The following is a 57,671-nucleotide window of genomic DNA, read 5'->3' as shown; positions in this document are numbered from 1 at the left end:
GACGTCGTAGCCCGCCGCCTCCATCAGCACGATCGTCTCGCGGGTGGCCCGGGCGACCCCGCCCAGCGTGCCCGCGCTGGGCGAGGGGCGCACGAACGCGTCGGGGTCGGTGGACAGCGCGGTCATCCGGGTCTTGTCGCCCAGGATCGAACCGCGGGTGCGGGTGGAGGACGGGTCGACCGCGAGCACGGCGACGCGGTGCCCGGCCCCGGTCAGCCGGGTGCCCAGCGCCTCGATGAACGTGGACTTCCCGACGCCGGGGACCCCGCTGATGCCCACCCGGTGCGCCCCGCCCGCCGCCGGGAGCAGCTCCATCAGCAGCTCCTGTGCGGCCCTGCGGTGCTCGGGGTGGTGCGACTCGACCAGCGTGATGGCCCGGGCCAGCAGCGACCGCGAGCCGTCCAGCACACCCTTGGCCAGCGCGGCGACGTCGACCTTCCGCGCCATCAGCGCCCGGTGCCGCCGCTGCCGGCGCCGTCGGCCCCATCGGGACCGTCGGCGTCATCGGCACCGTGCAGGGCGATCAGCTTCTCCAGCAGGTCGACCGCCGCCTCGGCGATCACCGTGCCCGGCCCGAAGATCGCCGCGGCGCCCATCTCCTCCAGCGTCGCGTAGTCGTCGGGCGGGATGACCCCGCCCACCACGACCATGATGTCCGCGCGGTCGAGCCCGGCCAGCTCGGCACGCAGCTCCGGGACCAGGGTGAGGTGTCCGGCGGCCAGCGAGTTGACCCCGACGACGTGCACGTCGGCCTCCACGGCCTGGCGGGCCACCTCCGCCGGGGTCTGGAACAGCGGGCCCACGTCGACGTCGAAGCCCAGGTCGGCGAACGCGGTGGCGATCACCTTCTGGCCGCGGTCGTGGCCGTCCTGGCCCATCTTGGCCACCAGGATGCGCGGTTGGCGGCCCTCGTCGGCGGCGAACGCGTCGACCAGCTCGCGGGCCCTGGAGATCGCGGGGCTCGCCCCCGCCTCCTCGGAGTACACCCCGGAGATGATGCGGATCTGGCCGGCGTGGCGCCCGAAGACCTTCTCCAGCGCGTCGGAGATCTCGCCCACGGTGGCCATCGCGCCCGCGGCGTCGACGGCCAGCGCCAGCAGGTTCTGCGCGTCGGTGCGCGTGGAGCCCTCGGCGATCGCGGCCGCGGCGTTCGTCAGCGCGCGCAGGGCGTCGTCCACGGCGCGGTCGTCGCGCTCCTCGCGCAGACGGCGCAGCTTGGCCAGCTGCTCGGCGCGCACGCCCGCGTTGTCCACGCGCAGCACGTCGACCTGCTCGTCGACGTCGGTGACGTACTTGTTGACCCCGATCACCGGCTGGCGCCCGGAGTCGATGCGGGCCTGGGTGCGCGCGGCGGCCTCCTCGACGCGCAGCTTCGGGATGCCGGCGTCGATGGCCTGGGCCATGCCGCCGGCCGCCTCGACCTCCTCGATGTGCGCCCAGGCCCGGCGGGCCAGGTCGTAGGTGAGGCGCTCGACGTAGTAGCTGCCGCCCCACGGGTCGATGACCCGGGTGGTGCCCGACTCCTGCTGCAGCAGCAGCTGGGTGTTGCGGGCGATGCGGGCCGAGAAGTCGGTGGGCAGGGCCAGCGCCTCGTCCAGGGCGTTGGTGTGCAGCGACTGGGTGTGGCCCTGGGTGGCGGCCATCGCCTCCACGCAGGTGCGGATCACGTTGTTGTAGACGTCCTGCGCGGTCAGCGACCAGCCGGAGGTCTGCGAGTGCGTGCGCAGCGAGAGTGACTTGGCGTTCTTCGGCTCGAACCGGTTCACCAGCTTGGCCCACAGCAACCGGGCCGCGCGCAGCTTCGCGACCTCCATGAAGAAGTTCATCCCGATGCCCCAGAAGAAGCTCAGCCGGGGCGCGAACCGGTCGACGTCGAGCCCGGCGTCGATCCCGGCCCGCAGGTACTCCACGCCGTCGGCCAGGGTGTAGGCCAGCTCCAGGTCGGCGGTCGCGCCGGCCTCCTGGATGTGGTAGCCGGAGATGGAGATCGAGTTGAACTTCGGCATCTCCCGCGAGGTGTAGCTGAAGATGTCGGAGATGATCTGCATCGAGGGCTGCGGCGGGTAGATGTAGGTGTTGCGGACCATGAACTCCTTGAGGATGTCGTTCTGGATGGTCCCGGTCAGCTTCTCCCGCGCCACGCCCTGCTCCTGGGCGGCGACGATGTAGAGCGCCAGCACCGGCAGCACCGCGCCGTTCATCGTCATCGACACCGACATCTCGCCCAACGGGATGCCGTCGAAGAGCTGGCGCATGTCGTAGATGGAGTCGATGGCCACTCCGGCCATGCCGACGTCGCCGCCGACGCGGGGGTGGTCGGAGTCGTAGCCGCGGTGGGTGGCCAGGTCGAACGCGATCGACAGGCCCTTCTGCCCGGCGGCCAGGTTGCGCCGGTAGAAGGCGTTGGACTCGGTCGCCGTGGAGAACCCGGCGTACTGGCGCACGGTCCAGGGCTGGGTCGTGTACATCGTCGGGTACGGGCCGCGCAGGAACGGCGCCAGCCCGGGGTAGGTGCCCAGGAAGTCGACGTCGGCCAGGTCGTCGGCGGTGTAGAGCGGCGAGACCGCGACGCCCTCCGGCGCCTCCCACACCGGCGGCGGCTCGGCCCCGGCCAGCGCCTGCTCCCAGCTCGCCGCGGGCGGGCCGCCCCCCGGCGGCGCGTCGGCCTCGAGGGGTACCCGGGTGAAGTCGGGGATGCTCATGACTCCTCCAGAGCCCGGTCGGCGGTGGTACCGGTGGCTGTGCCGCTGCTCGCGTCGATGGCCGCGTAGACGGCGTCGATGGTGGCCAGGGCGTCGCCGCCGGCCTTGAGGCGCCCGTCGACACCCGGGACGTCGGCCGCGCCCGCCAGCAGGATGAGCCCGGCGCCCGCCTCGCGCAGCGCGGCGGCCGTCTCCGCGGCCCGTTCGGCGTAGAGGGCGTCGGTCGAGCAGAGCACCGCGACGGGGGTGCCCGCCGCGGCGAACTCGGCCACCACCTCGTCCGGGCCGGTGGTGGGGCCGGCCTCGACCGCCTCGACACCGCCCGCGGCGAGCAGGTTGCGGGCGAACCCGGCGCGCACCGCGTAGGCCGACAGCGGGCCGAGCGTGGCCAGGAAGGCCCGCGGGCGGGCACCCGTGGCGGCCAGTGCGGCGTCGGAGCGGTCGCGCCGCTCCTCGAAGGCCGCCGCCGGCCGGTACACCGGCAGCCCGCCCCCGGGGGCCGGGGGCAGCGGCTCGCGCTCGACGGGCTTCTCGGCCAGGTCGGGGAACTCGCTGACCCCGGTGATCGGCGCGCGGCGGGTGGCCGCGGCCGCCTCCCGCTTCGCCCGGATCGTGCTGACCCGCTCGGCCAGCAGGCCGGAGTCGAGCGCGGGAACGACCCCGCCCGCGGCTTCGAGCTCCTGGAAGAAGGCCCAGCCCGCCCGGGCCAGGGAGTCGGTGAGCGACTCGACCAACCACGAGCCGCCTGCCGGGTCGAGCACCCGGGCCAGGTGCGACTCCTCGACCAGCAGCGACTGGGTGTTGCGGGCGATCCGCCGGGAGAACGGCGTGGCGGCGCCGATCGCGGCGTCGAACGGGGCCACGGTGACCGCGTCGGCGCCGCCGACGCCGGCGGCGACGCAGGCCACGGTGCCGCGAAGCAGGTTGACGTAGGGATCGCGCCTGCTCAGCGCCGTCGCCGCGGCGACGGCGTGCTGGAACTGGCCGCGGGGCTGGTCGATCCCGCTGGCCTGCAGCACCCGCGACCACAGCCGGCGCGCGGCGCGCAGCTTCGCGATCGTCGGGAACTGCTCGACGGTGGCCGCGTAGCGGAACTCCAGCAGCTCGGCGGCCCGGTCGGGGGCGATCCCGCCGTCCACGAGCGCGCGCAGGTAGGCCACTCCCGCGGCCAGCGAGAACCCCAGCTCCTGGGCGTCGGACCCGCCCGCCCCGGCCACCGGCAACGCGTCGACGACGATCGCGCGCAGCTTCGGGTGCTCCCCGGCGACCCGCTCGGCCAGCGCGACGACGGAGTCCGGCCCCGGGCCGGATCCGGTGCGGGCGCGCACGCCCACCGGGTCGAGTCCGAGCGAGCCGAGCAGGGCATCGGGTGCCACCCCGCGCTGGGCGGCCAGGGCCAGGAACGCCTCGGCCGCCGCGGTCGCGGTCGGCGCGTCCGGCGCGTCCAGCACGACCGGGGCCAGGTCGAGGTGGACGCCGTCGAGCACGGTGGCCAGGTCGGCGACGGCCGTGCCGCCCTCGCCGACCGCCAGCCACACCGAGGTGGCGCCGTTCTCCAGGTCGGCCAGCACCGCGGCGCGGGCGGCCCCGGGATCGGGGTGGGCGTGGCGCTGGCGGACGTCCCAGCCGTCGGGCACCGGGCCGCGGGCGCGCGATCCGCGCACGAACGGTGCCGCGCCCGGCACGCCGGTCCGGGCGGGAGCGGCCTCTCCGGCGATGTCGTCGGCGGTGTAGAGCGGGCCCACCGGGATGCCGTCGAGGGTGGGACGGACGAGCGCGTCGAACCCGGCGCCGCGGGGGGCGTCGGCGCCGATCCGGCCCGTGCGGCGCAGCACCTTGTCGACCTCGTCGAGCCAGTCGTCGCGACCGACCGCGGGGAACTCGGCGGCCAGCGCGAGGCGCTCGGGCTCGGCGGGCTCCGCCCGGGCGGCGACCGTGCCGGTGGCGGCGCCGTCCGGTCCGCTCGCCCCTGTGCTGCCCGCCCGTGCGCTGCCCGCGGCGCCGCTGACCATGGGTACGCAGTCTAGAGGCCCCATCGGCCCCGGACCCGTGTGCGCGCCGTGAATCGGCGCACCCACGGGTGCCCGGAGATCGCGTCAGGCCAGGGTGATCGACTCCCCCTCGACGGTGATCTCCTTGGCCGGCAGCGCCGTGTTCGCCGGGCCGTCGGTCGGCTCGCCGTCCTCGACGGAGAACTTCGAGCCGTGGCACAGGCAGTTGATCGTGCCGTCGGCGATCTCGCTGACCGCGCAGCCCTGGTGGGTGCAGACGGTGGAGAACGCCTTGAACTCGCCCGCGGTCGGCTGGGTGATGACGGTGTCGCCGACGATCAGCCCGCCACCGACGGGCACGTCCGCGACCTGGGCCAGCGCGGGGGCACCGCCCGCGGGCGGGGCGGCCGCACCGGGCGCGGCGGAGGGCGCCGGAGCCGGGGCGGGCGCGGTGGGCGGGCCGTAGGTGGCGCAGCCGGCGACCGCGGCCGCGCAGGTCACGCAGGCACCGGCCAGCACGGAGCGGCGGGAGAGGGTCTCGGACGGGGCAGGCATGGTGGTGGGATGCCCTTTCCACGGGATCGGTTCGGGGTGGTCGGGTGGGGAGAGCGAGAAGTTGAACGGCCAAGCGTTGAACGGTGAAGCACCTCGAGTGCACCACGCGCCGCAGCAGGATCCGGTGAAGTCGCGGGCGACGCGCGACGACGGCGGGAACCGGACACCACCACGACCGCAGCGGCCGGCGCGGGAGCGGCCGCGACCCGATCAGAAGACCAGCCCGGACGTGCTGAAGAACCACACGGACGAGGTCGTCCAGACCGCGGTGAGGACGGTGAACACGAGCCCGCCGAACACCGGCAGCGCCCACTTCGGCGCGCCGTCCCGGCTGACCAGCACCATCTTCGCGGCGAAGGCGCCGTAGAAGAAGCAGCCCGCCGCCGAGTGCACCAGCACGCGGGTGTCGAAGTCCTGGAACCCCAGCGCGTAGAGGCAGTGCACGGCCACGGGCACGGTGACCAGCACCGCCGCCCGGCCCGACCAGCGGTGCAGCGCGGCCGTCCGGGCACCGCCGCGACCGAGCTTGCCGTACATTCGCAGCGCGGAGACCAGCTGCACCAGCACGAACACGAACGCCAGCGACGCCAGCCACGCCTTGGCGGCCAGGCCGCTGGAGAAGCCGGCCAGGTTCAGCGCCGACCCGGTGGCCTCGTGGAAGCGGCCGTAGGCGCCGAGCCCCACGCTCACCCCGATGCCCAGCGCGAGCGCGATCAGCAGCGTCCCGCGGGGAGCGCCGCGCCCTCGCGGGGCGTCGGCGGGCTGTGGCGGGCCCCCGTCGCCGAGGCCCCGCGGCACCAGCGGGATCGGCTGGGTCACCGCCGTCGGGTCGTCGACCCGGGCGCCGCCGCCGTCCGGGCCGGTCCCGAGGCGGGTGGTCGCCTCGCCCTGCGCCGCCGCGTCGGTCTCGGTCCCGGTGCCGGTACCGGTGCTCACAGGCCCACCCGGTCCGCGGCGTCGCCCACGTCCGCGCGGCCGTCGGCCCGGGCCTGCGCGACGCTCCTCGGGTCCGCGGTGTAGCGGACCCGCTCGCCGTCGAGGGTGACCGAACCGGTGAACCCGTCGCCGGGGTTGTCCCCGTCGAGCTTGACCTTGCCGGTGCGGTCCTTCAGGGCCAGCCCGTTCGCGGTGGCGGAGCCGTCGAGCACGAACTCGGTCTCGCCGTCGGCGACGACGGCCGCGGCGTCGTTCCCGTTGACCGCGATGGCCACGGTCAACGCCCCGTCGTTCGACTCGCCGGCGAACGTGCTCTCCGGCGGGCGCGCGTCCTCCTCGGCGGGGGGCGCCTCCTCCTCGGCGGGCGCGGCGTCCTCGCCGTCCGCCGCGTCCTCGGCCCCGCCCTCCCCGGCGCCGGCGACCTCCACGCCCGACAGGTCGACCTCACGGCCGGTCGCTTCGGGCGCGGCGGGTGCCTCACCCTCGGCGGCGGCGGGTGGGGGCGCGGCCGGTGGGGCGGTCGCCGCGGTGTTCGCGGCGGCGGTCGTGTTCTCGGCGGCGGGTGACTCCTGTGAACCGACGGTGTTGGCCACGAAGAGCGCGCCACCCAGAACGCCGACGGCCAGGAGTGTCATCAGCGGCGCGGTTCTCATGCCCCCGACACGGATCCCGCAGCAGAGGGGTTCAGTGGCCCCCACTACGTTTCCGTGAGTGGCGGGGACGAGCGACGAGGCACTCGTGCATGCCGTGTACTCCGAGCACGGACGCGCGATGCTGGCCTACGCGACCCGGCTGCTGGGCGACCGGGCCGCGGCCGAGGACGTCGTGCAGGAGGCCCTGGTCCGGGCGTGGCGCAACCCGCAGGTGCTGACCAACGGCAAGGGGTCCACCCGGGGCTGGCTGCTCACGGTGGTGCGCAACCTCGTCATCGACCGGATGCGGGCCAAGCAGGCCCGCCCGCTGGAGGTCGCCGAGTCGCCGCAGCAGCCCGCGGTCGAGCGCGACCACGCCGACTCGGTCGCGACGGCCGTCACCGTGCGCGCCGCGATGGACACCCTCACGGAGGACCACCGGGGGGTGCTCGAGCAGCTGTACTTCCACGGCCGCAGCCTGGGTGAAGCCGCCGCGGCTCTCGGCGTTCCGCCCGGCACGGTCAAGTCGCGGTCGTACTATGCACTGCGGGCCCTGCGCAGGGCGATCGACCAGAGCGAGGGGGTGGCGCCGTGAACGACGGCCACGACCGCGGCGACGTCGCGGCGCACGCCCTCGGACTGCTGGAGGGCCCGGAGGCCGCCCGGGTCCAGGCCCACCTCGCGGTGTGCCCGCAGTGCCACCGCGAATGGGTCGACCTGCGCCAGACCAGCGACATGCTCGACGCGGTCCCGCCGGAGATGTTCCTCGACGGTCCCCCGCACCCCGACGCCGACGTCGTGCTGCAGCGGGCGCTGTGGCGGGTCCGCGGCGAGTCCCGCACGCGGCGCGGGCGGCGCAGGCTCGCGCTGGGCGTGGCCGCCGCGGTCACCGGCGTCGCGCTGGCCGGTGGCGCCGTGGCCATCGGCCGCGCCACCGCCCCGGAGACCACCGTCACCGCGGCCCCCTCCGCCCCCGAGCCGGGCACCCGCGTCCTGGAGGGCAGCGACGGCGGCGTCCGCCTCGTCGCCTCGATCACCCCGGCCCGCGGGTGGGTCCGGGTGTCCGCGGACGTCAGCGGCATCCCCGCCGGCGAGCGCTGCGAGCTCGTGGTCATCGCCAAGGACGGCACCGAGGAGTTCGCCGGCGGCTGGCTCACCGGCGCCGACCCGGCGGGCGCCACGGTCGACGGCTCGGCCATCGTCGCCGCCGAGGACGTCGCCGGGGTCGTGGTGCGCAACGAGGACGGCCGCGAGTTCGTCAGCGCCACCGTCTGAGCGGCCGGGTCACGACGGCGCGCCGGGCAGGCCGTCGGCACCGGGCAGGATCGTCATCGTCGCCGGCGTGCGCGGCAGGATCCCCGAGACGTACGAGCGCGCCGCCGCGGTGGTGCCGACGTCCTTGCCCGCCTTCTCCGACAGGAACCACCGGTGCTCGAGGATCTCGTGGAACACCTCGGCCGGGGCGAGCCGGTCGCCCAGCTCGGCGGGGACCATGGCCATCACCCGGTCGTAGACCTCGGAGCGCCAGCGGTGCGCGGCCACCGTCTCCGGGACCGGGCGCCCCTCGCGCTGCTCCAGGTAGCCGCGGTAGCTGACCACGTCGTTGAGCAGCCTGCGGGCCTGCTTCTCCCCCGCCTCCAGCCCGGTCAGCACGAACAGGCGGTGGCGGTCGCGGCCGGTCTCGGCGACCTGGGTGTGCACCCGCAGCCGCACGCCGTCGTCGGTGGTGATCAGCTCCAGCTCGTCGACCTCGAAGCCCAGGTCGTTGAGCCGCTCGAGGCGCTCGGCCACGCGGTAGCGCTGCTCGTCGGGGCGGAACAGCTCCTCGCGGGTCAGCTCGTCCCACAGCGCGTCGTAGCGCTGCGGCAGCTCCGCGGCGATCTGCACCGGGTCGACGTCGTCGGGCAGCAGGCCGCCGGACTGCAGGTCGAACAGCTCCCCGCCGACGCGCTCGGCGGCGTAGTCGATGTCGAAGCGGCGCTGGCCGTCGCTGAGGCGCTCGTGCAGCTCGGCGGTCTCGGCGTCGACCAGGTAGGCCACGATGTGGCCGGCGTCCGGGCGGAACAGGGTGTTCGACAGCGAGCAGTCGCCCCAGAACAGCCCGGCCAGGTGCAGCCGGGCCAGCAGCTCGACCATGGCGTCGATCAGCTGGTCGGTCGGGCGGCTGGTGTGGCCGTGGGAGAAGACGTACCGGTAGGACATCGAGTAGTCCAGGAACCGGGTGACGAGGATGGCGTCCAGGTCGTGCGGGCGCTCCACGCACGCCCCGAGCACCGACACCGCCGGCATCCCCATCGACTCCAGCTCGCCCAGCAGCCGGTACTCCCGGCGGGCCAGCCGCTCGTCGATCTCCTTGAGCGCGTAGACCAGCCCGTCGACCTCCACGAAGCGCACCACGTGGCGCGAGATGCCGCGGTGCGCGACCTCCAGCACGTGGTCGTCGCGCCAGTCCTCCAGCGGGACGTCCCACGGCAGCGACAGCAGCCCGGCGGCCTGGGTCGCCGGCGGGCGGAAGATGAAGCGCACGCGGGCTCCTTCCGGGTCGACGGGGAGGAGCCTACCCGCCGCTGTACCGATTCAGCACCGATCGGGCGGAGCGCCCGTCACGCCCTGGGACCACCGGCCACGTAGATCACCTGTCCGGACACGAAGCCCGCGCCGTCGCTGACGAAGAACGACACGGTGTGGGCGATGTCCTCGACCTGCCCGGCCCGGTTGACCGGGATCTGCGCGGCCCGCGCGGCGAGGTAGGTGTCCCAGTCCTGCCCGATGCGCTCGGCCGTGGCGCGCGTCATGTCGCTGACGATGAAGCCCGGCGCGATGCAGTTCGCGGTGATCCCGAACTTGCCCAGCTCGATGGCCAGCGTCTTGGTCAGCCCCTGCAGCCCGGCCTTGGCCGTGGAGTAGTTGGCCTGGCCGCGGTTGCCCAGCGCCGACGTGCTGGACAGGTTGACGATGCGCCCCCACTTCGCGGCCACCATGTGCTGCTGGACGGCGCGGGTCATCAGGAACGAGCCCCGCAGGTGCACGCCCATGACGGTGTCCCAGTCGGACTCGGTCATCTTGAACAGCAGGTTGTCCCGCGTCACGCCGGCGTTGTTCACCAGGACCGTCGGCGCGCCGAGCTCGGCGGCCACCCGCTCCACCGCCGCGGACACCTGCCCGGAGTCGGCGACGTCGGCCCCGACGGCCAGCGCGCGACCGCCCGCCGCCTCCACGGCCCGCACGGTGCCCTCCGCGGCCGACTCCTCCAGGTCCAGCACCGCGACCGCGAACCCGTCGGCGGCCAGCCGCAGCGCGGTCGCGGCCCCGATGCCGCGCGCGGCCCCGGTCACGATCGCCACGCGCTGCGGGTCCTGGGCTGCGGTCATCGGGGTGCTCCTCGTCGTCGAAGGTCGGGTCGGTCACGATCGCGCCGTCGGAGGCCGGGGCACCGGAGGCCGCCCGGACCCCGCTCCGGCGCTGATCCTCGCACCCGGGGCGGCGCGGGCGGGCGAACGACGGGCAGGTGTGCGCGGCACCACCACCGGATCGCACGCTTCACCGTGCGGGGGCGCCCGATCGGCGCACACCCGCCCCACCGGCGCCGCCGCACCCCTACCATCCGCCGGTCGCCGGCGACCGCTGAACGCCCTGTGGCCGGCCCGTCACCACCCCGTGACCTCGACGCAGGACGGTTGCCACCTTCGCGCACGTCCGCTCCCCGGCCGGGCGGTCCCCGAACACCGCCCGGTCGCCGCACATCCGTCCTGGAGGACCAGCCCGTGACTTGGCTCTGGATTCTGATCGCGTTCGCCGCCGGCGTCCTGGTGGGCTGGTTCGGGCTGGGCCTGCTGCGACAGCGCCGCTCCCCGGCCGCCGGTGCCGTCACCGGGGCCCCGCAGACCGCCGCCGCCCCGGTGACGAAGGGCGACACCGCCGGGATCGGGCCCGCGCAGCCGACCGCTGCCGCGGACGAGGCCCCGGCGGCCGACGAGACCCCCGCGGCAGACGAGGCCCCCGCTGCGGACAAGACCCCCGCCGCCGACGAGACCCCCACGGCGGACGAGACCCCCGCCGAGGACGAGGCCGCGCCGGTCGAGGCGAAGTCGACCGCGACCACCCCGGCCACCACCTCGCCGAACGGGACCACCCCGGCCGCCGCCGAGGCCCCCGCCGAGACCGCCGCCGAGACCGCGCCCGAGACCGCCACCGAGGTCCCCGCCACCGACGCGGTCCCGGCCGGCCCGGTCGAGACCCCCGCCGCCGCCGACGCAGCCCCCGCCGACGCAGCCCCCGCCGCGCGGGCCTCGCGCAACGGCGTGGCCAAGCGGACCGCGGCCAAGGCCACCCCGGTCGAGACCGTCAACGCTCCCGCCACCGAGCCGACCTCCGAGCCGACCTCCCCGACCGACACCGGCGTCACCGCGGCCCCGGCCGCCGAGGCCACCCCCGCCGCCGAGGCCACCGCGGCCACGCCCGCCCGGACCAGGACCAGGGCGCCCCGCGCCCCGCGGACCTCGCGCAACGGCTCCACCCCCGTCGCCCCGACCCCCGAGACCACTCCCGAGGTCCCCGCGACCGACGAGCCCGCCGCCAACGGCAGCACGCCGGCGACCGACGACGTCGCACCCCCGGCGCCGCCCGCGGCGCAGGCCACCGTCGAGACCCCCGCGGTCGATGCCCCGACCGCGGGCACCTCCGTGACCGACACCCCGGCGGCCACCGGCCCCGTCATCGACAGCCCGGCGGCCGACAGCCCGGCGGCCGACAGCCCGGCGGCCGACAGCCCGGCGGCCGACAGCCCGGCGGCCGACAGCCCGGCGGCCGACAGCCCGGCGGCCGACAGCCCGGCGGCCGACAGCCCGGCGGCCGAGACGCCGGCCGTCGAGGCGCCCGCGACCGGGACGGCCGGTGCCCCGATCGCGCCCCCCGCGACCTCCACCCGCCGGACGACGGCGCCCCGCCGCGCCGCGACCCGCCGCAACGACGCCGCCACCGCCGACCGCGCCCCGGTCGCCGGCGCCGCCCCGTTCGGCCCGGGATCGGCCCTGCCGGTCGCCGGCGGCGCCGCCCCCGGCCCGGAGTTCACGGTCAAGGGCAACGCGGGCTCGAAGCGCTACCACGAGCCGGAGTCGCCGTACTACTCCCGCACCCGCGCCGAGGTGTGGTTCACCACGCCGGAGGCCGCCGAGGCGGCCGGGTTCACCCGCGGCGGCCGCCGCCGGCCGACCGAGTCCGTCAAGCCCGTCTGACCGCTCCCCAGCCCTTCGGCCCTCTCGCCGAACGAGCGGGACGTCCCGCTCCCCCGCCGCCCTCGGCCGTCTGCCGCAGGCGGCGGGGTGGTGGCTAGGGTGCGGTGTGGGTGTTTCGCAGCACGGCCGCACGCAGCGGCTCGACCTCGCCGACCCGTCCCTGCGCGAGTGGGAGTGCACCGTCGTGGGCGTCGACCCCGACCGCGGCATCGTGCTCGACCGCTCGGCGTTCTACCCGGGGGGCGGGGGGCAGCCGCCCGACCACGGCGTCCTGCTCTGGCAGGGCGTGCAGACCCGGATCGTCGGGACCGTCAAGGGCGACGACCCGTACCTCGTGCCCGCCGAGGGCGACCCGGTGCCGCCCGTGGGCACCGCGGTGACCGGCGCCGTGGACGACCCGCGCCGCTCCCTGCTGATGCGCACCCACTCGGGTCTGCACGTGCTGTGCGGGGTGGTGTTCCGCGATCACGGCGCGCTGGTCACCGGCGGCAACATGGAGCCGGGCGAGGCCCGGATGGACTTCAACCTCCCCCAGCTGCCCGACGGCTTCAAGACGACCCTCGAGGACGCCCTCAACGCCGAGGTCGTCGCCGACCGCCGGGTCGACGTGCGGGTGCTGCCCCGCGACGAGGCCATGGCCATCCCGGACATCATCCGCACCCAGACCAACCTGGTGCCCGCCGAGGAGACCGAGGTGCGGATCGTCGACATCACCGGCCTGGACGTGCAGGCCGACGGCGGCACGCACGTGGCCTCGACGAAGCAGATCGGCCGGCTGCGGGTGGTCAAGGTGGAGAACAAGGGCCGGCAGAACCGCCGGGTGCGGATCCGCGTGGTCGACTGACCCGGGTCGTCGATCCGGCGCCCCTCCGCTCGTCATCGAGGTGGAAGCACACACCACTGCGACCCCGGAGGACACGGATGGAATTCGTACTGACGATCGTCGGCGACGACGACGCGTACCGCGCCCTGGACGAGGAGACCGGCAAGGAGATGTACGCCGGGCACATCGCGTTCATGGACGAGGCGAAGGCGGCCGGGGTCGCGATCCCCTACAGCGCCGAGCTCGCGCCGCCGTCGACCGCCCGCACCCTGGGCGCGGACGGCACGGTGACCGACGGCCCGTTCGCCGAGACCAAGGAGCAGCTCGGCGGGTTCTACGTGCTGGAGGTCGGGACCATCGACGAGGCGGTCGAGTGGGCGCGCAAGATCCCGCTGCTGCCCAGCGACCGCATCGAGGTGCGCCCGGCCAAGTGAGGGCAGGCGGGTGAGCGGGCGGCAGGATCCGGCCGGCGAGGTCGAGCGGGCGCTCCGCGAGTCGTGGGGGCGCCTGCTCGCCCTGCTCACCCGCCAGCTCGGCGGCCTCGACGCCGCCGAGGAGGCCCTGCAGGACGCCTTCGCGACCGCCGTCGCGACGTGGCCGCGCGACGGCGTCCCCGACCGCCCGGCGGCCTGGCTGCTGTCGGTGGCCCGGCGCCGGGCCACCGACCGCTTCCGCCGGGAGGCGACGCTGGCCCGCAAGCTGCCGCTGCTGGCCGAGCCCGGCACGGTTCCCGGCCCGGACGAAGGGGGTGCGGAGGTGGACGCCGTCCCCGACGAGCGCCTGCGCCTGCTGTTCACCTGCTGCCACCCGGCGCTGTCGGTCGAGGCGGGGGTCGCGCTGACCCTGCGCATGCTGGGCGGGCTGAGCACCGCGGAGATCGCCAGGGCGTTCCTGGTGAGCGAGGCGACCATGGCCGCGCGGATCACCCGGGCCAAGCGCAAGATCGCGGTCGCCGCCATCCCCTACCGGGTGCCGACCGGCGCGGAGCTGCCCGACCGGCTCGCCGGGGTGCTGCGGGTGATCTACCTGATCTTCACCGAGGGCCACTCGGCCAGCGCGGGCGCCGCGCCGGTGCGCGCCGACCTGTGCGCGGAGGCGGTCCGGCTGGCCGCCACCGCGGCCGCGCTGCTGCCCGACGAGCCCGAGGCGCTGGGCCTGCACGCCCTGCTGCTGCTCCAGCACGCCCGCCGCGCCGCCCGCGTCGACGGCGACGGACGGCTGGTGCTGCTCGCCGACCAGGACCGCTCGCGGTGGGACGCCGCGGCCCTCGCCGAGGGGCTGGCCGTGGCCCGCGCGGCCGCCCGCCGGGTCGCGCTGCCCGCCGCCGGGCCGTACGTGCTGCTGGCCGCCTTCGCGGCCGAGCACGCCTGGGCCGCGACGGCGGCCGGCACCGACTGGTCGCGCATCGCGCGGCTCTACGCCGTGCTGGAGGCGCGCACCGGCTCGCCGGTGGTGCGGCTCAACCGGGCCGTCGCCGTCGCCGAGGTGGACGGCCCGGCGGCCGGGCTGGACCTGCTCGACGGCCTCGACGACCGGCTCGCCGGCTACCACCTGCTCCCGGCCACCCGGGCCGACCTGCTGCGCCGCCTCGGCGCCGCCGACGCCGCCCGGGCCCAGTACGCGCGGGCGCTGGAGCTGGCCGGCAACGACGCCGACCGCGCGTTCCTGACCGCCAGGTTGTCCGAGTGCGACTGACCGCGGGCGGAACACACGGGTCGGGGGGTGTTGCCGAGCGCTGCGAGGGGGTAGCACCACACCATGGCCATCGCGACGACGAACCCGGCGACGGGTGAGACCCTCCAGGAGTTCGACGAGCTCACCGACGCCGAGCTGGACGCTCGGCTGCAGCGCGCCGCCGACACCTTCCGCACCTACCGGCGCACCACGTTCGCCGAACGGGCCGGCTGGCTGCGCCGCGCGGCCGACCTGCTCGACGAGGAGGCGGAGCGGCTCGGCCGCATCGCCGTCACCGAGATGGGCAAGACGCTGGCCTCGGCGGTGGCCGAGGTGGGCAAGTGCGCCAAGGGCTGCCGCTGGTACGCCGACCACGCCGAGGAGATCCTGGCCGACGTCCCGCACGAGCCGGCCGGCGGCGACGGGGCCCGGGTGTTCACCCGCTACGAGCCGATCGGCCCGGTGCTGGCGATCATGCCGTGGAACTTCCCGTACTGGCAGGTCTTCCGGTTCGCCGCGCCCGCGCTGATGACCGGCAACGTCGGGCTGCTCAAGCACGCCTCGAACGTGCCGCAGTGCGCGCTGGCGATCGAGGACGTGCTGCTGCGGGCGGGCTTCCCCGATGGCGCCTTCCAGACGCTGCTGGTGTCCTCGGGCAAGGTCGCCGGGATCGTCGCCGACGACCGGGTCCGCGGGACCACGCTGACCGGCAGCGAGCCCGCCGGCCGGCAGGTCGGGTCGGCGGCCGGTGAGGCGATCAAGCCGAGCGTGCTGGAGCTGGGCGGCAGCGACGCCTTCATCGTCATGCCCTCCGCCGACGTGGACGCCGCGCTCGAGGCCGCGGTGGCGTCCCGGCTGCTGAACAACGGCCAGTCCTGCGTCAACGCCAAGCGGTTCATCGTGCACGAGTCGATCGCCGACGAGTTCGAGCGCGGGGTGGCCCGCCGGTTCGAGGCCAAGAAGGTCGGCGACCCGACCGCCGCGGACACCGACCTCGGCCCGCTGGTCAACGCGGACGCGGTGCAGACCATCGACCAGCAGGTGCGCGACACGGTGTCCGCGGGCGCCCGGCTGGTCACCGGGGGCAAGCCGCTGGACGGGCCCGGCCACTTCTACCCGCCCACCCTGCTGGCCGACGTGCCCGCGGGCTCCCCCGCGCACCGCGAGGAGCTGTTCGGGCCGGTGGCCACGCTGTGGCGGGCCCGCGACCTCGACGACGCCATCCGCATCGCCAACGACTCGCCGTTCGGGCTCAGCGGCAGCGCCTGGACCGCCGACCAGGACGAGCAGCGGCGCTTCGTCGAGGAGGTGGAGACGGGCATGATCTACATCAACAAGTTCACCGAGTCCACCCCCGAGGTGCCCTTCGGCGGGGCGAAGAACTCCGGCTACGGCCGCGAGCTGGCCCAGTTCGGGCCGCTGGCGTTCGTCAACGCCAAGACGGTGTGGATCGCCGCGACGACGCCCACCGACGGCGCCGTGGAGTGACCCACACCGGCCCCGCCCGGGACGCGGGCGGGTGCAGGATGGCCGGGTGCGGCGGTGGGCGGGCTGGTTCTGGCTGGTCCTGCTGACCGCCCCGCTGACCGCGGGGATGGCCGCGCTGGACGTGCCCTCCCCCGCGCTGTTCGCCGGGCTCATCGCGGCCACGGCCCTGGCGCTGCTGGGCGCGGCCCCGCGGTCGGTGCCGCGCCCGGCCACCACCGCCGCGCAGGCCGTCATCGGGGTCGTCATCGGGGTGCTCGCGCAACCCGGCACGCTCGCCGCGCTGGCCCCGCAGTGGCTGCCGGTGCTGCTGGTGACCCTGGCCACGCTGGCGGTCAGCATGGCGGCGGGGCTGCTGCTGGGGCTGCGCCGCGGGGTGTCCGCGCTCACCGGGATGCTGGCGCTCACCGCGGGCGGGGCGTCGGGCCTGGTGGCGATCAGCCGCGACCTCGGCGCCGACGAGCGGGTCGTGGCCGTGGTGCAGTACCTGCGGGTGGGCGTGGTCACCGGCCTCATGCCGCTGCTGGCCGCGGTGGTGTTCGGCGCGTCGGCAGGGGCCGGTCCGGCCCCGGCCCCCGACGCCGGTGCGCCCTGGGGCGTCGACCTCGTCTTCGTGGTGGTCTGCGCCGCGGTCGGGCTGGGCCTGGCCCGGTTGGCCCGGCTGCCCGCAGGCGGGCTGCTGGGCCCGATGACCGTCGCCATCGCGCTCAACCTGGCCGGGTGGTCGTTCGGGGCCCAGCCACCCGACCTGCTCGTCGAGCTGGCCTACGCGGTCATCGGGTGGCAGGCCGGGGTGCGGTTCACCCGGCCGAGCCTGCGGTTGGTGGTGGGGGTGCTGCCGTCGGCCACGGCGCTGATCCTGGCGGTCATCGGGGCCTGCGCGGGGCTGGGCCTGCTGCTGTCGGCGGCGACCGGGGCGACGCTGCTCGACGGCTACCTCGCCACCACCCCCGGCGGCGTCTACGCGGTGCTGGCCACGTCCATCTCCTCCGGCGGCGACGTCACGTTCGTCGTGGCCGGGCAGGTGCTGCGGGTGATCGCGATGCTGCTGGTGGCGCCGCTGCTCGCCCGGCTCGCGGCCGGGCGCGGCGCCGGCCCCGCTCCCGGGGTGTGACCGACGCGGGGTGACCGAAGCGGGCGGCCAACGCAGTGTGACCAACGCATCCCCTTTCGCCTTCCGTTCAGCGGAAGCACCCCTGACGACGCCGTCGTCGTTCCACGACCATGCGGCCGTCGGATACGGGGGTGCCGAATGGGACGGGTCTGGCTGGGCGCGCCGCACCCCCCGCGCGTCCCGGCGATGGGCGACACGCGCCGCGGACAGGGTGCGGTGCCCGGTCGCGCCGGCGGGCACCCGGCCCCGCCGCACCCCCGGCGCGAGGGCGGCCCGCTCCCGTCCCGACCCGTGGCGCGCCCCGACCGCCTCCGCTGGCTGAATTGGTTCGCCCGCCGCTGAGGCGTCCCGGCACGATGCCGGTCGTGACGAACTCCCCCGGCCCGGCCGACGTGTTCTGGATGGCCCACGACGGCCTCCCCCGGCAGGCCCCCGGATCGGTGGCCACCACCGAGCTCCTGCTGGGACTGGCCGCGCCGCTGCCCGACCGGCCCCGCATCCTCGACATCGGGTGCGGCACGGGCGCGGCCTCGCTGCCGCTCGCCGCGGCCACCGGGGGCGAGGTGGTCGCGGTCGACACCCACGCCCCCTTCCTCGACCGGCTGCGCTCCGAGGCGCGGGCGGCCGGGCTGGCCGAGCGGATCGAGACCCTGGACGCGGCGATGCAGGACCTGCCGCTGCCGGCGGGCGGGACCGACCTGCTCTGGGCCGAGGGGTCGGCCTACCTGATGGGCTTCGACGCCGCGCTGGCGCAGTGGCGGCGCCTGCTCGCCCCGGACGGCGTGCTGGTGCTGACCGAAGCCGTGTGGACGACCCCGCAGCCCGCGGCCGGGGCCCGCGCCTTCTGGGACCCGGCCTACCCGGGCATGCGCAGCACCGCGGCCAACGCCGCCGCCGCCGAGGCCGCCGGGTGGACCGTGCGGGCGACCTACCTGCTGCCCGACTCGGACTGGGCGGCCTACTACGGACCGCTGGCCGACCGGATCGACGCGCTGCGGGCCCGGGGCGTCGACCCCGCCGTCCTCGACGAGGTGGCCAGGGAGATCGACGTCCGGCGGGCCCACGGCGACGACTACGGCTACGCGGGCTACGTGCTGCGCCCGCACGGACGCGCGAAGTAGCTCGCCCGCACGTCGACCACGTGTGCCGTCCGAGCGGGTCGGGTACCTCTGCCGGGACAGCGACCTGGGCGGGCGACCGCCACGACACCGCGGAGGCGCGACATGGCGACCGAGGACAAGTTCCAGAACAAGGCCGAGGAGCTCAAGGGCCGGGCCAAGGAGCAGGTCGGCCGGGCGACCGACGACCCGGACCTCGAGGCCGAGGGCCGCGCCGACCGCGTGGCCGGCACCCTCAAGCAGGCCGGCGAGAAGGTCAAGGACGCCTTCCGCAAGTAGCCCCCTCGCGACACCCCCGCGGGTCAGGACCCCACGCGCCGCTGCACCCGCTCGACCCGGGCACCGTGCAGCCGCTCCCTGGCGCGCGCCGCCGCCCCCGGCTCGCCCCGGTCGAGCACCTCGACCGCATCGTCGATCGCCGCGCGCAGCAGCGCCGTCTCGGCGGCCTGCTCGGTGAGCCGGGCGTGGGTGGTCCACAGGTCGACGAACACCGCGATCTTCGAACGCAGCACCCACGGGTCGAACGGCTTGGTGATGTAGTCCACCGCGCCGGCCTGGTAGCCGCGGAAAGCCAGGTGCGGGTCGTAGTCGACGGCGGTCAGGAACAGGATCGGGATGTGCCGGGTGCGCTCGCGCTGCTTGACGTGCCCCGCGGTCTCGAAGCCGTCCATGCCGGGCATGTGCGCGTCGAGCAGGATGACCGCGTAGTCCTCCACCAGCAGCCGCTTGAGGGCGTCCTCGCCGCTGGTCACCGCGACCATCTCGATGGGGAGGCCCTCCAGGATCGCCTGCAGGGCCAGCAGGTTCTCCCGCCGGTCGTCGACGGCGAGCACCCGGGCCAACTGCCGACCGCTCATCGCGCCGCTCCGCCCGCGGCCCCGGCCGGGGCGATCCAGGCCGCCATCAGGGTGAGCAGGTCGTCCAGGTCGACCGGCTTGGTCACGTACTCGGTGGCCCCCGCGGCCAGGCTGGACTCCCGGTCGCCTGGCATCGCCTTGGCCGTCAGGAATACCACCGGCAGGTCGCGGCCCTGCGGGAGGGCCCGGATCCGGCGGGTGGTCTCGTTGCCGTCGAGGTCGGGCATCATCGCGTCCATCAGCACCACGTCGACCTCCGGGTGCTCGGTCAGCAGCCGGATCCCCTCCAGTCCGTTGTCGGCGTAGAGCACGGTGAGCCCACGCAGCTCCAGCGCGCTGGTCAGCGCGAACACGTTGCGCACGTCGTCGTCGACGATGAGCACGGTGGCCCCGGTCAGCTCCGGGGTCGGGCGGGCGCCGGCCGCGGAGTTCCGGTCGCGCAAGATGGGCGGCGCCCCCGGGTTCGACATCGGCCCCGTGATCGGCTCGACGGGCAGCTGGCGGGGCAGCATCCGGGCGGTGGCCCCGGAGGTGCCCAGCTCGTCGGGCAGCAGCAGGGTGAACACCGAGCCGACGCCGACCTCGGAGGTCACGTCGATGCGGCCGCCGAGCAGCCGGGCCAGCTCCCGGGAGATCGACAGTCCCAGCCCGGTGCCGCCGTACTTGCGGCTGGTGGTGCCGTCGGCCTGCTGGAACTGCTCGAAGATCATGTCCAGCTTCTCCCCCGGGATCCCGATCCCGGTGTCGCGCACCGCGAACGCGACGACGTGGCGGGCGGCGTCCAGCGTCGGCACGCCGTGCAGCGCGGCCGCGGGCGCCAGCCCGATCTCCAGGGTGACGTGGCCGCGGTCGGTGAACTTGACCGCGTTGGCCAGCAGGTTGCGCAGCACCTGGTGCAGCCGCTGGGCGTCGGTGGTGATCTCCTCGGGCACGTCGTCGGCCAGCTCGACGCGCATCTCCAGGCCCTTGTCCTCGGCCTGCGGGCGGAACGACTGCTCCAGCCCGGAGCACACGTCCGACAGCCGGACCGCGGCCAGGTCGACGTCGACCCGGCCGGCCTCGATCTTGGTCAGGTCGAGGATGTCGTCGATCAGGCGCAGCAGGTCCGAGCCCGCGCTGTGGATGGTGCTGGCGAACTCGATCTGCTTGGCGGTGAGGTTGCGGTCGGGGTTCTCGGCCAGCAGCCGCGAGAGCAGCAGCAGCGAGTTGAGCGGGGTGCGCAGCTCGTGGCTCATGTTGGCCAGGAACTCCGACTTGTACTGGCTGGCCGAGGCCAGCTGCTGGGCCTTCTCCTCGACCCCGCGCCGGGCCGCGTCGATCTCCATGTTCTTGATCTCGACGTTGCGGTTCTGCGAGGACAGCTGCTCGGCCTTCTCCTCCAGCTCGGCGTTGGCCCGCTGCAGCTCGGCCGACTGGTCCTGCAGCTCCATGGCCAGGCGCTGGGACTGGGCCAGCAGCTCCTCGGTGCGCCGGTTGGCCCGGATCGTGGTGATCGCGACGCTGATCGCGGCCACCATCCGCTCCAGGAACGCCAGGTGCAGCGCGGAGAACGGGCGCACCGAGCCCAGCTCGATCACGCCGAGGCACTCGCCCTCGAACTGCACCGGCAGCACCACCACCTCCCCCGGGACAGCGCCGCCGGTGCCGGAGCGGATCGCCAGGTAGTCGACCGGGACGTGCTCGATGCGCACGGTCTGCAGGGTCGCGGCGGCCTGCCCGACCAGCCCCTCGCCGGTGGCGAACTCGATCGGCTCGGTGCCCGCGGTGCCCAGCGCGTAGCTGCCCGACAGCACCCAGTGCGGGCCCTCGGCCCCCACCCCGGGAGCCTCGGCGGCCAGGAAGAACGCGCCCACCTGGGCCTTCACCAGCGGGGTGATCTCATCCATGATCATCTGGCTGACCTCGGCCAGGTTGCGCTGGCCCTGCAGCAGCCCGCCCAGCCGGGCGAGGTTGGAGTCCAACCAGCGCTGCTCGGCGTTGGCGGTCGTGGTCTCGCGCAGCGCCACGATCATCTGGTTGATGTTGTCCTTGAGCTCGGCGATCTCGCCCGCCGCCTCGACCTGGATGGCCTGGGTGAGGTCGCCGCTGGCCACCGCGGTCGACACCGCCGCGATCGCGCGCAGCTGGGTGGTCAGCGTCGAGGCCAGCTGGTTGACGTTCTGGGTGAGGTCGCGCCAGATGCCGGCCACGCCGGCCACCTCGGCCTGACCACCCAGCTTGCCGTCGGTGCCGACCTCGCGTCCGACGCGGGTGACCTCGTCGGCGAAGGACGAGAGCTGGTCGACCATCGTGTTCACGGTCGACTTCAGCTCCAGGATCTCCCCGCGCGCGTCCACGGTGATCTTCTGGGACATGTCGCCCCGGGCGACGGCGGTGGTCACCTGGGCGATGTTGCGCACCTGGTCGGTGAGGTTGGAGGCGAGCTGGTTGACGTTCTCGGTGAGGTCGCGCCAGGTGCCCGCGACGCCGGTCACCTGGGCCTGGCCCCCGAGCTTGCCCTCGGTGCCCACCTCCCGGGCCACCCGGGTGACCTCGTCGGCGAACGAGGACAGCTGCCCGACCATCGTGTTCACCGTCAGCTTGAGCTCCAGGATCTCGCCCCGGGCGTCGACGGTGATCTTCTGCGACAGGTCGCCCTTGGCCACCGCCGTGGTCACCTGGGCGATGTTGCGCACCTGGCCGGTCAGGTTGGACGCCATGTAGTTGACGTTGTCGGTGAGGTCGCGCCAGGTGCCCGCGACCCCGGCCACCTGGGCCTGGCCGCCCAGCTTGCCCTCGGTGCCCACCTCGCGCGCCACGCGCGTGACCTCGTCGGCGAACGACGAGAGCTGGTCGACCATCGTGTTCACCGTCGACTTCAGCTCCAGGATCTCGCCCCGGGCGTCCACGGTGATCTTCTGCGACAGGTCGCCCTTGGCCACCGCCGTCGTGACCTGGGCGATGTTGCGCACCTGGCCGGTCAGGTTGCCGGCGAGCTGGTTGACGTTCTCGGTGAGGTCGCGCCAGGTACCGGCCACGCCGGCCACCTCGGCCTGACCGCCCAACTTGCCCTCGGTGCCCACCTCGCGCGCCACCCGGGTGACCTCGTCGGCGAACGACGAGAGCTGGTCGACCATCGTGTTCACCGTCGACTTCAGCTCCAGGATCTCGCCCCGGGCGTCCACGGTGATCTTCTGCGACAGGTCGCCCTTGGCCACCGCCGTCGTGACCTGGGCGATGTTGCGCACCTGGTCGGTGAGGTTCGAGGCGAGCTGGTTGACGTTGTCGGTGAGGTCGCGCCAGGTGCCGGCCACGCCGGGGACCTGGGCCTGGCCGCCCAGCTTGCCCTCGGTGCCCACCTCGCGGGCCACCCGGGTGACCTCGTCGGCGAACGAGGACAGCTGGTCGACCATCGTGTTCACCGTCGACTTCAGCTCCTGGATCTCGCCCCGGGCGTCGACGGTGATCTTCTGGGTCAGGTCGCCGGAGGCCACCGCGGTCGCCACCTGGGCGATGCCGCGCACCTGGGTGGTCAGGTTCGCGGCCATCAGGTTCACCGCGTCGGTGAGGTTCTTCCAGGTGCCGGCCACGTTCGGCACCGCGGCCTGACCGCCGAGCAGGCCGTCGGTGCCCACCTCGCGGGCCACCCGGGTGACCTCGTCGGCGAACAGGCGCAGCGTGGCGGTGAGCGCGTTGATCGTGTCGGCCAGCTCGGCGACCTCGCCGCGGGCGTTGACCGTGATCGTGCGCGACAGGTCGCCGCGGGCGATCGCGGTGGCCGCCGAGGAGATCGAGCGCACCTGGCCGGTCAGGTTGCTGGCCATGGTGTTGACCGAATCGGTCATGACCCGCCAGGTGCCCGACACCCCGCGCACGTCGGCCTGGCCGCCCAGCTCGCCCTCGGTGCCCACCTCGCGGGCCACCCGGGTGACCTCGTCGGCGAACGAGGACAGCTGGTCGACCATCGTGTTCACGGTCCGGCCGATCCGCCGGAAGTCGCCGCGCAGCGGCCTGCCCTCGATCTCCAGCGCCATGTGCTGGGACAGGTCGCCCTCGGCCACCGCCTCGATGACCCTGGCGATCTCCGCGGTCGGCTCGGCCAGGTCGTCGATCAGGGCGTTGACCGCGCGCAGGCCCGTGGCCCATGACCCGTCGTAGGACTCCTCGTCCAACCGGTCGGCGGTGCGGCCCTCCCGGCCCACCACCCGGCTGATCCGCAGCAGGTCGCGGTTGCGCCGCTCCAGGACGGCCAGCATCTCGTTGAACTCGTCGACGGCCTCGGCCCCGACGCCGTCGCGGTGGGTCAACCGCACGTCGAACCGGCCGCGGCGGACCTGGCCCAGTGCCTGTGCGAGGTCGGCGAGCACCGCCTCGGGGGTGGCGGGGGCGCTCGGGCCCCCGACGCCGTCGGCGCCGACCGCGCCCACCCGGCGTGTGCTGCTCATCAGGTCCTCCCGTGCGTCCGACCGGGCGGAGGTTCCGGCACGTGCGCCACCGCACCGGCGCGTCCCACCGACGGCAAACAGTAGTCGATGGGGTGGTCGCCGTTGCCCCGGACGCGGTCCGCGCGGCTTGCGGGTGGTGGGCGAGCACGCGCCGGCCGCTCTTGGCAGACTGCACCCGTGCCCGTTCAGCTCGAGCGGCGGATTCGGCTGCCGCCTGACGCCCGTTCCGCCGGGCGGGCGCGTCGCATGGTCCAGGCCTCGCTGGGCGAGCTCGACCCCGAGCGCGAGGCCGACCTCGCCGACACCACCATCCTGCTGGCCAGCGAGCTCTGCGAGAACGCGGTGCTGCACGCGGGCACCGAGTTCGAGGTGACGGTCACCATCACCGACGACGAGGTGGTGGTCGCGGTGGCCGACCGCGGGGCCGGCCCGCTGGAGCTGCACCTGTCCCAGCCCCGCCAGCGCTACGGGCGCGCGGCCACCCACGGTCGCGGGCTCGCGCTCGTCCAGCGCCTGGCCACGGCCTGGGGCACGCGCCACGACAACGACGGCCGCCACACCGTCTGGTTCAGCATGGTCCGCCGCGTGCGACCCGACCGCACCGTGCCGCTGGAGCCCGTCTCGGACAACGAGCGCGTGTTCGCCGCGGCCGAGCAGGCCCGCTGGCTGCTGCACGTGCCACCCGGGCTGGCCGGCAGGCTCGAACCGCTGGAGCTGGTCGGCGAGCTGGTCCGCAGGCTGCGCGAGCTGCTGGGCGCCGACCTGGTCGCGGTCGAGGTCGACGAGGCCGACGGCGCGGGCAGCGCGGAGCTCGTCCGCGACGGCGCCGAGCGCCCCACCCGCACCGGCGCCGCGCTGGCCGCGGCGCTGGAGGTGCGCCTGCCGATGACCGCGCCCCTGCGCGGCTCGCTGCGGGTGTCGGGCTCGGAGATCGAGGACGAGCGCACGCGCGACCTGGTGGAGCTCACCGCCAACCGGGTGGCGATGGCCGTCGAGGCGCGCTGGCTGCGCGGGGTCGACCAGCGCCGCCGGGCCTGGATGACCTACCTGGCCGAGACCAGCGAGCTGCTCGGCCAGTCCCTGGACGTCGAGCTGGCCGTGGCCGTCGTGCCGCAGGTCGTGGTGCCCCGGCTGGGCCGCTGGTGCGCCGTGCACCTGGTCGACCCGACCCACCAGCTGCGCCTGGCCGCGCTCACCCACGCCGACGAGGACCGGCTGCCCGAGCTGCGCGCGGTGCTCGACCCGGACGCCACGCCGGGCCTGCCCCCCGAGCTGGCCCAGCGGCTGGCCGGGCTGGTCCGCGACGGGTCGGCGCCGGTGCGCTTCGCCGTACCCACCGACGGCATCGCGCTGGCCCTGCGCGCCCGCGGCACCACGATCGGCACGCTCATCGTCGGCCGTCCACAGGACCGCCCGCACACGCCGGAGGACATCATGATGGCCGGCGACGTCGCCCGGCGGGCGGCGCTGTCGATCCACAACGCCCAGAGCACCGCCGCGCACGTCGACGTCTCGCAGGCCCTGCAGCACGCCCTGCTGCCCCGCGCCCTGCCGGTCGTGCCGGGCGTCGAGTTCGCCGCGGAGTACCTGTCGGCCAGCTCGGGCAGCGACGTCGGCGGCGACTTCTACGACGTGCTCACCGTCGACCCGACCCACTGGCACGTGGCCATCGGCGACGTCTGCGGCAAGGGCGCGCGGGCGGCCGCGCGCACCGGGCTCGTCCGCGACGTGCTGCGCGTGCTGGTGCGCGACGGGCGGCCGCTGCCGCGCGCGGTGGAGATGCTCAACGACGTGATGATGGAGGCCGAGGACCCGCTGCAGTTCTGCACGCTGGCCGCGGCGATGGTGAGCCGGTCGCGCCCGGGCACCGCGGGCCTGGACGTCGAGCTCCTGCTGGCCGGGCACGTGCAGCCGGTCCTCATCCGCGCCGACGGCACCGCCTCGCTGGTCGGCACGTTCGGCAGCGCGGTGGGGCTGGTCCCCCAGATGCGCCTGGAGTGCACCACCCACCACCTCGACCCCGGCGACGTCTTCCTGGCCTACACCGACGGGGTCACCGAGCGGCGCAGGGGCCGCGAGCAGTTCGGCCCCGACCGGCTGCTGGAGGTGGCGGCCGAGGCGGCGGGCAGATCGGCCAAGCAGGTGGTGGCCGCGGTCCGCGAGGCCGTGGAGCGCTTCTCCGCCGAGGCCCTCGACGACGACGTCGCCCTGCTGGCGATCCGGGCCGCGCGGTGACCGGCGGGCACCCCGCCCGCGACAGCGACGACGCTGCCCCCACCGCCACCGGCACCACCACGAGCACCACCGCCGGGCCCGCGTTGCGGTCGCGGGCGTGGCCGACCATCGCGCTCACCCTGTTCTGCCTGCTCGCGGGCATCCCGACGACGATCGCGCTGACCCCGGCCCAGTCCGTCGAGGCGTTCGGCCAGAACCTGGCGGTGGGCGCGCGCCCGCCGCAGCCGACGCTGTCGGGCGCGGCCCGGCTGGTGCAGGTGGGCAACACCGAGCTCGACGTCGAGCGGCTCACCGTCTGGGGCCCGCTGCGCCCCCAGCTGACCATGGGCCCGGTCCAGCGCAGCGAGGCCGCGGCGGCCGTGTTCGACGCCGAGCGCGCCCCGCAGGCCGGGCAGGCGGCGGTGGAGTCGGTCGTCACCGGGTTCGTGGACTGGTACCTGCTGGCCGGTGCGGGCCTGCTGGTGTTCACGCTGGCCGCCGCGGCCGGCGCCACCGCGCTGCGCACCCTGCTGGTGCTGCGCAGGCAGAGCCGCGCCACCGGCGAGCACGCGCCGCTGCACGAGATCTGGTCCTACTGCGCGCGGGCGGCCCGCCGGATGACGCTCGTCGCGGTGCTCGCCTCGGTGCTGGCCTGGCTCGCGTCCGGGGCGCTGGCCTACGCCGGGTCGGTGCGGGGGCTGAGCAACGTCAGCTCGCTGTCGCAGCTCGTGGGGGCCAACCACCTCTCCCCCGACCCGGTCGGTCCGCCGGTCACCGGCTTCGACGGGGCCGTCATCGGCGACTCGCGGGTGGTCCGGCTGGGCGGGCCGCCGCTGCCCGACGCCACCCCGGACGCGGCGGCCTGCGAGCGCAGCACCGACTCGCTCGCCGTGGAGATCGGCAACCTGTCCGGTACCCGGGTGCTCAACCTGGCCTGCCCGGACGCCACCGTCACCACCGGGCTGCGCGGGCCCCAGCAGCGCCGCGACCGCGTGCTGCCGCCCCAGGTCGGGCTGCTCAAGCAGGTGCGCGACCTGGACTTCGTGGTGCTCGCCATCGGCCCCAACGACCTGGGCTGGAGCGACTTCCTGCAGTACTGCTACGGGGTGGCGGACTGCTCGGACCAGCTGACCCAGGGCGAGTTCGACTACCGGCTGGCCGCGTTCGACCGGGTGTACGGCGACCTGCTGGTCGACCTCAACGGCCTCCCGGACGGCCCGCAGGTGCTCGTCATGACCTCCTACGGGGCGTTCGAGCCCGACGCCGACGCCGACTGCCCCGACCTCCGCCGCGACGGCTACCCCGGCCTCGACCCCACCAAGCTCGACCTGCTGGCCGCCCGCAACGACCGGCTCAACGAGGTCCTGCGCACCGGCGCCGAGAAGTACGGCTTCGCCGTGGTCGACCCGCCGCTGCAGCTGCTGTGCGCCCAGCGCCCCGACGGGTTGGGCCCCGACATCCAGGGCCTGGCCGACGTCGCCCCGTTCCACCCCACCGGCATCGGCGAGCTGCGCATGGCCTCCGCGGTCGTCCGCCAGCTCAGCGCGCAGCCGCGCCGCTGAGGCCCGACCGGGGCACACTGGTCCGGTGAGCGGCCCGCCGGACGCCGACCCCGCCTGGGTGCTGCACGTCGACCTCGACCAGTTCCTCGCCGCGGTCGAGGTGCTGCGCCACCCGGAGCTGGCCGGGCGGCCCGTCGTGGTCGGCGGCCGGGGCGACCCGACCCAGCGCGGGGTGGTCGCCGCGGCCTCCTACCCGGCCCGCGAGCACGGCGTCCGGGCCGGCACGCCGCTGCGCACCGCGGCGAAGCGCTGCCCCGACGCGGTCTTCCTGCCCGCCGACAACCCCCACTACGAGGAGGTGTCCGAGCGGGTCATGGCGATCCTGCGCGACACCCCCGGCGCCGTCGTGGAGGTGATGGGCTGGGACGAGGCGTTCGTCGGGGTCCGCACCGCCGACCCCGAGGCCACCGCCCGCGCCATCCAGGCGGCCGTCCTGGACGGCACCGGGCTGCACTGCACCGTCGGCATCGGCGACAACCTGCTCCGGGCCAAGATCGCCACCGGCTTCGGCAAACCGGCGGGCGTGCACCGGCTCACCGCCGACACCTGGGACGAGGTGATGGGCGACCGCCCGACCCGAGCCCTGTGGGGCATCGGCGCCAAGACCGCCGCCGCGCTGGCCGAGCGCGGCCTGACCACCGTCCGCGAACTCGGCGCCGCCGACCCCGAGGCGCTCGCCGCCGAGCTGGGCCCCATGCTCGGCCCCTGGTACGTCCAGCTGGGCCGCGGGATCGGCCGCCGCGAGGTCAGCGCCACGCCCTGGGTGCGCCGCTCCCGCAGCCGCGAGACCACCTTCCAGACCGACCTCGACGACTGGGACCGCATCCGCACCGAGACCGCCGCCCTGGCCCGCCGCGTCGCCGACGACATCACCGCCGACGGCCGCCCGGCGCTGCGGGTGGCGGTGAAGGTGCGGTTCGTCCCGTTCACCACCCGCAGCCGCAGCAAGACCCTCCCCACCCCCACCACCGACGCCACGGCCTTCGAAGCCGCCGCCCTCGAGGTGCTCGACCGGTTCCGCCGGGGGCGAGCCGTGCGGTTGCTGGGCGTGCGCGCCGAGTACGAGAAGCCGTAGGACCCGCCGGGTGGGACGAGGGCCGCTCCCGTTCGACGAGGTGGCACGAGAGCCGCTCTCGCCCCGGCCGGGCGGGTGGCTGACGCCCGCGTGAGCGAACGACCCCCTCGCCCAACCAGGCGGGGCGAACGCGCCACTCGCTGGCCCGGCGGGACGAAAGTCGCGCTCGCTCCACCAGGCGCAACGAAAGTCGCGCTCGCTCCACGGGGTGCAACGAGAATCGCGCTCGCCCAACGAGGCTGGGCGGACGCGCCGCTCGCTCACGGTGGGACGAGAGTCGCGCTCGCTCCACACGACGCAACGAAAGTCGCACTCGCTCCCCCGGGCGAGGCGGCGCGCAGCGCCGCGAGCCGGGCCGAGCCCCGGCGGGCGCGCAGCGCCCACCCCACCCCCGGAAGTGCTCCCCTGCCGTCGCCTCGGCACGCACGGCGCAGCGCCTCCGGCGCCGACCCGCACCCCACCACATCCCCGGAGCCGCGAACGGCGCAGCGAAGCGGAGCCGGGAAGCGGCGTTGACCGGCGCCCGCGTCAGCGGGTGGTGGTGGGGTGTGGGTCGGTGACGGAGGTGCTTCGATGGGCGGGTCGAGGCGGCGGCAGGGGGAGCACTTCGCACCCCCTGCTGGAGCTGAGGTCCTCACCGGAGGTGCCGCCGGAGGCGCCCTGAACAGTGGCTGTCGTGGGCGACGCGCCCAGCTCCGGACCCGGGAAAGGTGGCGCCTGCGCGGCGGGCGACCTCGGATCGAGCAGGGGTTCGGCCCCTGCCGTCACGTCGACCCGCCCAGGGTTGCACGCCCGGAAAAGCCCCCGCACGGTTGGCATGCACGGGCTGCGGTTGGCATCGAGGGGTGCGGGGGGCCTTGCGGGCGTGCACGCTGAGCGCGCCGACGTGACGGCAGGGGCCTCGGGAGAGGAATGGGCGCTTCGCGCCATCGGGGCTCGCGCCTTCGGCGCTCACCCGCCGCCCCGCCTCACGGCGCGCTCAGCCGGGGTCGGGGGTGTCGGAGGGCGGGGGGATCGGCACGCGCATCACCAGGCTGCTCGACTCCACCCGGATGCTGAGCCTGCTGACGTCGCCGATGGGGTCGCCGTCGAGCTGGGAGGGTTGGGGGGACTCGGCCTCGATCTCGATCTCGCGGGCCTGCCAGTGCTCCACCCTGGCGTGCCCGCGGCGCGTGCGGGTGATCACCCGGCCGGCCACCGCGATCCAGCCGGGGATGCCCTTGGGGGCCAGGTTGACGATGTCGAGCCGGCCGTCGTCGATGTGCGCCTCGGGCATGAGCACCAGCCCGCCCAGCAGCGTGCCGCTGTTGCCGACGACCACGGTGCGGGTCTGGCGGTCGAGCAGGGGGCCGTCGTCGAAGCGGAGGCGGACCCGGGTGCGCCTGCCGCGGATCGCGCGCAGCCCCGAGATCACGTAGGCCAGCGGGCCGACGCGGCCCTTGAGCGCCTCGGGGGTGTTCTGCATGATCGCCGCGTCGAAGCCCATCCCGGCCATGACCAGGAAGACCCGGTCGTCGGGCTCGTCGTCGACCCTGATCCGGCCGACGTCGATCTTGCGGTCGTTGCCGCTGAGGGCGACCCGGGTGGCCGAGGCGATGCTGTTGAGCGGGGTGCCGATGGTGCGGGCCAGGAGGTTGCCGGTGCCCGCCGGGAGCAGCCCCATCGGCGTGCCGGTGCCGGCCAGCACCTCCGCGACGGTGCGCACGGTGCCGTCGCCGCCGCAGGCGAGCACCACGTCGACCCCCTGGCGCAGGGCTTCCTCGGTCTGCCCGGTGCCGGGATCGTCGACGGTGGTCTCCAGCCACAGCGGCTCCCGCCAGCCCAGGTCGACGCAGACCAGCGTGACCTCGGCCCGGGTGCCGGGCGCGACCTTCGTCGGGTTGGCCACCACCGCGGCCCGCTGCCGGTCGTCGCCGGTCTCGGCCGACTCCGTCGGGGCCGCGGCGGGCCGCCGGCTCAACGCCACCGCCAGCGCCGCGGTCGCCAGCACGACGGCCAGCACCACGAGGACGATGAGCACCCAGTCCGCTATCACGGCGGCACCCTAGATCACCGCGGGTCACCGCACCGGACGGACGGTCCCGGACGCGCCGGGTCATCGGCCGGTCGCGGCGCCCGACGTGGACGAGCGGGACCGCCGTCGCTGTCCGGGCGGCGGCGGTCCCGCTCTGGGAGGGAGGGCTCAGGGGGCGTACGGGGTGTGCGGTAGCTCGAGGGCCCGCGCCACCTCCGCGCTGGTCAGAGCGCCGCGGTGCACGGACAGCCCGGCGGCCACGGCGGGGTCGGCGGCGAGGGCGGCCTGCCAGCCGCGGTCCGCGATCCGCAGCACGTGCGGCAGCGTGGCGTTGGTCAGGGCCAGGGTGGAGGTGTGCGGCACCGCACCGGGCATGTTCGCGACGCAGTAGAAGACCGAGCCGTGCACGGTGTAGGTGGGCTCGGCGTGGGTGGTGGGCCGCGAGTCCTCGAAGCAGCCGCCCTGGTCGATCGCGACGTCGACGAGCACCGAGCCCGGCTTCATCCGGCGCACGAGGTCGTTGCTCACCAGCCGCGGGGCCCGCGCCCCGGGCACCAGCACGGCACCGATCACCAGGTCGGCGGTCAGGCAGGCCCGCTCGACCTCGTGGGAGTTCGACACCACGGTGCGCACGCGGCCTGCGTAGCGCTCGTCGAGCTTGCGCAGCTTGGTCACGTCGACGTCCAGGACGGTGACCTCGGCGCCCAGGCCCACGGCCATCGCCACGGCGTTCTGGCCGGCGACGCCCGCGCCGAGCACCACGACCTCCCCCGGGCGGACGCCGGGGACGCCGCCGAGCAGCACGCCGCGACCACCGGCGGCCTTCATCAGCGCGCCCGCCCCGGCCTGGGGGGCCAGCCGACCTGCGACCTCGCTCATCGGGGCGAGCAGCGGCAGCGAGCCGTCCGGGAGGCGGACGGTCTCGTAGGCGATGGCGGTCGTGCGGGAGGCGAGCAGCGCCTCGGTGCACGCGCGGGAGGCCGCCAGGTGCAGGTAGGTGAACAGGACCTGGCCCTCGCGCAGCCGGTGGTACTCCGACTCGACCGGCTCCTTGACCTTCACCAGCAGGTCGGCGCTCGCCCAGACCTCGTCGGCGGCCGCGCCGTCGTGGACGCCGGTGACGATCGCGGCGCCGGCCTCCTTGTAGTCGGCGTCGGCGAAGGAGCTGCCGACGCCTGCGCCCTGCTCCACCAGCACCTCGTGCCCGGCGCGGACGAGCTCGTGCGCCCCGGCCGGGGTGACGCCGACGCGGTACTCGTGGTTCTTGACCTCACTGGGCACGCCGATCCGCATGGCATCATGGTGAAGAAATGCGCCGCGGACCGGCAAGAAGTCCGCAGAAGATTCGGTAGTCTCGCCTGATGCCGTTGCCTCCTGCGGGGATTGCCGCCGCACGGCGGCTCGGGCCGAAGGATGTTCGCCCGCTCGACGCGATCGACCGCGCCATCCTCGCCGTGCTCAGCGCCGACGCCCGCATGTCCAACAAGGACCTCGCCGACCGGGTCGGCGTCGCCCAGTCCACGTGCCTGGCGCGGGTGCGCGCGCTGCGGCGGGACGGGGTGATCCGCGGCTTCCACGCCGACGTCGACCCGCGCGCCCTCGGCCACGACCTGCAGGCGATGATCGCGGTGCGGTTGCAGCCCGACGCCCGCGACGCGATCGACGAGTCGATCGCCGCGCTGAGCGCGCGCCCCGAGGTGCTGGAGGTGTACTTCGTCGCCGGGGCCAACGACTTCCTCGTGCACGTGGCCACGCCCAGCACCGACGAGCTGCGCCGGTTCGTCGGCGACGTGCTCAACCGCGACCCCGCCGTCGCCGGCACCGAGACCAACCTCATCTTCGAGCACATCCGCGCCCGCGGTGGCCTCTGACCCCGTCGAGAACGAAGCTGTCGCCGCTTGGACCGGTCCAAGACGACGGCAAGTTCGTTCTCGACGGGGTGGGGTGGGGCTCCAGCGCGCGGGTGGGCGCCGGACACGAGAGGGTTGGCCCATGCGCGTGCTGCTGACCGGAGCATCGGGGTTCATCGGGGGCAGGCTCGGGCCGGCCCTGGAGAAGGCCGGCCACGAGGTGCGGGCGATGACCCGTCGGCCGGAGAGCTACTCCGGCGCCGGCACGCCGGTGCCCGGCGACGTCGCCGACGCCGACTCGCTGCGCGAGGCGCTCGCCGGCTGCGATGCGGCCTACTACCTCGTGCACTCGCTGGACAACGCGTCCTTCGCCGAGCGGGACGCCGCCGCGGCGCGGAACTTCGCCGTCGCGGCCGCCGACGCCGGGATCGGCCGGATCATCTACCTGGGTGGGCTCGGCGACGACCGCGACGACCTGTCCGAGCACCTGCGCAGCCGTCGCGAGGTCGAGCAACTGCTCGGGGAGAGCGGGGTGCCGCTCACGGCGCTGCGGGCCGGCATCGTGGTCGGGCACGGGGGCATCTCCTGGGAGATGACCCGCCAGCTGGTCGAGCACCTGCCGGCGATGGTCGCCCCGCGCTGGGTGCACACCAGGACCCAGCCGATCGCCGTCGCGGACGTGGTGCGCTACCTCGTCGGTGTGCTCGAGGAACCCGCGACCGCCGGGCGCTCGTTCGACGTCGGCGGCCCGGAGGTGCTGGAGTACCTGGAGATGATGCGCCGCGTCGCCGACATCCAGGGCCGGCGGATCCTGATCGTGCCGGTGCCGCTGCTCACCCCCGGGCTGTCCGCGCGCTGGCTCGCGCTGGTGACCAGCGTCGACCGGCAGACCGGCCGGTCGCTGATCGAGTCGATGACCAACGAGGTGGTGGTCCGCGACGACAGCATCCGCAGGCTCGTACCCTTCGAACCGATGGACTACGACAGCGCGGTGCTCGCCGCACTCGCCGAGCGCGCCGCGGAGAAGCGGGCGGGCCGCACCCGATGAGCCTCCTCCGCCCCGGTCTGCGCGACCGCGCCGTCACCGCTCTCCCCCGCTGGATCGCCGAGCAGGTCCCCCGCGACCACCAGGAATCCGACGACGCGTTCCGCAAGCGCCGCAAGGTGGTCGCGGCGACCGCGCTCACCGGCGCCGGGCTGCTCGGCGCCGGGCTGTCGGCGAGGCCGGACTCCCCCGAGTTCTACGGCCTGACCGGGGCCACCGCCGCCACCTGGGTGATCGGCGGGCTCGCCTCGGGCAAGCTGCACCTGGGCCACGAGGCCCGCCGCGACGCCACCCTGGCCCGCCCGGTCGTCGTGCCGGTGCTGGTGGGGGCGGGCGCCTTCGCCGCCTTCTACGCCGCCGCGCTCGTGGCGCGCCGGATCCCGGTCCTCGACCGGGCCATCGGGTCGGTGCTGCAGTACGCCTTCCAGGGCTCCGACCGGCTGGTGCTGATCACCACGCTGGCCAACGGCGCGGCCGAGGAGGTGTTCTTCCGCGGCGCGCTCTACGCGGCGGTCGGGCGCCGCAGCCCGGTGGCCGTGTCCACCGGGGTCTACGTGCTGGCCACCGTGGCCACCCGCAACCCGGCCCTGGTGCTGGCCTCGGGGGCCATGGGGGCGCTGTTCGGGCTGCAGCGGCGGGCCTCCGGCGGCATCCAGGCCCCGATCCTGACCCACCTGACCTGGTCGATCCTGATGCTGCGGTTCCTGCCGCCGCTGTTCCGCCGTCAGCGCCCCGCTGCCGCGGCCGGCACGGACTCCACGAGCGCGGCCAGCCCGGCGAGCAGCCGGTCGACGTCGTCGTCGTCGATGTAGGGCGCCAGCCCCACCCGCACCGCGCCGGTGTCGCCCAGCCCCAGGTGGCGCGAGGCCTCCAGCGCGTAGAACGAGCCCGCCGGGGCGTTGACGCCGCGCTCGGCCAGGAACCGGTGCACGTCCGGCGACGCCACCCCGGCCACCTCCAGCAGCAGGGTGGGCGTGCGACGCGCGGCCCTCGAGTACACGGTCACGCCGGGCAGCGCGGTCAGGCCGGCCTCGATCCGCTCGCGCAGCCGGTCCTCGTGCGCGGCGACCGCCGTCATGGAGGCGACCAGCCGCTCGCGGCGCTCCCCGGCCGAGCCCGCGATGCCGGCCAGGAAGTCGACCGCGGCGGTCGTGCCGGCCAGCAGTTCGTAGGGCAGCGTGCCCAGCTCGAAGCGCTCGGGCACCGCGTCGCTGGACGGGGCCAGCTTGTCCGGGTGCAGGGTCTCCAGCAGCGCGGGCGCCGCGGCCACGACCCCGCAGTGCGGGCCCAGGAACTTGTAGGGCGAGCAGGCGTAGAAGTCCGCGCCCAGCGCGGCCACGTCGACCGGCGCGTGCGCGGTCTCGTGCACGCCGTCGACGTAGCTCAGCGCCCCGGCCTCGCGGGCCAGGTCGGTCGCCGTGCGCACGGCCGGGCGGGTGCCCACCAGGTTCGACGCCGCGGTGACCGCGACGAGCCGGGTGCGCCGCGACAGCACCCCGGCCAGCCCGTCCAGGTCGAGCTCCGCGGTCGCCGGGTCGAAGTCGACCCAGCGCACGGCCGCGCCGACCCGCCGCGCCGCCTGCACCCACGGCCGGATGTTGGCGTCGTGGTCGAGCCGGGTGACGACGACCTCATCGCCGGGACCCCACCCGGCGGCAAGGGTGCGGGCCATGTCGTAGGTCAGCTGGGTCATGCTGCGCCCGAACACGACGCCGGTGGGGTCGGCGCCGAGCAGGTCGGCCACGGCGGCGCGGGCCGCGAGCACGATGTCGTCCGCGCGGCGCTCGGCCGCGCTGACCCGCCCCCGGTTGGCCAGCGGCGAGGTCATCGTCGCGGCCACGGCCTCGGCGACCGGGGCCGGGGTCTGCGAGCCCCCCGGCCCGTCGAAGTGCGCGTAGCCCGCCCGCAGGGACGGGAACTGCGCACGCAGCGCCGGGACGTCGAAGCCGGTGGCGGGGTCGCTCATGCTCGTCAGCCTCGCACGAACCCCGCCCGTCGCGGACGGTCCGAACGGACCGCCCGCCGTGCCCCGACCGGGGGCGCGGCGCGGGGAGAAGATCGGTCGGCGATCGGGCGGGCCTACCTGCCCGATCTCACCGCCGGCCGGTCGGCCCGGCTCATCGGGCGGCTGCGCTCCGGAGCGCCGCGGCCGCCCGGTTCACCACTCGCCGTACTCGGACCGCTCGTCGGGTGAGCGGTGCCGGCCCTGGCGCAGGCCGCGCTGGTAGGTGCTGAGGCGGTCGCGGACGCGGTCGGGCACCCGCTCGGCCGGCCCGGTGACCGGCGCCGGGCGGCGCGACAGCGGCGGCGGCACCAGTTGGTTGCCCGGACGCCTGCGGGGCAGGCCGGTGGAGGTCAGCGACTCGGCGACCGGCTCGCTGGCCGCCCGCTCGGAGGCCGCGCGCCACTCGGCGTCGTTGGGCGTCTCCCACTCCAGCGAGCCGCGCCCGCCCTCGTTGTCCTCGTCGTCGCGGAACCACACCGACGCGATGGCCTCGAAGATCGGGGTGGCGAAGCGGTCGTCCATCGGCTCGATGGGCAGGTCGAGCAGCGGCCCGAACAGCTCGTCCACCCCGGACGAGCGCGATGGCTGGTAGGCGGGCAGCGCCGGCCCGGTCAGCGAGGACGAGCCGTAGGACGAGTCGACGTTCCCGCCGCCGGGGAAGCCGTTGCCGGTGTGGCCGTTCCCGTTGCGCCCGTTGCCGGAGTGGCCGTTGCCGTTGTAGCCGTTGCCGTTGTAGCCGTTGCCGCCGGCGGGGCCGTAGCCGTTGCCGGGGCCCGGGTAGCCGTTGCCCGCCGCGGCGCCGTTGTAGCCGCTGCCGTAGCCGTTCCCGGAGTAGCCGGAGCCGGCGAACCCGGTGTCGTCGTAGCCGCTCGCGTAGCCGGAGCCGGAGCCGGTGTCGCCGAAGCCGCCGCCTGCCGGGCCGGTCGCGGCGTATCCCCCGGTGCTCGACGTCGCCGAGTAGCCACCCGTGCTCGACGTCGACGGGAAACCGCCGGTCGACGAGGGCGGCAGCGGGTCGTTGAGCGGGTCGTAGCCGCCGCGGTAGCTGCCGCTTCCGTAGCCGTCGGAGTAGGCGGCCGCGCCGCGGCCGGGGCCGGTGGCCTCACCGGGGGCCTGGCCCGCGCCGTAGAAGCCGCCGCTGCGCTCCACCGGGTACCCGCCGGTGGACTGCTGGTCGAAGCCGTTGCGACCGATCGGGTGCGACCCGGTGCCGTAGGCGGGGTTGAAGCCGTTGCCGCGCACCGGCGGGGTCGCCCCGGTGCCCCCTGCCCGGCCCCGGAACCGGTCGCCGGTGCTCGACGCCGACGGCCAGACCGGCTCGTCGACGCTGACCGCGGTGGCCGGGCAGTGCACGCTGAGCACCAGCCCGGAGCCCGACGACGGCGGCCCGCCCGCGGGGCGGCGCAGCTCGACGCCCTGGCGGGAGCGGCCGGCGAGCTGCTCGGCGAGGTTGTGCGTCGACCGGCCGTCGGGGCCGTCGCCGTCGTTGCGGACCGCCCCGTCCACGCCGATGTCGACGGTGATGCCGCCCAGGTTCTCCACCCGGCTGGCCAGGTCGACGCGGGCGTCGGGGTAGGCCGTGGTGACGTGGTCGATGGCCGCGCTGACGACGTGCACGAACTCGATCGAGGCGTCCGGGGCGACCGAGGCCGCCGGGGCGGACCGCACCGCGACGCGGCTGGGCTCCTCGGCGGCGGACACGGCGTCGGTGACGGCGTCGGTCAGCCGGCGCGAGGCCACGGGACGCAGCCCGGACTCGTCGCCGCTGAGCAGTTGCAGGATCTCGGTGTCGCGGCGCATGCGGCGGGCGATCTCGAGGAGCTCGGGCACCGCCGACGGCTCGGAGTGCAGGTGCTGGTCGAGCAGCCACTGCTGGCGGTCCAGGCGTCCCTGCAGGCGGCGGGCCATCCACGCGGTCGCCTCGTCGCCCCCCGACGGGTGCCCCGGGCGGCTCTCGTCCCAGCGATCGGCGTGCGCCGTCGCCCCGAGGCGTCCGACGTTCACCGAGTCACCCCCGGACGCGAACATCCTGTCGACCACCAGTCGGTCCTCTCGAACTAGTCGATGCGGCCCCGCCGCCCTCCCACGGGGAGCGTGGAGGTGACGGCAAGTCCCCTGACGAGCAACTCTGACCGCATGTCCCGGCTGGTCACGCTACCTGCCACCCGTCCACTACCGGCCGGGCGCACCGAAGCTGCGCTCAGGGCGCGCCGCTGTGCGACGGACGGCCCGGAAGCGTACGACCAGCGCTGGACCGGAAGGCAACGTAGCGGATCTCCGGACGCGCGATGAAGCCGAGCGGGTCGATCCGTCGCCGGGCGGCGCCCCCGGCACGGCGACTCGCGGCCGCGCGGTGCGGGACTACTCGAAAGGAGTAACGTCGCCTGCTCCTCGGCGCACGATCTCCGGTTCGTCGCCCGAGAAGTCGATCACGGTGGTGGGCTCGGTGCCGCAGTCACCGGAGTCGATGACGGCGTCCACGACCCCGTCCAGGCGCTCCTTGATCTCCCAGCCGGCGGTCATCGGCTCCTCCTGGTCGGGCAGCAGCAGCGTGCTCGACAGCAGCGGCTCGCCCAGCTCGGCCAGCAGGGCCTGGGCGACGCGGTGGTCGGGGATCCGCACGCCCACGGTCCGCTTGCGCGGGTGCAGCAGCCTGCGCGGCACCTCGCGCGAGGCGGGCAGGATGAACGTGTAGCGCCCCGGCGTGGCCGCCTTCACCGCGCGGAACACCGCGTTGCCGATGTGCACGAACTGCCCGAGCTGGGCGAAGTCGCGGCAGACCAGGGTGAAGTGGTGCTTCTCGTCCAGGTCGCGGATCCTGCGGATGCGGTCCAGGCCGGACCGGTCGCCGATCTGGCAGCCCAGCGCGAAGCACGAGTCGGTGGGGTAGGCGATGAGCCCTCCGGACCGGACCACGTCGACGACCTGCGTGATCGCCCGGCGCTGGGGGTCCTGCGGGTGGACGTCGAAGTACCGTGCCATGGGCGCAGAGTAGGTGCCGGAGGTCACGTCCGCGGTGATATCCCCCGCGCGTGCCGACAAACCTCCGGCACCGGCCTCAGCCGCCCGGCCGCGCCGCCGTGTCGGCCCGTCGGCCCGCCACGCGCACCGGGGCCACCAGCACCGCGCCGTCCGCGTCGCCGGGGTGCGGCAGGCCGGTGGCCGCCGAGGTGACCAGGACCGCGTGAGGCGGCTCGGCGGTCAGGCAGACGCTGGTCGGCTGGGCCGCGGGCAGCCGCAGGCTCTCCAGCAGCACACCCTCGGCGGTGTAGCGGTCGACCCGCCCGCCGCCGTGCACCGCCGACCACACGCAACCCTCGGCGTCCACGGTCATCCCGTCCGGGCTGCCGTCCCCGACCCGCGCGAACTCCTCCAGCGGGCCCAGCGCGCCGGTCGCCGGGTCGACGCGCGCCCGGTGGATCACCCCGGCGGTGCTCTCCGCCAGGTACATCAGCGTGCCGTCGGCGCTGAACGCCGGGCCGTTGGGGATGGTGAGCCCGTCGAGCACCCGGTGCACCGACCCGTCGGGGTCGACGCGGTAGAGCGAGCCCGCGCCGGCACCGGAGCCGGAGGACTGGTCGGCGGCCATGGAGCCGGCCCAGAACCGCCCGGAGGGGTCGGCCACCCCGTCGTTCATCCGCATGGCCACGGGCGCGCCGTCCTCGGGGCGGTCGACCCACTCGACCGCGCCGTCGGCGCCCAGCACCGCGATGCCGGTGCCCGCGGCGGCCAGCCACCCGGACCCGTCGGCCAGCGGGGCCACCGCGCCGAGGGGCACGTCGAGGTCGGCGAGCACCTGCCGCGGGTCGGTGACCAGCAGCCGCCCGGTCGGGATGTCCACCATCACCACCCGGTCGCCGTCCGGGCCCGGCACCAGCCGGGAGCCCTCCCCGAGGGCGAACCGCTCCCCCGGAAGCGTCGTCCAGCCACCCGCCAGCACCGAGCCCTCGTCCGCATCGCTCACCCGCCCACCCTCCCAGCCCGGCCCGGGGTCGGCAGCGGCGGACCAGCGGATGCCGACCGCGCTCGGTCGTGCGAGCCTGCTCGGGTGTCCGGACCGCGGTTCGCGCGCCAGCTGATCCCCGTCCTCGCCGCCGCACTGCTGCTGGTCGGCTGCACGGTGCGGATCGGATCGAGCCCCGGGTCCGGCGCCGGGACGGGCGCCGGGACGCCGTCGTCGGGGGGCGCCGCGAGCGAGACCCGCCAGCAGGACGAGCAGGACGCGATCGACGTGGTCGACGCCTTCTGGCAGCGGCACTTCGCCGAGCTGAGCCGCGCGCCCTACGACCCGCCCCGGGTGGCGGGCGGCTACGTCGGGGAGGACGGCCCGCCCTGCGGCGGCACCCCCTCCCCGCCCGGCAACGCCTTCTACTGCCCCGCGGGCGACTTCCTCGCCTGGGACGAGCAGCTGATGGAGGCGGGCTACCGGCAGATCGGCGACGCCTGGGTCTACGTCGTCATCGCCCACGAGTGGGGGCACGCGGTGCAGGCCCGGCTGCGCGCCACCCAGGTGTCGGTGGCCGCCGAACTGCAGGCCGACTGCATGGCCGGGGCGACCCTGCAGGGCGCCGTGGACGACGGGCTGGTCCGGCTGGAGCCGGGCGACACCGACGAGCTCGCCACCGCGCTCGTCGCGGTCGCCGACGAGTACCCCTGGGCCGACCCGAGCAGCCACGGCGACGCCCGCGAGCGCACCGACGCCTTCTCCGCCGGGGCCTCCGGCGGGCTGCGGGCCTGCGTCTGAGCGGGCGGGACCTCAGGCCGGGCCGGCGGCGTCGTCGGCGAGGTCGGCCGGGCGGGCGCGGAACACGTTGAGCCGCAGCCCGTAGTACTTCTCGGTCTCCCCCACCCAGGTCATCCCGACCCGGCGCGCCGCCGCCTCCGCGCGCCGGTTCGCCGGGCGGACCAGCGCGAAGACCTCGTCGACGTCGTTGGCGAACGCCCGCCGCAAGACGCCGAGACCGGCCTCGGTGGCGTAGCCGTTGCCCCAGAACTCCGGGGCGATCTGCCACCCGATCTCCACGTCCTGCTCGTCGACCGGGAGCAGGTGCAGGCTCACGCCGCCGACGACCTGCCCGGTCTCGGCCACGGTGACCGCCCAGTGGCCGATCCCGGCCTCGCTCGCGGCGGTGTCGGCGATCCAGCCGGCCAGCGTGCGGCGCATCTCCTCGACGTCGGCGATCTCCTCGACGGCGGGGCTGAGCCAGCGCGCGACCTCTGCGCGGCCGTACACCGCCAGCGCGGCAGGCGCGTCCTGCTCGGTCCAGTCCCGCACGACCAGTCGAGGGGTGCGCACGACGACGTTCACCCGACCAGGTCTACCCGCTCCCCGCCGCGGGCGGCTATCCCCCGGATGAGGAGGGTGACGAAGGCGACTGGACGGGTGAGCGCCCGCGGTCGGCCGTGCTCCCGTCGGGCTCGTCGTCCGCGCCACCGACTGCGCGGGCGCGCCGGTCGTCCGGGCCGTCGTCCGCGTCGGGCCGGCCCTCGTCCTCGTCGTGGCCGCCCAGCTCGTCGTGGCGGTCGATGCCGGGCTCATCGGGGCCGGACTGCTCCGGCTCGCTGGTGTGCACCTGGTCGGGGTCGACGTGCTCGTCGGCCGGGCTGCGCAGCGAGCGGATGCCGGAGTTGAGCACCGCCAGCAGCGGCACGGCCAGCAGGGCCCCGGCGATCCCGGCGACCACCAGGCCGACCGCGATCGCCAGCACGACGGCGAGCGGGTGCAGCTTGACCGCGCGGCCCAGCAGCAGCGGCTGCAGCACGTGCCCCTCCAGCTGCATCACCGCGATGATGATGGCCAGCACGATGAGGGCCTGGATCGGGCCCTGCGCGACCAGCGCGATCAGCACCGACACGCTGCCGGCCACGACCGCGCCGATGATCGGGATGAAGGCGCCGAGGAAGACCAGCGCGGCCAGCGGCACGGCCAGCGGGATGTTCATGATGCCCAGGCCGATGCCGATGGCCACGGCGTCGACCACCGCCACGACCGCCGTGGCGCGCACGTAGCTGACCAGCGCGGCCAGCCCGCGCCTGCCGGCCACGTCGATCCGGGTGCGCACCCGGCCGGGCACCGCGCTGAGCAGGAACTGCCAGATGGACGAGCCGCCGTGCAGGAAGAAGATCAGCGTGAAGATGACCAGCAGCGCCTCGGTGGCGGTCTGGCCGATGGTGGTCGCGGTGGTCAGCGCGCTGGCGGTGATCGAGGCCTGGTTGGCGTCGATCGTGGTCAGGATCTGGTCCTGGAACTCGCGCAGCTGGTCGTTGCTCAGGTGCAGCGGCCCGGTGGTCAGCCAGGTGATGATCGAGTTGATCGAGGTGTTCAGCTGGGCGCCCAGGTCGGGCACGCCGCGCACGAACGTGACGATGACGAAGGTGAGCACCCCGCCCAGCAGGGCCAGCCCGCCGATCAGCACCAGCGCGGTGGCCAGTCCCCGGGGCACGCCGTTGTCGTGCAGCGTGCTCACCGCGGGGGCGAGCAGGGCCGAGAGCAGCAGGGCGATCGCGACCGGCACCACGACGGCGGCGAGGTAGGACACCAGGAAGCCCACGACCAGCAGGGCGGCGACCACGACGAGCAGCCGCCACCCGATGGCCGCGCTGACCCGCAGGCCCTGGGGCACCAGCACCTTGACGTCGTCGGCCTGGCTCACCTCCGGCCGTGGTGGCGGGGGTCGTACCGCGGTGCGGCGCGCCGCCGCGGCGGCGACGGCGGGCGTCGGGGCGCGCCCGCCGGAGGGCGAGGGTCGGGCGATCGCCCGGTTGACGGCCCGGTTGGCCGCCCGCACCTTCGCGACCGCCGCGGGGATCCGCTCTCCCATGGCCATGGCTGCTCCGCCCGTCCTCGTGCCCGTCCTGCTCCCGCGCTCCGCCGCGCCGGAGGAGGCCGTCCACCGAATGCTCCCAGATGCGCGGCCCCCGCCGCCGTGGCGGCGCGGGCCGGAGCGGAGGACGGCGTGAACGCGACGGGGCCCGCTCCCCGGTGCGGGGAGCGGGCCCTGTCGTGTGCGTGCTCGGGTGGCCGCTGGGCGGCACCCGTTGTCCGGTCTAGCGCCGGACGCCGCGGCGCGCGTACAGGTTGGCCGCGATCACCACACCGACGGCCGCCACGATGACCTGCACCAGCAGTTCGAGCCAGTCGATGCCGCTGGTCGCGGTCGGGATGCCGATCGCGCGGGCCAGGAAGGTGCCGATGAAGGCGGCGACGATGCCGACGACGATGGTCAGCCAGATCGGGATGGGCTGCCGGCCCGGAACGACCAGGCGACCAAGCGCACCGATGATCGCCCCGATGACGATCGCCGTGATGATCCCAGTGACGGTCACAATTTCCTCCACACGACTGTCGGACCGACGACCGGCCCGTTCGAGGGGTGAGTCCCCGAAAGCGGGGTCCGCTATGCACGAGGATCGGACCGTGAGCCTTTCGTGATCGCTCTTGCCCTGATCGGCTCAGATCACTAGCCCACTTGCAGTAGTAGTTCAGCGGGCGTCGTCCCGAGTCGGGTCCGTGGGCCCGGCCTGCCGGGCGGTCGGTCCGGTGACCGCGAGGACGGTGTCGCCGCAGCGGACGAGGTCGCCGACGCGCAGGCGGTCGTCGGGTCCGGCGGGGTCGAGCCGGTCACCGTTGTGGAAGGTGCCGTTGCGCGAGCCCAGGTCGCGCAGGAGCACCGCGCCGTCGCGCACGACCAGCGCCGCGTGCCGGCGGGACACGGCCGCGTCCCAGGTCAGCGCGATGTCGGCGGCATCGCTGCGCCCGATGACCAGCTCGCCGTCCGCCGGCAGGTCGCGCCGTCGCGGCAGGCCGCTGCCGTCGACCCAGGTCAGCGCGGGGCGCACCGGGCCCGCGGTGCCCGGCTCCCCGAAGCGCAGCAGCTCGGCGGTGTCGGCCCGGCCCAGGATGGCCGCCTCCAGGTTGCGCAGCGCCGAACCGGGGTCGAGCCCGACCTCGTCGACGAGCACCTTGCGCGCGCGGTGGTAGGCGCCCAGTGCGTCGGCCTGCCGCCCGTCGCGGTGCAGGGCCACCATCAGCTGGCCCCACAACCGCTCCCGCAGCGGGTGCTCGGCCACCAGGTCCTCCAGCTCGGCGACCAGCCCCGGCGCCCCGGTGCGCAGCGCGGCGCCGATCATCGCCTCGGTCGCGTCCAGCCGCACCGTCTCGTAGAGGCTGCGCGCCGCCCGGAGGTAGGCGAAGTCGCGCAGGTCGGCGCAGAACTCGCCGCGCCACAGCGCCAGCCCCGCCCGGTACGCGGCCTCGGCGCCCGCCGCGTCGCCCGCCCGGTCGGCGGCGCGGGCGCGGCGCAGCGCGTCCTCGGCCTGCCGCACGTCGACCTCCACGTCGTCGAGCCGGTAGCCCGCGGAGGTGTGGGTGAGCACGCCGGCGTGCGGGGCCAACTCCTGGCGCAGTCCGTGCACGTGGACCTGCAGGGTCCCGCGCGAGGCCGGGGACCCGGTGTCCGACCAGACCGCGTCGTGCAGCCGGTCGACGGCCACCGGCGAGCCCGCGGAGGCGGCGAGCACCGCCAGTACCGCGCGCCTGCGGACCCCGGCGACGGCCCGGCGCTCGCCGTCCACGGTCAGGGTGACCTCGCCGAGCAGCCCGACGGCGACGCTCACGTCGGGTACCGCAGACCGGCGAAGTACTCGGCCACCGGGTCGAGGTCGCGCGGGAAGGGGACCTGCGGGCGCCCGTCCAGCACGGCGACGACGTCCTGGTCGTCCACGGTCCAGGCGTAGCGGGTGTTCTCGCCCAGGACGTAGCACAGCAGCGTGCCGCCGCGCCCGTCGCGCGACCAGCGCTGGCGCGCGGGGAGGTCCTGCGGGCAGGTGCCCTCGGGCAGCGCGGTGGGCTCCTGGCCCGCGCCCGTGCGCAGGTAGGTCTCGACGGAGCCGCCGGGCAGCGCGAACAGCCGCAGCTCGCCCACGTCGTCGGTGGTCGCGCACACCCGCTGGGCCTGCACCCCCGCGTCCGACGCGGCGGCCGACGGGGTGGTCGGCCGGCACGTGGCGCCGACCGGCTCGCTGGCGTCCAGCCGCTCGTCGGGCGTGGGCAGGACCAGGTTGACCACCACGACGACCACGGTCACGACGACGGCCAGCGCGGCCGCGACGGCGAGCGGCAGCCGCCAGGAGCGCCGGCGGGCGCGGACCGGCCCGCCGTCGGGCAGGGTGGGCGCGGGCCTGCGGGTGGGGCTGCGGTCGTCGCCGGGGGTGTCGAGGATGTCGCGGACCTGCTGGCGCACCGCGCCGAGCGAGGGCCGCTCGCCCGGTCGTTTGGCCAGCATCCCCGCCAGCAGCGCGTTCAGCATCCGGGTGCGCTGGTCGGGGGCCTCCAGCTGGGGCACCGCGCCCTGCGCGTGGCCCATGATCACCTGCGGTTGGCTGCCCTGGTAGGGCGGGGCGCCGGTCAGCAGGGCCCAGAGCAGGCAGCCCAGGGAGTAGACGTCGGACGCGGGACGTGCGGGCTCGCCGTCGAGCCGCTCGGGCGCCAGGTAGGCCAGGGTGCCCACGACGCCGACGGTCTCCACGCCCGCGGTGGGCTCGGCCGCGTCGGCGGTGCGGCGCGCGATGCCGAAGTCGGCGAGGTAGACGAAGTCCTCGTCCTCGGCGGTCGCGGCCGGGCGGATCAGCACGTTGCTGGGCTTGACGTCGCGGTGCACGACGCCGACCGAGTGCGCGTCGGCCAGCGCCGAGGCCACCTGGGCGGTGATGCGCAGCGCACGACGGGGGGCCAACGGCCCGTCGGCGAGCAGGGCGCCCAGGTCGGGGCCCTGGATCAGCTGCATCGCCAGGTACAGGTTGCCGTCGTGCTCGCCGTGGTCGTAGATCTGGATGACGTGCGGCGAGTCCAGCCGCACCAGCGCCGCGGCCTCCCGGCCGAAGCGGCTGCGGTAGAGGGGGTCGTCGGCCAGCTCGGCGGGCAGCACCTTGAGCGCGACGGGGCGGTCCAGCCTGCGCTGCCAGGCCCGATACACCACGCCCATGCCGCCGCGGCCGATCCGGGCGTCGATGCGGTAGTCGCCGAAGTCCCCGGTCAGCGGGATCGACGTCCCGGACACCTCGGCCCCCTCCCCGCGACCGGCCCCGGCCGTTCCCCCGACGGGAGCCGGCGGCGGCGCACCCGATCCGGGGACACCCTATCGAGGTCACACGGCCCGCCCCGACGTGACAGGGTGCACGCATGGATCTCGCCGGGAGCTCCGCACGCGCCCACCGGATCGACCTGGACGCCCTGCTCGACCGGATCGCCACGGTGTCCCCCGTGGAGGCCATCGACGTCATGGTCGACGAGCTCGCCGGGATGCTGCGGGCACGCTCGGGGTGCTTCCTGATCGCCGACCTCAGCGGCCGGTTGATCTCGCGCTTCGGCGGCACCGACTGGAACGCCGCGCGCAGGCTGCAGGAGGGCGCCCGGCACGCGCTGGCCGAGCGCCTGCCCGGCACCGACTACGAGCGGGTCCTGCGCGACCAGCGCGTCGAGGTCGTCGCGGCGCCCGGTGGCGGGTCGATGGTGATGGTCCCGGTGACCGACCGCGGCGACGCGATCGGCGTGCTGGAGCTGGAGCTGGCCGACGCGCCCGACGAGCAGCTGATCGCCGGCATCGTCGCGGCCGCGCGCACGCTGGCCTACGTGGCGGTGGCCTGCCGCCGGCACACCGACCTGTTCGAGTGGGCCCAGCGGACGCTGCCGTTCACCCTGGCCGCGGAGATCCAGCGCCGCTTGCTGCCCACCGCGTTCACCTGCGAGACCGGCCAGTTCACCGTCTCGGGATGGCTGGAGCCGGCCAACGCCGTCGGCGGCGACACCTTCGACTACGCCATCGACCGCGACACCCTGCACGTCTCGATCACCGACGCGGTCGGCCACGACGTCAACGCCGCGACCCTGGCCACGATCCTGGTCGCCAGCCTGCGCAACGGGCGCCGGCGCGGCGCCGACCTGCTCGACCAGGCCGCCACCGCCAACGACGCACTGGCCGCGCACTCGACGGTCGGCCAGTTCGTCACGGGCCAGCTCGTGCGGGTCGACCGCGCCACCGCGACCGCAACCTTCGTCAACGCGGGCCACCCGTTCCCGCTGCGGCTGCGCGACGGCCGGGTCGAGGAGATCGAGCTGGACATCGACATGCCCTTCGGCCTGGAGCCGGGCCGGTCCTTCCGGCCGCAGCCCGTCCCGCTGCTGCCCGGCGACCGGATCCTGCTGATCACCGACGGCATGTACGAGAACGACGAGCGCGTCGACCTGAACGCGCTGATCGAGCGCACGGCGGGCCTGCACTCCCGCGAGGTCGTGCACCTGCTCGGCGACGAGGTGCTGCGGGCCAGCGGCGGCGAGCTGCGCGACGACGCCACCACGGTCTGCATCGACTGGCACGGCGGGCCGCCCGGAGGGCGCGTCGACGACCTACCCTCCGCGCGGTCCGCAGCCTCCGAGAGCTGATCCCCGCTCGACCAGCACGGCCCGGACCCGCGCGTCGAGGTCGGGGGCCGACAGCCGGTTGTCGACCTCCAGGTGCGGCACCGGCGGTGGCTCGTCGGGGCGCATCCGGGCCACGAACTCCGCGAAGGCCGCCAGCTTGCCGGTGTCGCGGGGCGAGCCGCGCCGACGCAGCCGCTCGCGCAGCGTGTCGGCGTCCGACCGGACCCAGACCAGCCGCACCGGCGCGCCGCCGAGCTCGTCCACCCAGGCCCACCAGCGCGCGGGATCGCGGATCTGCCCGGTGAACGGCCCGCACAGCAGCACCGGGCAGCCGTGCCCGCGGACCTCCCGGGCCACCGCGGTCATCCCGGCGTACTCGTGGGCCTTGACGTGCTCGTCGTACCAGTCGCCCTCGCGCTCGCCGGGCGGCCGCCCGGCCGCGGCGAGCGTGGCGGCCACGAAAGCCCCGTAGAGGGTGTCCTTGTCCAGGAGCGCCGGGGTCGGGCGCAGCGCGGCCAGCAGTCGCGCCGCCACAGTCGATTTGCCGGCGCCCGGCGCGCCCGCCACCACCCACACCGGTGCCCCGCCCACGGCGATCAGCTTAGGACGGGGCGACCCGGGGGGTGGTGCGGTTCGCCGGCGCCCACCGCGCCGGTGATCATTCTTTTACTCCGCGTGCCGACGTTCGTCCGCGCGGACCCCCGACTCGGCCGCCGACACCGCCGGTTGGCGGTGCCGGTCATTCCGAGGTGTTTCCGATGGATTGCGAACACCTATGCGCGCTCCGGCGCACGCGCGTGTGCACGTTCATTTGCACGTTCATTGCGGCACCGCCGTCGCGCTCGGTGCCGAATCCATTACCGTCGGCGGCTCACGGTAGGAAGATCGAGCCGCGGCTCCTCCTCCACCGGGGCCAGCGCCACATGCCCGATTCCGGCGTACACCGCGGGCCGCGAAGAGCGCAGCACCAACGCCCAGACGGCGCCACCGGCCGCCGCCACCAGTACCAGTGCCGGCAGGATCCAGCGCAGCGGCGAGGTCGGGTCGGTGCCCAGCAGCGCGTCGAAGTTGGCCACCAGGATGATCACGATGGCGCTCAGCAGCACGCAGGCCACGACCGGCGCGATGAGCCGCTGCCACACCGAGGCCGGGGCGTTGGGATGGCGGCGGAAGAAGCCCACCACCGCGGCCGACGTGCCGGCCATGAGCAGCACCACGCCCAGCGCGGCCACTCCGCTGAACCAGGTGAACAGCTCCAGCACCGGGTCGGTGCCGCTGACGACGAAGATCGCCAGCACCACGACCGCGATGGCCGTCTGCAGCAGCGAGCCGGCCACCGGGCCGCCGGAGCGCGTGCCGACCGTGTCCAGGACGTCGGGCAGGACGCGCTCGCGACCCAGCGCGAAGAAGTAGCGCGCGACGCCGTTGTGGAAGCTCAGCAGGGCGGCGAAGACGCTGGTGAGGAACAGGACGCCGGCGACGTCGGACATGATCGGCGCGTAGTGCGTGCCCAGCGCGCCGAAGACCAGCCCCGGGCCGTTCTCGGCCGCCGCGGCCTGCAGGTTCGCCGGACCGACGTTCACTGTCATGGCCCAGGCCGAGAAGGCGTAGAACAGGCCGGTGAAGATCACCGCGACGAACGTGGCGCGCCCGACGGTGCGCTGCGGGTCCTTGCACTCCTCGCTGTAGATGGCGCTGGACTCGAAGCCGATGAAGCAGGCGACGCCGAAGGCGAAGACCGCACCCACGCCGGGGATGAACAGCTGGTCGGGCTGGAAGCCGGCGAACGAGACGGTGCCGTCCGCCGGGTCGCCGAGTGCGCCCAGGTCGTACAGGACCACGGCCACGCACTCCAGCACGAGCAGCACCGCGAGGATGGTGGCGTTCAGGTCGACCCGCAGCACGCCCAGCGCTCCCACCAGAGCGAGCGCGACCAGGGCCCAGAGCCACCACTCCAGGTTCAGCCCGAAGGTGGTCGAGGCGAAGTCGGCCATCGTCGCGCCGAACAGCCCGTACAGTCCGATCTGGATCGCGTTGTACGCGACAAGGGCCACAAAGGCGCCGGCAACCCCGGCCACTCGGCCCAGTCCCTGCGCCAGGTAGGAGTAAAACGCTCCAGCGTTGGCCACGAACCGGCTCATCGCCGCGTACCCCGCGGCGAAGATGGCCAGGGAGAGCGCGAGGATCAGGAACGCCAGCGGTACGCCCGGCACCCCGGTCACCGCGAAGGCCGTCGTCACACCGCCGCCGAGGACGGTCAACGGCGCCGACGCGGCGACCGTGAAGAACACCAGATGGATCACACCCAGACGTCGACGACGTAGTTGCGAAACAATCTGATGACCGGAAGAGTAGGCCATTCGTGCGCTCCTTGTCACAATCCGATCGGGGGCGAGTTCGAGACGGTAGTCCCCGTGCGTCGGGTTGTGGAGAAGGGGGTTCGGATGCCCAACGTGGGCCACCGCACACGTTCACGATCAACAACGCGAAACGGCTCGGCCGCGTACTGTCAACATCGTGACGATAGGTGACCGTTTCCGGTTCGCCGTCACCGAACGTCACTCCGACTCGAGACTGCCGAGGACCGCACAACCATGAGCCGCAGCCACCTCGCCGAGAACTTCTTCTTGATCGTCCACGACCCGTTCACCGGGAAGCTGACCATCAGCCGCGAGCTCCTCGACTGCGGGCTGGTCGCCGCTCAGCTCGCCGACCTGGTCCTCTCCGGCCACCTCGACATCGTCGACGATCGCGTGGTGGTCACCGACCGCACCGGTGGGCGTGACGAAGAACTCGATCTCTACGTGCTCGACGCGGTGGCCAGGCAGAAATCTGCACACACCGTGCGCGTGTGGTCCGAGTCCATCGGCGGGATAGTCTTCGACCTGGTCGTGAAGCGCCTCCTGGACGACGGCGTGATCCGCGCCGAGAAGCACCGGGCGATGCTGCGCCGGGGTCCCGAGCGGTTCCCGGCCCAGGACCTGCTCCGGGCCAGCGGCCCTCGGTTGCGGCTCGAGCACATGCTGCGCCACCCCACGGAGTTCGATCTTCCCGGGGCGGTCACCGCGGCGATCGTCGGAGCACTGGGCGTGGAGCGGACCTTCGAGTTCGACATCGAGCGCGAGCTGTTCACCGAGCTGGCGGAGAACCTGCCGCCGTCGCTGGAGCGGCTGGTGGCAGGCGTCGCGGCGACCGTCGCGGCGATCTCGCTGACGATCCGCCGATGAGCGGGCGCGCGCCGGCGCGCCGGCTCCACCTACTGGCAGAGGACGTGTGACATGGCCCGCGGGGACGAGTTCAGGACCGGCGGCGGCCGCTTCGCCGGCTCCCCCTTCCTGGCGCAGAGCGCGGCCTTCCGCCGGGGCGCCGACAACTCCGACAGCCGCGACCCGCTGTCCACCCACAACGACACCGCCGTCGCCCAGTTCGGCGCCGGGCGGGCCGCCGACGCGGCCTCGGTGCTCGAACCGCTGCTCGCCGACTGCCGGTCCATCCTCGGCCCCCGCCACCCCGACACGCTCGTCGTGGAGGGCAACGCCGCCACCGCGCTGGTCGCCGCGGGCCGGCTGACCGAGGGCATCGCCCTGCTGGAGGCGAACGTCGCCGCCCGCGAGAGCGAGTTCGGCGACGACCACCCGCGCACCCTCACCGCCCGCGAGGCCCTGGCCACCGCCTACCGCCTCGGCGGCCGCCTGCCCGAGGCGCTACGGGTGTCGATGCGCGTCACCGCCCAACGCACCGCCGTGCTCGGCCCCACCCACCCCCACACCCTGCTCTCCCGGCTGGGCCTCGGCCTCACCCGTGCCGACAGCGGCGACATGCGCGGCGCCGAGAGCATCGTGCTGCCCGCCCTCCGCGAAGCCGTCGCCGCCCACGGCACCCACCACGCGGTGACCACCGCCCTGTGCTCGTGCGCCGGCAGCCTGCACGCCGCCGCAGGGCGCGTGGACGAAGCGCGCGACGCCCTGGTGCAGGCCGTCCAGGAGAGCGAGCGCCAACTGGGCAACAGCCACCCCGACACCGCGGCGATGCGCGAGGAGCTGATGTCGCTGCCCTCCCCGGCCCCCATGCCCTGAGCCTCGCATCGAGCGGTTCGGACGAGTCGGCGTTGGGTTCGGCCGGGTCCGCGTCGAGCGAACGGCGCTCTCCCTCAGCGAGGTGGGGCGACCGCGCCGCGTCGCACCGGGGTGGAGCGAACGCGACTCTCGTCCCACCGCGGGCGAGTGGCGCGGCGGCCCAGCGTCGTTGGGCAAGTGCGCCGTTCGCTCATGCGGAGCGCCGGAAGGGCCGGGCGCTGGAGCGGAAGTGGCCCTCGTCCCAGAGGATGGGGGGCGAGAGCGGGTCTCGTCCCGCCCAGCGGCAGGAGACCCGCTCTCGAACCCCGCTGATCATGCTCAGCGGAGGTGGATCGTCACCGCTGGTAGGCCATCAGGGCCGCCTCGACGCGCGGTAGCGCCTGGCGCACCGCCAGGTGCAGGCGCGCGACGTTCGGGCCGTCGTTGCCGTAGAGCACCAGGATCGCGTTCTCGCCGATGGGGTGCACCGCGACGCAGCCCTTGTTGCCCTGCACGACCGTGCCGCCCAGCTCGCCCAGTCGCATGAGGTAGGCGAACTGGGCGCCCACGCCGGAGGTCGCCGCGGCGAGCGCGGCGATCGACTCGGCGTGCAGGCTGTCCTCGCACTCCGCGGCGATGAGCATGCCGTCACCGGTGGCTATCAACGCCCCGGAGACCCCGATGACCTCCGAGAGCAGCTCCCGCAGCTCGGCACACAACGACTCCGTGTCCATCACCATGCTCCTCGCGCCCACCCGTGCCACCGATCCGCTCACTGCCCGTTCCCGTTCCCCTCGTCCGGCAGCCTTCGTGGGTGCCATGGCGCGCGCCTGCGCGGCCGGTCGGCCGAATCGGCGCCCGGCACCCGCCTCACCAGCGTGGGGGCCGACTGGGCCGAGGGCCCCGGCGGCTCGGGGATCCGTCCTTGCCCGGCGAGCTCGGCGCGGCGCCTGCGCAGCGCAGCCGACACCGTCGCGACCGACAGCTCGTCGAGGTCGCGGCGGGCCCGCACCAGCAGGGCGGGGGCCGGCTCGTACTGGGGGACCGCGGACAGCGCCACCGCGCCCATCGCCGCCAGCCGCTGCACGTCCAGCAGGACCCCGAACACCCCGCGGCCCAGCGCGAAGGCGAGTTCGCGGACCGTGCGCCCGTCGCGCACCGGCTCCAGGCGCGGCGCGCTGCCCATCGGGCCGGCCGCGGCCTCACCGCGGCGCTGCTCGTCCAGCGCCGCCAGCAGCCGGCTCTCCTGCGGTGTCGGGGACAGCGTGAACGACCCCGAGCGACCCAGCCTGCGCACCACCGTCTCCTCGGGGGGCAGAATCCCGTCCGGGCCGATGACCCGGCGGATGCGCCGGTCGACCTCGCGCAGCAGCACGTCCAGGTCCATCCGGACGCCCTCGGGCACCGCGCCCGGGTCGTCCTCGGTGCGCAGCGCGGTGACCCGGCCCGCGGCCATCACGAAGACGGCGTCGGTCATCGCGAGGCGGGCCAGCGGGCCCGCCGTCGCCGCCTGCGGGCGCGACCCGGGGGTGGGTGACGGCACGGCGAGCGGGGTACCGCCCGTCCACGTGCTGACCACCGCACCCTCGCGCAGCCGGATCACCCCGCCCGGCCGCCCCGCCACGTGCAGGGCGCCCGCGGGGCGGGAGGCGCACAGGCGCACGGCGTCGGCGAGCGCCGGCCAGGTGATCACCGGGATCCCCGAGGCGTCTCGACGTCCACCGCATCCCCCATTCCTGATCGGGCCGACCCCGACCGCCCGGCCACCGCCGACAGTGTGGCATCCCGAGTCCTCCGGGTAATTGTCGGGGGCGAATTATCGGACGCCGGCGGACCGTTGTCACGCTGCGGGTCCGGTCAATCACGGGTTGTTGCCGAGCAGTTCTGCGTATAGGGCCAGTGGACCCCACAACGTTTCATGCTAGTCTCCCGCGGTCTGCCGGAAGTATCGCCGAACGGAGCCACTGGTATGGACATCGAAACCTCGCTGAAGCAGGCCATGGAGATCGAGGGCGCGCTCGGCGTGGCTCTGGTCGACTACGAGAGCGGTATGGCCCTGGGTTCGCTCGGAGGTGGCCGGTACCTGAACCTCGAGGTCGCCGCCGCGGGCAACACCGAGGTGATCCGGGCCAAGATGCGCACCATGGCCTCGCTCGAGCTGAACGACGAGATCGAGGACATCCTGATCACCCTCGGTCGGCAGTACCACCTGATCCGGCTGCTCACCTCGAACCGGTCCGCGTCGCTTTTCATGTACCTCGCGCTGGACCGCGGCAAGGCGAACCTGGCCATGGCCCGCCACCAACTGCGCCAGATCGAGAACCAGCTGAGCGTCTAGTCCACAGCGCCGTTCCGCCGCCGGGCGACCGGCCCGGAACCGGTGTGGGCGAGCCTTCGGGCGACGACGCCGGGAGGACGTCGAAGAGTTGCGTCGCGGGCTCCCCCGGCCTCGGCCGGTCCCGCTCCGCACGCCGTACTCCCCCATGCGACCCCGTGGCTCCGGCCACGGGGTCGTCGCCTTCCCGCCCGTTCAGCTTCCTGACCAGCATCGATGAGGTTCGGTCCGCGACGGTCGACGACCTCGCCACCCGCCCGCCACCGCGACCGCGGTCTTCCCGACGGGGTCAGCCCCGCGGCGTCGCCGCGCCGCCCGCGGCCGCGGGCGCGACCCCGAACAAGGCCCGCGGGAACGCCTGCGCCGGTGGTTGCCACACGCCGGACCGGTCGCGCCGGCCCACCATTCCCAGGCGCATCAACTGGACCGTGAGAATCGTCGTCGCGAATACCCCGGCGCCGAGCCGGCGGGCCACCGAGCGCGGGGTCGCGCCATCGGACAGCGCGGACAGCAACCGCCATTGCGGAGCCGACACCTGGACCGGGCCGATCCGCTCCGCGGGCATCCGGGCGATCGTCGACTCGGGCGTGACGACAGCCCGCAGGCGATCCAAGACGGATTGGCGTCGGTCCATCTCCCGGCGTAACCAGACGAATTCCACGGGATCCCCGGACGCGGTCCACGCGGGAATGTCGTCCGGTTGGAACACCATGTCCGCGGCGACTTCCGGGCGGCTCGGCGGGAGCAGCTCGAAAGCGGCCTCCACGATCGCCTCGCGACTCAGCACCGCCCACTCCGCCGCACCCAGACCGACGGCGTCGGGCATCGGCGGTGGTGGCTCCGGCCGCCCCCCCGGCCCGTCCCGCGCGAAATCGTGCCAGGCCTCCGGGGACAGCCGTCCGGAGTTGACCAGCATGGTCCGCACCCACGCCGCGCCCTCCAGCTCGGCGCCCACCACGAGGCCATTCCGGAAATACAGGGAGCCGACATTCCCGCCCATCAGCCAGGCCGTCCCGGTGCGGCCCGCCCCGGCCGCGGCGGCGAGCGCCTCGACGATCGCGCGGCCGCCCTCCAGGTACTCGGTCGGCCGCCCGACCCCGGGGGCGCTCACGGTGCCGCCGCGGCGCGGATCTCGCGGTGCGCCATGGCCAGGTTGGTGCGGGCGCGCTCGAGGGTGACCATCAGCACCAGCCCCTGGTCGGGGCCGACCGGCAGCACGCGCAGGATGTGGAAGTGCGCGGTGGCGGTGACCACGACGTCCTCCACCTCGCCGCCGAGCGCCAGGCCCGCCGTCATCAGGCCGAGCACGTGCACCACGTCGGCCGCGCCCGCCGCCACCACCGGGACGGCGACCTCGGCGCGCTGCTGCGTCGCCCCGACCACGGTGCCCGTCGACGGATCGACGACGCAGGCCGCGAGCACGCCGTCGAGGCGGCCCACCTGCCGCAGCAGCGCATCCGTGGTGATCATGGCGAGCCGTACCGTTCCCGTCCTCGTCGTCCCTGCTCAGTCCATCTGCTGGAGGCTGCCGAGCAACCGGCGCAGCGTCCACTCGTCCGGCTCCGGCACGTCGATGCCGAGCGGGCGCACCGCCAGCGACTTCTGCAGCACGGTGGCGGGCGAGAGCGCTCCGCCCGGCACCCGCCGGGGCAGCGCGGCGAGCGGGTCCCCGTCGACCGGCCCGTCCACGGCGCGCTCAGCCCCGCCGGCCGGGACGGACCCCTCCACCGTCCCGACCGCGGGCTCCACGACACCGCTCCCACCCGCGCCCGACGCCTCCCGCCGCGGGGGCCCGTCGGCCGACCAGGGCCGCGGGTCGGGTCCGGTCGGGTCGGGCCGCACCGCGCACAGGCCGGCCCGCACCAACTCGGCCACCTGGTCGACGACCTCGTAGACGCCGAGGCCCTCGGCGCGGGCGAGGTCGCGGATCCGGGCGCGCTCCCCGATGCGGCACAGCACGCGCCACTCGTCGGCGGTGAGGACCCGCCAGCGCCACGCCGGCGGCGCCGGTTCGACCACGGAGGTCGACCGGATGCCGGAGCGCATCGAACCCTCCGGGCGCTGCGCGAGCACGTCCTGCACGGCCGCCTCGTCCAGGCGCAGCTCCGCGTCGACGGCGGGCCGGGCGCCGGCCAGGAACCGGCCGGGTCCGGCACCCGCGGTCGGCCCGGCCAGCAGGGCCAAGATCGAGTCCACGAGTACTGACTCGGTCAACGCGGCCACTTCGTGACGGTCCACGCCGTGCCGGGACAGCAGGTCGGCCAGGCGATCCCCGTCGTCGACGCCGGCCGGCACCGCCGCCCACTGCGCGGCCGACAGCCTGCCCGCCGCGACGAGGCGCTCGCCGAGGTCGGGGACGTCGGAGGTCTCCACGTGCGCGACGCAGCCGTCGAGCAGGTACACCGCGCCGGACGGCCACTCCTCGAAGACGAGCGCGCCGTCCTCGGCACGGCGCAGTACGTCGCGCACCGCGGCCCACCGCACGGCCTGGCCGCTGGTCAGCGCGCCTCTTCCAGCTCGCGCACGGCGTGCCGGGCCGTGGCGAAGAACATGCCGATGTTGACGTTGCGCCGGCAGACCACGGCCGCGACGATCTCGGGGTTGGAGGGGCTGCGGATGAACAGGTGCACCAGGTTGTTGCTGTAGATCAGGATCTCCTGGAAGTAGTGCCCCCCGTCCTCGAGCGAGCCGCGCTGCTCCCGCCACATCTGCTCGATCTGGGTGATCGTGCGCCCCTCGAACAGGTCGGCGGTGGCCGCGGCGAGCATGTCGAGGATGTCGCGCGGGTGGTCGTCGATGGTGTCCGCGTCGAGCAGCATGCCCGTCGTGAGGTCGACGACCCCGGAGGCCAGGTATTCGGGGACGTCGCGCCGAAATGCTTTCAGGGTATTGTTCACCACTTGCGTCAGGTTCATGACGAGCCTTTCTCCTGCGCGAATGCGCAATGGGGAGCGTTCGCTGGGGGCGGCGCACCGGCAGCCCCGCGAGTGTTCCGGACCGGCCCCGGAGAAGGCAAGGCCAGTGCCCGATCATGGGAGAATCGTTGTCCTTGCAGGTCAGCGCGCCTCGCCTGAGCGACCGTCCGGTGGGGTCGACCGCCAGGCGTCACCGTGGGTACCGATTCTCCTGCAGATAGTGAGCGCTTTTCACCGACAGATCCGAGATACCCGGGGAGCACTTGGCGGCGCCTGTTCGGCCCCGGCCGATCTCGGCAGACGTTCCACGACCCCCAGCACCACACGGTCCAGGTGCCGCACGGAAGCGGAGCAACCGCGCGGCGACCGAACCGCACCCGTCGCCTCACAACGATCATGGAATGCACCGGCCCGATTGGCCGAGAACACGTCCCGGATACGTGCGAATCCGCCGGAACGCGCTACTCGTGGGCCGCGAGCGAAGCGGCGCACTCGGCGACGACGTCGGCTGCGGCGGCGCCGTCCGCTGGGGTCGACTTCCAGGACGACACGCTGATCCGCAGCGCGGGTGCGCCCCGCCAGTCCGTCGGCCCGCACCACACCCGCCCGTCGGCCTGCACCGCCGCGGCCAGCGCGGCGGCGTCGACGGGGGCGGGCGGGCGGACCAGGACCTGGTTGAGCTCGACGTCGTTGAGCACGGTGAACCCGTGGCCGGCCAGCCGCTCGGCCACCACCGCCGCCACCGCGCAGGTGCGCCGCACCAGCTCGGCGAGCCCGTCGCGGCCCAGCGTGCGCAGCGCCGCCCAGACCTCGATCTGGCGGGCGCGCTGCGAGGACTGCGGGGTGTGGTGCATCGCCTCGAAGCCCTCATCGGGGGGCAGGTACCCGGCCACCGAGGCGAAGCTGCGGCGCAGGGCGCCCTCGCGGGCCACGAACGCGATGCCGCAGTCGTAGGTGACGTTGAGCCACTTGTGCCCGTCGGTCGCCCACGAGTCGGCGCGGACCAGGCCGCGGACCAGGTGGGCGCGTTGCGGGTCGGCCAGCGCCCACAGCCCGAACGCACCGTCGACATGCAACCAGCCGCGGCGCTCGGCGACCCAGTCGGCCAGCGGCTCGAACGGGTCGAACGCCCCGGTGTTGACCTCCCCCGCCTGGGCGCACAGCAGCACCGGCCCGTCCACCTCCGGCAGCCGGTCGGGGAGCATGCGGCCCTGGTCGTCGGCGGGCACCACCAGCACGCGCTCGCGCCCCAACCCCACCAGGCCCAGCGACTTCCGCAGCGTGGAGTGCGCGTTCCCGCCGACGACGACGGTGATCGGCGGCGCCCCGAACAGGCCGTCGGCCTGGGCGTCCCAGCCGGCCCCGGCCAGCAGCGCGTCGCGCGCCGCGGCCAGCCCGGCGGCGTTCGCCATCGTGGCGCCGGTGACGAACCCGACGTCGGTCGCCCCCGGCAGCCCGAGCACCTCGACGAGCCAGCCGCGCACGACGCCGTGCAGTGCCGCGGCGACCGGTGACATCACCGGCAGCGCGGCGTTCTGGTCCCAGGCGTCGGTCAGGAACGCCGCGCCCAGGGCCACCGGCAGCGTGGCCCCGGTGACGAACCCGAAGTACCGGGCCCCCGTGCTGGCCACGGTGGC

General features: G+C 74.9%; 51 protein-coding genes (2 of these 51 running past the window's edge). 21 read left to right on the top strand and 30 right to left on the bottom strand.

Annotation, left to right across the window (positions count from 1 at the left end; genetic code table 11):
• From meaB to KDL28_RS27120, 6 genes are all read right to left on the bottom strand, one after another.
• Positions 1–447, bottom strand: partial view of a methylmalonyl Co-A mutase-associated GTPase MeaB gene (gene meaB, locus KDL28_RS27145; RefSeq protein ID WP_252442972.1) — the beginning only. Its footprint begins 549 nt before the window's first position; 447 of the gene's 996 nt are visible here — the first part of the coding sequence; its start codon is at positions 445–447; its stop codon lies beyond the left edge, outside the window.
• A complete protein-coding gene (scpA, locus tag KDL28_RS27140; protein ID WP_252442970.1) occupies positions 447–2,702 on the bottom strand; it encodes a methylmalonyl-CoA mutase in 2,256 nt (751 codons plus the stop codon). Before scpA ends, meaB begins: the two co-directional genes overlap by 1 nt.
• On the bottom strand, positions 2,699–4,714 hold the full coding sequence (locus KDL28_RS27135; protein WP_252442968.1) for a methylmalonyl-CoA mutase family protein: 2,016 nt from the start codon (positions 4,712–4,714) through the stop codon (positions 2,699–2,701). Before KDL28_RS27135 ends, scpA begins: the two co-directional genes overlap by 4 nt.
• An 84-nt stretch (positions 4,715–4,798) precedes the next feature.
• Positions 4,799–5,248 (bottom strand): Rieske (2Fe-2S) protein, encoded by a 450-nt coding sequence (locus tag KDL28_RS27130; protein WP_252442966.1) that lies wholly within the window; start codon positions 5,246–5,248, stop codon positions 4,799–4,801.
• A gap of 210 nt (positions 5,249–5,458) precedes the next feature.
• A complete protein-coding gene (locus tag KDL28_RS27125; protein ID WP_252442964.1) occupies positions 5,459–6,184 on the bottom strand; it encodes a DUF6529 family protein in 726 nt (241 codons plus the stop codon).
• Positions 6,181–6,819, bottom strand: coding sequence for a hypothetical protein (locus tag KDL28_RS27120; protein ID WP_252442962.1), 639 nt, complete (start codon positions 6,817–6,819; stop codon positions 6,181–6,183). Before KDL28_RS27120 ends, KDL28_RS27125 begins: the two co-directional genes overlap by 4 nt.
• A 76-nt stretch (positions 6,820–6,895) precedes the next feature.
• Here KDL28_RS27120 and KDL28_RS27115 point away from each other — a divergent pair, with 76 nt between their 5' ends.
• Positions 6,896–7,411 (top strand): sigma-70 family RNA polymerase sigma factor, encoded by a 516-nt coding sequence (locus KDL28_RS27115; protein ID WP_308216069.1) that lies wholly within the window; start codon positions 6,896–6,898, stop codon positions 7,409–7,411.
• Entirely contained in the window at positions 7,408–8,091 is a 684-nt protein-coding gene (locus KDL28_RS27110) for a zf-HC2 domain-containing protein (protein WP_252442960.1), read from the top strand. The genes KDL28_RS27115 and KDL28_RS27110 overlap by 4 nt, the downstream gene beginning before the upstream one ends.
• A gap of 9 nt (positions 8,092–8,100) precedes the next feature.
• On the opposite strand, the gene KDL28_RS27105 is transcribed toward KDL28_RS27110, so the two are convergent.
• Positions 8,101–9,342: a DUF4032 domain-containing protein gene (locus KDL28_RS27105; RefSeq protein ID WP_252442958.1), complete on the bottom strand. Its 1,242-nt coding sequence runs from the start codon at positions 9,340–9,342 to the stop codon at positions 8,101–8,103.
• Positions 9,343–9,419: 77 nt separating this feature from the next.
• Positions 9,420–10,187, bottom strand: a complete 768-nt coding sequence (gene fabG / locus KDL28_RS27100) for a 3-oxoacyl-ACP reductase FabG (RefSeq protein WP_252442956.1) — start codon at positions 10,185–10,187, stop codon at positions 9,420–9,422.
• Positions 10,188–10,580: 393 nt separating this feature from the next.
• On the opposite strand from fabG, the gene KDL28_RS27095 reads away from it, so the two are divergent.
• From KDL28_RS27095 to KDL28_RS27060, 8 genes are all read left to right on the top strand, one after another.
• Complete coding sequence (locus KDL28_RS27095; protein WP_252442954.1) at positions 10,581–12,050, top strand: LapA family protein; 1,470 nt, start codon at positions 10,581–10,583, stop codon at positions 12,048–12,050.
• A gap of 106 nt (positions 12,051–12,156) precedes the next feature.
• Positions 12,157–12,894, top strand: coding sequence for an alanyl-tRNA editing protein (locus tag KDL28_RS27090; protein ID WP_252442952.1), 738 nt, complete (start codon positions 12,157–12,159; stop codon positions 12,892–12,894).
• Positions 12,895–12,971: 77 nt separating this feature from the next.
• Complete coding sequence (locus KDL28_RS27085) at positions 12,972–13,307, top strand: YciI family protein (RefSeq protein WP_252442950.1); 336 nt, start codon at positions 12,972–12,974, stop codon at positions 13,305–13,307.
• 10 nt (positions 13,308–13,317) lie between these two features.
• Positions 13,318–14,568, top strand: a complete 1,251-nt coding sequence (locus KDL28_RS27080) for an RNA polymerase sigma factor (RefSeq protein WP_252442948.1) — start codon at positions 13,318–13,320, stop codon at positions 14,566–14,568.
• Between the two features lie 63 nt (positions 14,569–14,631).
• Positions 14,632–16,035 (top strand): NAD-dependent succinate-semialdehyde dehydrogenase, encoded by a 1,404-nt coding sequence (locus KDL28_RS27075; protein ID WP_252442946.1) that lies wholly within the window; start codon positions 14,632–14,634, stop codon positions 16,033–16,035.
• 46 nt (positions 16,036–16,081) lie between these two features.
• On the top strand, positions 16,082–17,146 hold the full coding sequence (locus KDL28_RS27070) for an AbrB family transcriptional regulator (protein ID WP_252442944.1): 1,065 nt from the start codon (positions 16,082–16,084) through the stop codon (positions 17,144–17,146).
• Positions 17,147–17,511: 365 nt separating this feature from the next.
• Positions 17,512–18,267 carry a class I SAM-dependent methyltransferase gene (locus KDL28_RS27065; RefSeq protein WP_252442942.1) on the top strand — a complete coding sequence of 252 codons (756 nt, stop codon included), beginning with the start codon at positions 17,512–17,514 and terminating at the stop codon, positions 18,265–18,267.
• Between the two features lie 102 nt (positions 18,268–18,369).
• The gene (locus KDL28_RS27060; protein ID WP_252442940.1) at positions 18,370–18,543 is read left to right on the top strand and encodes a CsbD family protein; all 174 of its coding nucleotides are present in this window, start codon (positions 18,370–18,372) and stop codon (positions 18,541–18,543) included.
• 23 nt (positions 18,544–18,566) lie between these two features.
• Here KDL28_RS27060 and KDL28_RS27055 read toward each other — a convergent pair whose 3' ends face one another.
• On the bottom strand, positions 18,567–19,121 hold the full coding sequence (locus KDL28_RS27055; RefSeq protein ID WP_252442938.1) for a response regulator: 555 nt from the start codon (positions 19,119–19,121) through the stop codon (positions 18,567–18,569).
• Positions 19,118–23,545 carry a HAMP domain-containing protein gene (locus KDL28_RS27050; RefSeq protein ID WP_252442936.1) on the bottom strand — a complete coding sequence of 1,476 codons (4,428 nt, stop codon included), beginning with the start codon at positions 23,543–23,545 and terminating at the stop codon, positions 19,118–19,120. Before KDL28_RS27050 ends, KDL28_RS27055 begins: the two co-directional genes overlap by 4 nt.
• Before the next feature lie 177 nt (positions 23,546–23,722).
• On the opposite strand from KDL28_RS27050, the gene KDL28_RS27045 reads away from it, so the two are divergent.
• The 3 genes from KDL28_RS27045 to KDL28_RS27035 are packed head-to-tail and all read left to right on the top strand — an operon-like array spanning position 23,723 to position 28,396.
• A complete protein-coding gene (locus tag KDL28_RS27045; RefSeq protein WP_252442934.1) occupies positions 23,723–25,780 on the top strand; it encodes a SpoIIE family protein phosphatase in 2,058 nt (685 codons plus the stop codon).
• Positions 25,777–27,321, top strand: a complete 1,545-nt coding sequence (locus KDL28_RS27040) for a GDSL-type esterase/lipase family protein (RefSeq protein WP_252442932.1) — start codon at positions 25,777–25,779, stop codon at positions 27,319–27,321. The genes KDL28_RS27045 and KDL28_RS27040 overlap by 4 nt, the downstream gene beginning before the upstream one ends.
• Before the next feature lie 25 nt (positions 27,322–27,346).
• Complete coding sequence (locus KDL28_RS27035) at positions 27,347–28,396, top strand: DNA polymerase IV (protein WP_252442930.1); 1,050 nt, start codon at positions 27,347–27,349, stop codon at positions 28,394–28,396.
• Positions 28,397–29,375: 979 nt separating this feature from the next.
• On the opposite strand, the gene KDL28_RS27030 is transcribed toward KDL28_RS27035, so the two are convergent.
• A complete protein-coding gene (locus KDL28_RS27030; protein ID WP_252442928.1) occupies positions 29,376–30,431 on the bottom strand; it encodes a diacylglycerol/lipid kinase family protein in 1,056 nt (351 codons plus the stop codon).
• A 147-nt stretch (positions 30,432–30,578) separates the two neighbouring features.
• A complete protein-coding gene (gene ald / locus KDL28_RS27025) occupies positions 30,579–31,703 on the bottom strand; it encodes an alanine dehydrogenase (protein ID WP_252442926.1) in 1,125 nt (374 codons plus the stop codon).
• 68 nt (positions 31,704–31,771) lie between these two features.
• Here ald and KDL28_RS27020 point away from each other — a divergent pair, with 68 nt between their 5' ends.
• The 3 genes from KDL28_RS27020 (at position 31,772) to KDL28_RS27010 (ending at position 34,117) form a co-directional block, all read left to right on the top strand.
• Entirely contained in the window at positions 31,772–32,281 is a 510-nt protein-coding gene (locus KDL28_RS27020) for an Lrp/AsnC family transcriptional regulator (RefSeq protein WP_252442924.1), read from the top strand.
• Positions 32,282–32,402: 121 nt separating this feature from the next.
• On the top strand, positions 32,403–33,308 hold the full coding sequence (locus tag KDL28_RS27015) for an NAD(P)H-binding protein (RefSeq protein WP_252442922.1): 906 nt from the start codon (positions 32,403–32,405) through the stop codon (positions 33,306–33,308).
• Positions 33,305–34,117: a CPBP family intramembrane glutamic endopeptidase gene (locus KDL28_RS27010; protein ID WP_252442920.1), complete on the top strand. Its 813-nt coding sequence runs from the start codon at positions 33,305–33,307 to the stop codon at positions 34,115–34,117. Before KDL28_RS27015 ends, KDL28_RS27010 begins: the two co-directional genes overlap by 4 nt.
• Here KDL28_RS27010 and KDL28_RS27005 read toward each other — a convergent pair.
• From KDL28_RS27005 to KDL28_RS26990, 4 genes are all read right to left on the bottom strand, one after another.
• The gene (locus tag KDL28_RS27005) at positions 34,030–35,271 is read right to left on the bottom strand and encodes a cysteine desulfurase-like protein (RefSeq protein WP_252442918.1); all 1,242 of its coding nucleotides are present in this window, start codon (positions 35,269–35,271) and stop codon (positions 34,030–34,032) included. The genes KDL28_RS27010 and KDL28_RS27005 overlap by 88 nt on opposite strands.
• A 192-nt stretch (positions 35,272–35,463) precedes the next feature.
• The gene (locus KDL28_RS27000; protein WP_252442916.1) at positions 35,464–37,314 is read right to left on the bottom strand and encodes a hypothetical protein; all 1,851 of its coding nucleotides are present in this window, start codon (positions 37,312–37,314) and stop codon (positions 35,464–35,466) included.
• A 357-nt stretch (positions 37,315–37,671) separates the two neighbouring features.
• Entirely contained in the window at positions 37,672–38,292 is a 621-nt protein-coding gene (locus tag KDL28_RS26995; protein WP_252442914.1) for an L-threonylcarbamoyladenylate synthase, read from the bottom strand.
• A gap of 76 nt (positions 38,293–38,368) precedes the next feature.
• Positions 38,369–39,274 (bottom strand): SMP-30/gluconolactonase/LRE family protein, encoded by a 906-nt coding sequence (locus tag KDL28_RS26990; protein WP_252442912.1) that lies wholly within the window; start codon positions 39,272–39,274, stop codon positions 38,369–38,371.
• 84 nt (positions 39,275–39,358) lie between these two features.
• Between KDL28_RS26990 and KDL28_RS26985 the strand changes: the two genes are divergently transcribed.
• The gene (locus KDL28_RS26985; RefSeq protein ID WP_252442910.1) at positions 39,359–40,054 is read left to right on the top strand and encodes a neutral zinc metallopeptidase; all 696 of its coding nucleotides are present in this window, start codon (positions 39,359–39,361) and stop codon (positions 40,052–40,054) included.
• A gap of 12 nt (positions 40,055–40,066) precedes the next feature.
• Here the strand turns inward: KDL28_RS26985 and KDL28_RS26980 are convergent, their stop codons facing one another.
• The 5 genes from KDL28_RS26980 to KDL28_RS26960 all read right to left on the bottom strand — a co-directional run bounded on the left by KDL28_RS26980 (position 40,067) and on the right by KDL28_RS26960 (position 45,368).
• Entirely contained in the window at positions 40,067–40,618 is a 552-nt protein-coding gene (locus KDL28_RS26980; RefSeq protein WP_252442908.1) for a GNAT family N-acetyltransferase, read from the bottom strand.
• A gap of 34 nt (positions 40,619–40,652) precedes the next feature.
• Complete coding sequence (locus KDL28_RS26975) at positions 40,653–42,137, bottom strand: AI-2E family transporter (protein WP_252442906.1); 1,485 nt, start codon at positions 42,135–42,137, stop codon at positions 40,653–40,655.
• Between the two features lie 220 nt (positions 42,138–42,357).
• Positions 42,358–42,636, bottom strand: a complete 279-nt coding sequence (locus tag KDL28_RS26970) for a GlsB/YeaQ/YmgE family stress response membrane protein (RefSeq protein ID WP_252442904.1) — start codon at positions 42,634–42,636, stop codon at positions 42,358–42,360.
• A 156-nt stretch (positions 42,637–42,792) separates the two neighbouring features.
• Entirely contained in the window at positions 42,793–43,926 is a 1,134-nt protein-coding gene (locus KDL28_RS26965; RefSeq protein WP_252442902.1) for an AfsR/SARP family transcriptional regulator, read from the bottom strand.
• A complete protein-coding gene (locus KDL28_RS26960; RefSeq protein ID WP_252442900.1) occupies positions 43,923–45,368 on the bottom strand; it encodes a serine/threonine-protein kinase in 1,446 nt (481 codons plus the stop codon). Before KDL28_RS26960 ends, KDL28_RS26965 begins: the two co-directional genes overlap by 4 nt.
• A 122-nt stretch (positions 45,369–45,490) precedes the next feature.
• Between KDL28_RS26960 and KDL28_RS26955 the strand changes: the two genes are divergently transcribed.
• Entirely contained in the window at positions 45,491–46,750 is a 1,260-nt protein-coding gene (locus tag KDL28_RS26955) for a PP2C family protein-serine/threonine phosphatase (RefSeq protein ID WP_252442898.1), read from the top strand.
• Here KDL28_RS26955 and KDL28_RS26950 read toward each other — a convergent pair.
• Both KDL28_RS26950 and KDL28_RS26945 read right to left on the bottom strand, forming a co-directional pair.
• On the bottom strand, positions 46,715–47,320 hold the full coding sequence (locus tag KDL28_RS26950) for a P-loop nucleotide/nucleoside kinase family protein (RefSeq protein ID WP_252442896.1): 606 nt from the start codon (positions 47,318–47,320) through the stop codon (positions 46,715–46,717). The genes KDL28_RS26955 and KDL28_RS26950 overlap by 36 nt on opposite strands.
• Positions 47,321–47,586: 266 nt before the next feature.
• Positions 47,587–49,032 (bottom strand): APC family permease, encoded by a 1,446-nt coding sequence (locus KDL28_RS26945; protein ID WP_252442894.1) that lies wholly within the window; start codon positions 49,030–49,032, stop codon positions 47,587–47,589.
• Positions 49,033–49,323: 291 nt separating this feature from the next.
• On the opposite strand from KDL28_RS26945, the gene KDL28_RS26940 reads away from it, so the two are divergent.
• On the top strand, positions 49,324–49,956 hold the full coding sequence (locus KDL28_RS26940) for a GOLPH3/VPS74 family protein (RefSeq protein ID WP_252442892.1): 633 nt from the start codon (positions 49,324–49,326) through the stop codon (positions 49,954–49,956).
• Between the two features lie 51 nt (positions 49,957–50,007).
• Entirely contained in the window at positions 50,008–50,805 is a 798-nt protein-coding gene (locus KDL28_RS26935; RefSeq protein ID WP_252442890.1) for a tetratricopeptide repeat protein, read from the top strand.
• A gap of 335 nt (positions 50,806–51,140) precedes the next feature.
• Here the strand turns inward: KDL28_RS26935 and KDL28_RS26930 are convergent, their stop codons facing one another.
• Both KDL28_RS26930 and KDL28_RS26925 read right to left on the bottom strand, forming a co-directional pair.
• Complete coding sequence (locus tag KDL28_RS26930; protein ID WP_252442888.1) at positions 51,141–51,518, bottom strand: roadblock/LC7 domain-containing protein; 378 nt, start codon at positions 51,516–51,518, stop codon at positions 51,141–51,143.
• Between the two features lie 38 nt (positions 51,519–51,556).
• Positions 51,557–52,477: a hypothetical protein gene (locus tag KDL28_RS26925; RefSeq protein ID WP_252442886.1), complete on the bottom strand. Its 921-nt coding sequence runs from the start codon at positions 52,475–52,477 to the stop codon at positions 51,557–51,559.
• A gap of 276 nt (positions 52,478–52,753) precedes the next feature.
• Between KDL28_RS26925 and KDL28_RS26920 the strand changes: the two genes are divergently transcribed.
• Positions 52,754–53,122 (top strand): hypothetical protein, encoded by a 369-nt coding sequence (locus tag KDL28_RS26920; protein ID WP_252442884.1) that lies wholly within the window; start codon positions 52,754–52,756, stop codon positions 53,120–53,122.
• Positions 53,123–53,408: 286 nt separating this feature from the next.
• Here KDL28_RS26920 and KDL28_RS26915 read toward each other — a convergent pair whose 3' ends face one another.
• The 5 genes from KDL28_RS26915 to KDL28_RS26895 form a co-directional block, all read right to left on the bottom strand.
• The gene (locus KDL28_RS26915) at positions 53,409–54,230 is read right to left on the bottom strand and encodes a hypothetical protein (protein ID WP_252442882.1); all 822 of its coding nucleotides are present in this window, start codon (positions 54,228–54,230) and stop codon (positions 53,409–53,411) included.
• Complete coding sequence (locus KDL28_RS26910; protein WP_252442881.1) at positions 54,227–54,589, bottom strand: hypothetical protein; 363 nt, start codon at positions 54,587–54,589, stop codon at positions 54,227–54,229. The genes KDL28_RS26915 and KDL28_RS26910 overlap by 4 nt, the downstream gene beginning before the upstream one ends.
• A gap of 36 nt (positions 54,590–54,625) precedes the next feature.
• Positions 54,626–55,588, bottom strand: a complete 963-nt coding sequence (locus KDL28_RS26905) for a hypothetical protein (RefSeq protein WP_252442879.1) — start codon at positions 55,586–55,588, stop codon at positions 54,626–54,628.
• 29 nt (positions 55,589–55,617) lie between these two features.
• On the bottom strand, positions 55,618–56,034 hold the full coding sequence (locus KDL28_RS26900; RefSeq protein ID WP_252442877.1) for a roadblock/LC7 domain-containing protein: 417 nt from the start codon (positions 56,032–56,034) through the stop codon (positions 55,618–55,620).
• A gap of 461 nt (positions 56,035–56,495) precedes the next feature.
• A protein-coding gene (locus KDL28_RS26895) for a pyridoxal phosphate-dependent decarboxylase family protein (RefSeq protein ID WP_252442875.1) crosses the window boundary here: on the bottom strand, positions 56,496–57,671 show its 3' portion. It continues 195 nt past the right edge of the window; the window shows 1,176 of its 1,371 coding nt (coding positions 196–1,371); its start codon lies off the right edge, out of view — the gene reads right to left on this strand; its stop codon occupies positions 56,496–56,498.

Origin of the sequence: Pseudonocardia humida (genome assembly GCF_023898865.1) — a bacterium.
Taxonomy (GTDB): Bacteria; Actinomycetota; Actinomycetes; order Mycobacteriales; family Pseudonocardiaceae; genus Pseudonocardia; species Pseudonocardia humida.
Note: the sequence above shows the minus strand (reverse complement) of the source record. Positions and strands in the feature narration are given on the sequence as shown.

Bases quoted from the DNA above. Each gene is read 5' to 3' on its own strand.
- scpA (WP_252442970.1), bottom strand. From the start codon at position 2,702: ATGAGCATCCCCGACTTCACCCGGGTACCCCTCGAGGCCGACGCGCCG.
- KDL28_RS27135 (WP_252442968.1), bottom strand. From the start codon at position 4,714: ATGGTCAGCGGCGCCGCGGGCAGCGCACGGGCGGGCAGCACAGGGGCG.
- KDL28_RS27130 (WP_252442966.1), bottom strand. From the start codon at position 5,248: ATGCCTGCCCCGTCCGAGACCCTCTCCCGCCGCTCCGTGCTGGCCGGT.
- KDL28_RS27120 (WP_252442962.1), bottom strand. From the start codon at position 6,819: ATGACACTCCTGGCCGTCGGCGTTCTGGGTGGCGCGCTCTTCGTGGCC.
- fabG (WP_252442956.1), bottom strand. From the start codon at position 10,187: ATGACCGCAGCCCAGGACCCGCAGCGCGTGGCGATCGTGACCGGGGCC.
- KDL28_RS27085 (WP_252442950.1), top strand. From the start codon at position 12,972: ATGGAATTCGTACTGACGATCGTCGGCGACGACGACGCGTACCGCGCC.
- KDL28_RS27075 (WP_252442946.1), top strand. From the start codon at position 14,632: ATGGCCATCGCGACGACGAACCCGGCGACGGGTGAGACCCTCCAGGAG.
- KDL28_RS27060 (WP_252442940.1), top strand. From the start codon at position 18,370: ATGGCGACCGAGGACAAGTTCCAGAACAAGGCCGAGGAGCTCAAGGGC.
- KDL28_RS27055 (WP_252442938.1), bottom strand. From the start codon at position 19,121: ATGAGCGGTCGGCAGTTGGCCCGGGTGCTCGCCGTCGACGACCGGCGG.
- KDL28_RS27050 (WP_252442936.1), bottom strand. From the start codon at position 23,545: ATGAGCAGCACACGCCGGGTGGGCGCGGTCGGCGCCGACGGCGTCGGG.
- ald (WP_252442926.1), bottom strand. From the start codon at position 31,703: ATGCGGATCGGCGTGCCCAGTGAGGTCAAGAACCACGAGTACCGCGTC.
- KDL28_RS27020 (WP_252442924.1), top strand. From the start codon at position 31,772: ATGCCGTTGCCTCCTGCGGGGATTGCCGCCGCACGGCGGCTCGGGCCG.
- KDL28_RS27015 (WP_252442922.1), top strand. From the start codon at position 32,403: ATGCGCGTGCTGCTGACCGGAGCATCGGGGTTCATCGGGGGCAGGCTC.
- KDL28_RS27010 (WP_252442920.1), top strand. From the start codon at position 33,305: ATGAGCCTCCTCCGCCCCGGTCTGCGCGACCGCGCCGTCACCGCTCTC.
- KDL28_RS27005 (WP_252442918.1), bottom strand. From the start codon at position 35,271: ATGAGCGACCCCGCCACCGGCTTCGACGTCCCGGCGCTGCGTGCGCAG.
- KDL28_RS26995 (WP_252442914.1), bottom strand. From the start codon at position 38,292: ATGGCACGGTACTTCGACGTCCACCCGCAGGACCCCCAGCGCCGGGCG.
- KDL28_RS26975 (WP_252442906.1), bottom strand. From the start codon at position 42,137: ATGGCCATGGGAGAGCGGATCCCCGCGGCGGTCGCGAAGGTGCGGGCG.
- KDL28_RS26955 (WP_252442898.1), top strand. From the start codon at position 45,491: ATGGATCTCGCCGGGAGCTCCGCACGCGCCCACCGGATCGACCTGGAC.
- KDL28_RS26940 (WP_252442892.1), top strand. From the start codon at position 49,324: ATGAGCCGCAGCCACCTCGCCGAGAACTTCTTCTTGATCGTCCACGAC.
- KDL28_RS26935 (WP_252442890.1), top strand. From the start codon at position 50,008: ATGGCCCGCGGGGACGAGTTCAGGACCGGCGGCGGCCGCTTCGCCGGC.
- KDL28_RS26930 (WP_252442888.1), bottom strand. From the start codon at position 51,518: ATGGACACGGAGTCGTTGTGTGCCGAGCTGCGGGAGCTGCTCTCGGAG.
- KDL28_RS26920 (WP_252442884.1), top strand. From the start codon at position 52,754: ATGGACATCGAAACCTCGCTGAAGCAGGCCATGGAGATCGAGGGCGCG.
- KDL28_RS26910 (WP_252442881.1), bottom strand. From the start codon at position 54,589: ATGATCACCACGGATGCGCTGCTGCGGCAGGTGGGCCGCCTCGACGGC.
- KDL28_RS26900 (WP_252442877.1), bottom strand. From the start codon at position 56,034: ATGAACCTGACGCAAGTGGTGAACAATACCCTGAAAGCATTTCGGCGC.